This window comes from Methanobrevibacter sp., from assembly GCF_030539875.1.
Taxonomy (GTDB): domain Archaea; phylum Methanobacteriota; class Methanobacteria; order Methanobacteriales; family Methanobacteriaceae; genus Methanocatella.
Genome location: NZ_JAUNXI010000010.1, coordinates 1 through 57671, shown reverse-complemented (window position 1 = coordinate 57671; position 57671 = coordinate 1). Strand labels below are relative to the sequence as shown.

At 33.6% G+C, this 57671-nt stretch carries 60 protein-coding genes; 38 read left to right on the top strand and 22 right to left on the bottom strand.

What is annotated here, in order from left to right; translation table 11 throughout:
• The first annotated feature begins 187 nt into the window (after positions 1 to 187).
• From Q4Q16_RS05360 to Q4Q16_RS05350, 3 genes are all read left to right on the top strand, one after another.
• On the top strand, positions 188 to 343 hold the full coding sequence (locus Q4Q16_RS05360) for a hypothetical protein (protein ID WP_303346695.1): 156 nt from the start codon (positions 188 to 190) through the stop codon (positions 341 to 343).
• Positions 344 to 925: 582 nt separating this feature from the next.
• Positions 926 to 1948: an adenylosuccinate synthetase gene (locus Q4Q16_RS05355; RefSeq protein ID WP_303346694.1), complete on the top strand. Its 1023-nt coding sequence runs from the start codon at positions 926 to 928 to the stop codon at positions 1946 to 1948.
• Positions 1949 to 2064: 116 nt separating this feature from the next.
• The gene (locus Q4Q16_RS05350; RefSeq protein ID WP_303346693.1) at positions 2065 to 3033 is read left to right on the top strand and encodes an ABC transporter substrate-binding protein; all 969 of its coding nucleotides are present in this window, start codon (positions 2065 to 2067) and stop codon (positions 3031 to 3033) included.
• 94 nt (positions 3034 to 3127) lie between these two features.
• Here the strand turns inward: Q4Q16_RS05350 and Q4Q16_RS05345 are convergent, their stop codons facing one another.
• Positions 3128 to 4264: an ABC transporter permease gene (locus tag Q4Q16_RS05345; RefSeq protein ID WP_303346692.1), complete on the bottom strand. Its 1137-nt coding sequence runs from the start codon at positions 4262 to 4264 to the stop codon at positions 3128 to 3130.
• On the bottom strand, positions 4261 to 4986 hold the full coding sequence (locus tag Q4Q16_RS05340; RefSeq protein WP_303346691.1) for an ABC transporter ATP-binding protein: 726 nt from the start codon (positions 4984 to 4986) through the stop codon (positions 4261 to 4263). Before Q4Q16_RS05340 ends, Q4Q16_RS05345 begins: the two co-directional genes overlap by 4 nt.
• Before the next feature lie 94 nt (positions 4987 to 5080).
• Here Q4Q16_RS05340 and Q4Q16_RS05335 point away from each other — a divergent pair, with 94 nt between their 5' ends.
• Complete coding sequence (locus tag Q4Q16_RS05335; RefSeq protein WP_303346690.1) at positions 5081 to 5860, top strand: TrmB family transcriptional regulator; 780 nt, start codon at positions 5081 to 5083, stop codon at positions 5858 to 5860.
• Positions 5861 to 6018: 158 nt separating this feature from the next.
• On the opposite strand, the gene Q4Q16_RS05330 is transcribed toward Q4Q16_RS05335, so the two are convergent.
• The 3 genes from Q4Q16_RS05330 to acs all read right to left on the bottom strand — a co-directional run bounded on the left by Q4Q16_RS05330 (position 6019) and on the right by acs (position 9199).
• Complete coding sequence (locus Q4Q16_RS05330; protein ID WP_303346689.1) at positions 6019 to 6645, bottom strand: DUF447 domain-containing protein; 627 nt, start codon at positions 6643 to 6645, stop codon at positions 6019 to 6021.
• Positions 6642 to 7016 carry a hypothetical protein gene (locus Q4Q16_RS05325; protein WP_303346688.1) on the bottom strand — a complete coding sequence of 125 codons (375 nt, stop codon included), beginning with the start codon at positions 7014 to 7016 and terminating at the stop codon, positions 6642 to 6644. The genes Q4Q16_RS05330 and Q4Q16_RS05325 overlap by 4 nt, the downstream gene beginning before the upstream one ends.
• Positions 7017 to 7102: 86 nt before the next feature.
• On the bottom strand, positions 7103 to 9199 hold the full coding sequence (gene acs / locus Q4Q16_RS05320; protein WP_303346687.1) for an acetate--CoA ligase alpha subunit: 2097 nt from the start codon (positions 9197 to 9199) through the stop codon (positions 7103 to 7105).
• Positions 9200 to 9513: 314 nt separating this feature from the next.
• Between acs and Q4Q16_RS05315 the strand changes: the two genes are divergently transcribed.
• A complete protein-coding gene (locus Q4Q16_RS05315) occupies positions 9514 to 10440 on the top strand; it encodes a DUF2121 domain-containing protein (protein ID WP_303346686.1) in 927 nt (308 codons plus the stop codon).
• A gap of 11 nt (positions 10441 to 10451) precedes the next feature.
• On the top strand, positions 10452 to 11375 hold the full coding sequence (locus Q4Q16_RS05310; protein WP_303346685.1) for an MBL fold metallo-hydrolase: 924 nt from the start codon (positions 10452 to 10454) through the stop codon (positions 11373 to 11375).
• Here Q4Q16_RS05310 and aroC read toward each other — a convergent pair.
• Complete coding sequence (aroC, locus tag Q4Q16_RS05305; RefSeq protein ID WP_303346684.1) at positions 11372 to 12472, bottom strand: chorismate synthase; 1101 nt, start codon at positions 12470 to 12472, stop codon at positions 11372 to 11374. The two genes, Q4Q16_RS05310 and aroC, sit on opposite strands and share 4 nt — an antisense overlap.
• Before the next feature lie 140 nt (positions 12473 to 12612).
• On the opposite strand from aroC, the gene hemB reads away from it, so the two are divergent.
• The 5 genes from hemB to Q4Q16_RS05280 all read left to right on the top strand — a co-directional run bounded on the left by hemB (position 12613) and on the right by Q4Q16_RS05280 (position 17901).
• The gene (gene hemB, locus Q4Q16_RS05300) at positions 12613 to 13617 is read left to right on the top strand and encodes a porphobilinogen synthase (RefSeq protein WP_303346683.1); all 1005 of its coding nucleotides are present in this window, start codon (positions 12613 to 12615) and stop codon (positions 13615 to 13617) included.
• A complete protein-coding gene (locus Q4Q16_RS05295) occupies positions 13614 to 14492 on the top strand; it encodes a triphosphoribosyl-dephospho-CoA synthase (RefSeq protein ID WP_303346682.1) in 879 nt (292 codons plus the stop codon). The genes hemB and Q4Q16_RS05295 overlap by 4 nt, the downstream gene beginning before the upstream one ends.
• A 227-nt stretch (positions 14493 to 14719) precedes the next feature.
• A complete protein-coding gene (locus Q4Q16_RS05290) occupies positions 14720 to 15043 on the top strand; it encodes a hypothetical protein (protein ID WP_303346681.1) in 324 nt (107 codons plus the stop codon).
• 534 nt (positions 15044 to 15577) lie between these two features.
• A complete protein-coding gene (locus Q4Q16_RS05285; RefSeq protein WP_303346680.1) occupies positions 15578 to 17122 on the top strand; it encodes a phenylalanine--tRNA ligase subunit alpha in 1545 nt (514 codons plus the stop codon).
• A complete protein-coding gene (locus Q4Q16_RS05280; RefSeq protein WP_303346679.1) occupies positions 17122 to 17901 on the top strand; it encodes an exodeoxyribonuclease III in 780 nt (259 codons plus the stop codon). The genes Q4Q16_RS05285 and Q4Q16_RS05280 overlap by 1 nt, the downstream gene beginning before the upstream one ends.
• 14 nt (positions 17902 to 17915) lie before the next feature.
• Here the strand turns inward: Q4Q16_RS05280 and Q4Q16_RS05275 are convergent, their stop codons facing one another.
• A complete protein-coding gene (locus Q4Q16_RS05275) occupies positions 17916 to 18611 on the bottom strand; it encodes a TIGR02253 family HAD-type hydrolase (RefSeq protein ID WP_303346678.1) in 696 nt (231 codons plus the stop codon).
• Positions 18612 to 18647: 36 nt separating this feature from the next.
• Positions 18648 to 19331, bottom strand: a complete 684-nt coding sequence (locus Q4Q16_RS05270) for a DNA polymerase domain-containing protein (RefSeq protein ID WP_303346677.1) — start codon at positions 19329 to 19331, stop codon at positions 18648 to 18650.
• A gap of 191 nt (positions 19332 to 19522) precedes the next feature.
• On the opposite strand from Q4Q16_RS05270, the gene Q4Q16_RS05265 reads away from it, so the two are divergent.
• The 6 genes from Q4Q16_RS05265 (at position 19523) to Q4Q16_RS05240 (ending at position 22560) form a co-directional block, all read left to right on the top strand.
• A complete protein-coding gene (locus Q4Q16_RS05265; protein WP_303346676.1) occupies positions 19523 to 19867 on the top strand; it encodes a hypothetical protein in 345 nt (114 codons plus the stop codon).
• Between the two features lie 74 nt (positions 19868 to 19941).
• Positions 19942 to 20217: a hypothetical protein gene (locus tag Q4Q16_RS05260; RefSeq protein WP_303346675.1), complete on the top strand. Its 276-nt coding sequence runs from the start codon at positions 19942 to 19944 to the stop codon at positions 20215 to 20217.
• A 15-nt stretch (positions 20218 to 20232) separates the two neighbouring features.
• Positions 20233 to 20463 carry a hypothetical protein gene (locus tag Q4Q16_RS05255; RefSeq protein ID WP_303346674.1) on the top strand — a complete coding sequence of 77 codons (231 nt, stop codon included), beginning with the start codon at positions 20233 to 20235 and terminating at the stop codon, positions 20461 to 20463.
• 192 nt (positions 20464 to 20655) lie between these two features.
• Positions 20656 to 21030, top strand: coding sequence for a 30S ribosomal protein S8e (locus Q4Q16_RS05250; protein ID WP_303346673.1), 375 nt, complete (start codon positions 20656 to 20658; stop codon positions 21028 to 21030).
• A 96-nt stretch (positions 21031 to 21126) separates the two neighbouring features.
• Positions 21127 to 22149 carry a hydrogenase expression/formation protein HypE gene (hypE, locus tag Q4Q16_RS05245; RefSeq protein WP_303346672.1) on the top strand — a complete coding sequence of 341 codons (1023 nt, stop codon included), beginning with the start codon at positions 21127 to 21129 and terminating at the stop codon, positions 22147 to 22149.
• 9 nt (positions 22150 to 22158) lie between these two features.
• Positions 22159 to 22560, top strand: coding sequence for an RDD family protein (locus tag Q4Q16_RS05240; protein WP_303346671.1), 402 nt, complete (start codon positions 22159 to 22161; stop codon positions 22558 to 22560).
• Between the two features lie 110 nt (positions 22561 to 22670).
• Here the strand turns inward: Q4Q16_RS05240 and Q4Q16_RS05235 are convergent, their stop codons facing one another.
• Both Q4Q16_RS05235 and cas4 read right to left on the bottom strand, forming a co-directional pair.
• Positions 22671 to 23120 carry a thermonuclease family protein gene (locus tag Q4Q16_RS05235; RefSeq protein WP_303346670.1) on the bottom strand — a complete coding sequence of 150 codons (450 nt, stop codon included), beginning with the start codon at positions 23118 to 23120 and terminating at the stop codon, positions 22671 to 22673.
• A 6-nt stretch (positions 23121 to 23126) separates the two neighbouring features.
• Positions 23127 to 23813 carry a CRISPR-associated protein Cas4 gene (gene cas4 / locus Q4Q16_RS05230; RefSeq protein WP_303346669.1) on the bottom strand — a complete coding sequence of 229 codons (687 nt, stop codon included), beginning with the start codon at positions 23811 to 23813 and terminating at the stop codon, positions 23127 to 23129.
• 104 nt (positions 23814 to 23917) lie between these two features.
• On the opposite strand from cas4, the gene Q4Q16_RS05225 reads away from it, so the two are divergent.
• Both Q4Q16_RS05225 and Q4Q16_RS05220 read left to right on the top strand, forming a co-directional pair.
• Complete coding sequence (locus Q4Q16_RS05225) at positions 23918 to 24733, top strand: radical SAM protein (protein ID WP_303346668.1); 816 nt, start codon at positions 23918 to 23920, stop codon at positions 24731 to 24733.
• A 35-nt stretch (positions 24734 to 24768) separates the two neighbouring features.
• Complete coding sequence (locus Q4Q16_RS05220; RefSeq protein ID WP_303346667.1) at positions 24769 to 26052, top strand: DEAD/DEAH box helicase; 1284 nt, start codon at positions 24769 to 24771, stop codon at positions 26050 to 26052.
• Here Q4Q16_RS05220 and Q4Q16_RS05215 read toward each other — a convergent pair whose 3' ends face one another.
• The 10 genes from Q4Q16_RS05215 to Q4Q16_RS05170 form a co-directional block, all read right to left on the bottom strand.
• Positions 26053 to 26856 (bottom strand): winged helix-turn-helix transcriptional regulator, encoded by an 804-nt coding sequence (locus Q4Q16_RS05215; RefSeq protein ID WP_303346714.1) that lies wholly within the window; start codon positions 26854 to 26856, stop codon positions 26053 to 26055. It lies immediately after the preceding gene.
• A gap of 60 nt (positions 26857 to 26916) precedes the next feature.
• Positions 26917 to 28323, bottom strand: a complete 1407-nt coding sequence (gene recJ / locus Q4Q16_RS05210) for a single-stranded-DNA-specific exonuclease RecJ (protein ID WP_303346666.1) — start codon at positions 28321 to 28323, stop codon at positions 26917 to 26919.
• 5 nt (positions 28324 to 28328) lie between these two features.
• Entirely contained in the window at positions 28329 to 28598 is a 270-nt protein-coding gene (locus tag Q4Q16_RS05205; RefSeq protein WP_303346665.1) for a signal recognition particle subunit SRP19/SEC65 family protein, read from the bottom strand.
• An 8-nt stretch (positions 28599 to 28606) separates the two neighbouring features.
• Positions 28607 to 29701, bottom strand: coding sequence for a UDP-galactopyranose mutase (gene glf, locus Q4Q16_RS05200; protein ID WP_303346664.1), 1095 nt, complete (start codon positions 29699 to 29701; stop codon positions 28607 to 28609).
• Between the two features lie 4 nt (positions 29702 to 29705).
• Positions 29706 to 30809 (bottom strand): glycosyltransferase, encoded by a 1104-nt coding sequence (locus Q4Q16_RS05195; protein ID WP_303346663.1) that lies wholly within the window; start codon positions 30807 to 30809, stop codon positions 29706 to 29708.
• The gene (locus tag Q4Q16_RS05190) at positions 30802 to 31572 is read right to left on the bottom strand and encodes a uroporphyrinogen-III synthase (protein ID WP_303346662.1); all 771 of its coding nucleotides are present in this window, start codon (positions 31570 to 31572) and stop codon (positions 30802 to 30804) included. Before Q4Q16_RS05190 ends, Q4Q16_RS05195 begins: the two co-directional genes overlap by 8 nt.
• 298 nt (positions 31573 to 31870) lie before the next feature.
• Positions 31871 to 32890, bottom strand: coding sequence for an acyltransferase (locus tag Q4Q16_RS05185; protein WP_303346661.1), 1020 nt, complete (start codon positions 32888 to 32890; stop codon positions 31871 to 31873).
• A 9-nt stretch (positions 32891 to 32899) separates the two neighbouring features.
• On the bottom strand, positions 32900 to 33601 hold the full coding sequence (locus Q4Q16_RS05180) for a 2-C-methyl-D-erythritol 4-phosphate cytidylyltransferase (RefSeq protein WP_303346660.1): 702 nt from the start codon (positions 33599 to 33601) through the stop codon (positions 32900 to 32902).
• 1 nt (position 33602) lies between these two features.
• Positions 33603 to 34571: an NAD(P)H-dependent glycerol-3-phosphate dehydrogenase gene (locus tag Q4Q16_RS05175; protein WP_303346659.1), complete on the bottom strand. Its 969-nt coding sequence runs from the start codon at positions 34569 to 34571 to the stop codon at positions 33603 to 33605.
• A gap of 13 nt (positions 34572 to 34584) precedes the next feature.
• On the bottom strand, positions 34585 to 35418 hold the full coding sequence (locus tag Q4Q16_RS05170; protein ID WP_303346658.1) for a phosphorylcholine transferase LicD: 834 nt from the start codon (positions 35416 to 35418) through the stop codon (positions 34585 to 34587).
• Between the two features lie 129 nt (positions 35419 to 35547).
• Between Q4Q16_RS05170 and aepX the strand changes: the two genes are divergently transcribed.
• The 8 genes from aepX to Q4Q16_RS05130 all read left to right on the top strand — a co-directional run bounded on the left by aepX (position 35548) and on the right by Q4Q16_RS05130 (position 44196).
• Positions 35548 to 36855, top strand: a complete 1308-nt coding sequence (gene aepX / locus Q4Q16_RS05165) for a phosphoenolpyruvate mutase (protein ID WP_303346657.1) — start codon at positions 35548 to 35550, stop codon at positions 36853 to 36855.
• A gap of 9 nt (positions 36856 to 36864) precedes the next feature.
• On the top strand, positions 36865 to 37596 hold the full coding sequence (locus Q4Q16_RS05160) for a metallophosphoesterase (RefSeq protein ID WP_303346656.1): 732 nt from the start codon (positions 36865 to 36867) through the stop codon (positions 37594 to 37596).
• Positions 37597 to 37606: 10 nt separating this feature from the next.
• Positions 37607 to 38611: an NAD(P)-dependent oxidoreductase gene (locus tag Q4Q16_RS05155; RefSeq protein WP_303346655.1), complete on the top strand. Its 1005-nt coding sequence runs from the start codon at positions 37607 to 37609 to the stop codon at positions 38609 to 38611.
• Positions 38612 to 38619: 8 nt separating this feature from the next.
• The gene (locus Q4Q16_RS05150; RefSeq protein ID WP_303346654.1) at positions 38620 to 39390 is read left to right on the top strand and encodes a DUF6564 domain-containing protein; all 771 of its coding nucleotides are present in this window, start codon (positions 38620 to 38622) and stop codon (positions 39388 to 39390) included.
• Between the two features lies 1 nt (position 39391).
• Positions 39392 to 40573: a hypothetical protein gene (locus tag Q4Q16_RS05145; protein ID WP_303346653.1), complete on the top strand. Its 1182-nt coding sequence runs from the start codon at positions 39392 to 39394 to the stop codon at positions 40571 to 40573.
• Positions 40574 to 40584: 11 nt separating this feature from the next.
• Positions 40585 to 41703 carry a phosphonopyruvate decarboxylase gene (gene aepY / locus Q4Q16_RS05140; protein WP_303346652.1) on the top strand — a complete coding sequence of 373 codons (1119 nt, stop codon included), beginning with the start codon at positions 40585 to 40587 and terminating at the stop codon, positions 41701 to 41703.
• A 13-nt stretch (positions 41704 to 41716) separates the two neighbouring features.
• Entirely contained in the window at positions 41717 to 42553 is an 837-nt protein-coding gene (locus Q4Q16_RS05135) for a phosphorylcholine transferase LicD (RefSeq protein ID WP_303346651.1), read from the top strand.
• Positions 42554 to 42708: 155 nt separating this feature from the next.
• Entirely contained in the window at positions 42709 to 44196 is a 1488-nt protein-coding gene (locus Q4Q16_RS05130) for a sodium-dependent transporter (RefSeq protein WP_303346650.1), read from the top strand.
• 428 nt (positions 44197 to 44624) lie between these two features.
• Here Q4Q16_RS05130 and Q4Q16_RS05125 read toward each other — a convergent pair whose 3' ends face one another.
• The gene (locus Q4Q16_RS05125; protein WP_303346649.1) at positions 44625 to 44831 is read right to left on the bottom strand and encodes a hypothetical protein; all 207 of its coding nucleotides are present in this window, start codon (positions 44829 to 44831) and stop codon (positions 44625 to 44627) included.
• Positions 44832 to 44931: 100 nt separating this feature from the next.
• Between Q4Q16_RS05125 and Q4Q16_RS05120 the strand changes: the two genes are divergently transcribed.
• The 8 genes from Q4Q16_RS05120 (at position 44932) to Q4Q16_RS05085 (ending at position 52091) form a co-directional block, all read left to right on the top strand.
• Positions 44932 to 45291, top strand: a complete 360-nt coding sequence (locus tag Q4Q16_RS05120) for a flagellar protein, FliL (RefSeq protein ID WP_303346648.1) — start codon at positions 44932 to 44934, stop codon at positions 45289 to 45291.
• A 5-nt stretch (positions 45292 to 45296) separates the two neighbouring features.
• The gene (locus Q4Q16_RS05115; RefSeq protein ID WP_303346647.1) at positions 45297 to 45581 is read left to right on the top strand and encodes a hypothetical protein; all 285 of its coding nucleotides are present in this window, start codon (positions 45297 to 45299) and stop codon (positions 45579 to 45581) included.
• A gap of 84 nt (positions 45582 to 45665) precedes the next feature.
• Entirely contained in the window at positions 45666 to 46394 is a 729-nt protein-coding gene (gene purC / locus Q4Q16_RS05110; RefSeq protein WP_303346646.1) for a phosphoribosylaminoimidazolesuccinocarboxamide synthase, read from the top strand.
• Positions 46395 to 46661 (top strand): phosphoribosylformylglycinamidine synthase subunit PurS, encoded by a 267-nt coding sequence (gene purS, locus Q4Q16_RS05105; protein ID WP_303346645.1) that lies wholly within the window; start codon positions 46395 to 46397, stop codon positions 46659 to 46661.
• A gap of 8 nt (positions 46662 to 46669) precedes the next feature.
• Complete coding sequence (purQ, locus tag Q4Q16_RS05100) at positions 46670 to 47314, top strand: phosphoribosylformylglycinamidine synthase subunit PurQ (protein ID WP_303346644.1); 645 nt, start codon at positions 46670 to 46672, stop codon at positions 47312 to 47314.
• A 9-nt stretch (positions 47315 to 47323) separates the two neighbouring features.
• Positions 47324 to 48043, top strand: a complete 720-nt coding sequence (cobA, locus tag Q4Q16_RS05095) for a uroporphyrinogen-III C-methyltransferase (RefSeq protein WP_303346643.1) — start codon at positions 47324 to 47326, stop codon at positions 48041 to 48043.
• Positions 48044 to 49828: a glutamine--fructose-6-phosphate transaminase (isomerizing) gene (glmS, locus tag Q4Q16_RS05090; RefSeq protein WP_303346642.1), complete on the top strand. Its 1785-nt coding sequence runs from the start codon at positions 48044 to 48046 to the stop codon at positions 49826 to 49828.
• A 385-nt stretch (positions 49829 to 50213) separates the two neighbouring features.
• Entirely contained in the window at positions 50214 to 52091 is a 1878-nt protein-coding gene (locus Q4Q16_RS05085; RefSeq protein WP_303346641.1) for a hypothetical protein, read from the top strand.
• Here the strand turns inward: Q4Q16_RS05085 and Q4Q16_RS05080 are convergent.
• The gene (locus Q4Q16_RS05080; protein ID WP_303346640.1) at positions 52076 to 53299 is read right to left on the bottom strand and encodes an MnmC family methyltransferase; all 1224 of its coding nucleotides are present in this window, start codon (positions 53297 to 53299) and stop codon (positions 52076 to 52078) included. The two genes, Q4Q16_RS05085 and Q4Q16_RS05080, sit on opposite strands and share 16 nt — an antisense overlap.
• Before the next feature lie 176 nt (positions 53300 to 53475).
• Here Q4Q16_RS05080 and tgtA point away from each other — a divergent pair, with 176 nt between their 5' ends.
• From tgtA to Q4Q16_RS05065, 3 genes are read left to right on the top strand one after another with little or no spacing between them, the layout of a single operon-like run.
• A complete protein-coding gene (tgtA, locus tag Q4Q16_RS05075) occupies positions 53476 to 55455 on the top strand; it encodes a tRNA guanosine(15) transglycosylase TgtA (RefSeq protein ID WP_303346639.1) in 1980 nt (659 codons plus the stop codon).
• Between the two features lie 4 nt (positions 55456 to 55459).
• Positions 55460 to 56128, top strand: coding sequence for a class I SAM-dependent methyltransferase (locus tag Q4Q16_RS05070; protein ID WP_303346638.1), 669 nt, complete (start codon positions 55460 to 55462; stop codon positions 56126 to 56128).
• A 9-nt stretch (positions 56129 to 56137) separates the two neighbouring features.
• A complete protein-coding gene (locus Q4Q16_RS05065; RefSeq protein ID WP_303346637.1) occupies positions 56138 to 57565 on the top strand; it encodes a flippase in 1428 nt (475 codons plus the stop codon).
• Positions 57566 to 57671: the final 106 nt, after the last annotated feature.

Sequence of the window (57671 nt, the reverse complement as noted above, 5' to 3'; positions counted from 1 at the left end):
AGTTATTTTAATGGAAGTCTTCATAAAATTTGTAATTCTTTAAAAAAAGAACATAACATTGAAATCTCAAATCAGAGTATAGAAAACATTATTTTTAAAGTCAGAATATGAAATTAAGCATGAAAATTGGAGTTTTTCTGGATATTATTTATTTGATGTTATTTGGGTTAAAAAGAATGGAAATTTGATGTATCTTTTAGTTTTATTCGACTTAGAACTAAATACAAAAGTGGCCAAAGAATTGGTCGATTCAGAGGCAGTGGACAACGTATACAACATTTTAAATCAATCACTAAGTAATCAAAAGAAAAATTGTATAATGACTGATTTAAAACAAGAATAAAGAGTAGCAATTGATAGATTATAAATTAAACAACAATTCTGCACATTTCACACAAAACAATTAATGAACAGGGAAATTAGAGACCATATTGCTAAAAACAACACTTCTAAAGAAGAAATAAAAATAATTCAAGACTATAAAGAATATTTTTCGATATTATTGATACTGATTCAATGAATAATGCTAAAGAAAAAAGAAACAAAATATTTTATTTAGATTCAAACGTTCCATCAGTTATTCGTAAATTACCATCTAATTTGATAATTCCTAAATTTAAAAAACTTACGAATTACCTCATCGACTCAAAAATTGCAATCACATCCAATAAAATTGACAATTGCTTCCTAAAAAACTTCTCAAAACACATAAAAAAATTATTAAAAACAGATAAATGAATTTTAAAAAGATTTGATTTAAAATTAAAGTATTGGGACGAAGACAATGCGATTTACTAAAAATCACTTAAATTTTTGAAAGAACTCAAATTTTTCATTTCCAAAAGCTTTTTAATCATTAATGATATAATATTATTGTTATGAAAATTTAACTATTTTCTGATATTGATTTTTAAGGAGTTATTAAATGACTTGTAGTATTTTAGTTGGTGGTGCCTGGGGCGATGAAGGTAAAGGAAAATGTATTACTTACCTTTGCGGCAATGATAAACCAGATATTATAGCTCGTGCAGGAGTTGGACCCAATGCGGGCCATTCTGTAGTGTTTAATGGAGAGAAATATGGTTTAAGATTAACCCCTTCTGGTTTCGTACATACTGATGCTAAACTCATGATTGGAGCAGGAGTTTTAGTAAATCCTGATGTATTATTTGATGAATTTGATAAATTAAAGAAGTATAACGTAAAAGAAAGAATGTGCGTCGATCCTAGATGTGCAATTATTACAGAGAATCACAGAAGCAGAGATAAAAGCTCTGAACATTTAGCTAAAAAAATCGGAAGTACAGGTTCCGGCTGCGGACCTGCAAATTCTGACAGGGTGATGAGAACAATCGATTTGGCCCGTGATGTTCCTGAACTTGAGGAATACATTACTGATGTGTCAGTTGCCTGTAATGAAGCTATTGACAATGGTGAGGATGTATTTATCGAAGGGTCTCAAGGTTTTGCTTTATCCCTTTATTATGGAACCTATCCGTTTGTAACCAGTAAAGATACTACTGCATCTACTTTTGCTGCTGACGTAGGTGTCGGCCCGACTAAAGTGGATGAAGTCATTAATGTATTTAAAGCTTACATCTCTCGTGTTGGTGAAGGACCGTTTCCAACTGAAATGAGCCAAAAAGAAGCTGAAGAAAAAGGACTTGAAGAATACGGTGTTGTAACCGGAAGACGCAGAAGAATAGGATACTTTGACATGGAACTTGCAAAGGAATCATGCAGAATCAACGGCGCAACTCAAATAGCTTTAACATGTGTTGACAAATTATATCCGAATTGTGCAAGAACACAGGACTATGGTGATTTATCTGCTGAAACTAAGGCTTTCATTGATGAAATCCAATCTGAAACTGGAGTTCCTGTAACTATTATTTCAACAGGTCCTGATTTAAAGGATACTATTGATTTGAGAAAAGAGTTATTATAACTTCTTTTTTTTTCTTTCTTTTCTTTAATACTGAATGTCACTGTTAAAAAGTAATGTTTTTATATCTATTTTTTTATAACTTATTCATGTAGTTAATATTAATTAACGGTGATATGATGAATAAAAAAATTATATTTGTTTTAGTGTTGGTGCTGGCTTTGATTTTAGTAATAGGTTCGGCCAGTATGGGTCTTTTCAACTTTTTGGGAGGAGACGACACTGTAAAGATAGGTTACCTACCTTCAGATCACGATGCGGCGTTATTTGTTGCTGATGCTAAAGGTATGTATAATGACAATAATATTTCCATTGAACTAGTCCAATTTAATAATGGTGGTGATTTAATGACTGCTATGGCTAGTGGTGAAGTGGATGTTGGTTATCTTGGAATTACTCCTGTTTTATCTTCAATTGAAAAAGGAGTCCCTGTTAAAGTTATTTCTTCAGCTCAAACAGAAGGTTCAGGTATTATTGTAACTGATAATTCTGGAATTCAATCTGCAGCTGATTTAAAAGGAAAAACACTTGCAACTCCTGGGGAAGCTTCTATTCAACATTCCCTACTTGTTTACTATTTGAATCAAACCGGTTTGACTATTGATGATGTTAATGTGTCTGCAATGAAAGTTCCTTCAATGAATGATGCATTAAAAGCAGGTCAGATTGATGGTATCATTACTTATCAGCCTTATGTGTCCATTGCTGAAAATCAAAGCAATGCTCATGTATTGGCTGATTCTTCTGAAATCTTGCCGGACCATCCATGTTGTGTGGTTGTTGCTTCTGATGATTTCATCAAAAACCATGAAGATCAAGCAAAAACTATTGTAAAAATCCATGAAAATGCAACTGAATTCATCAATGAAAATGTTAAAGATGGCAATGCAGATAAAGTTGTAAAACTCTTGCCTGAAGATATTGTATCTGATGCGAGTTTAGAAGCTGATTCTCTAGCTAGTTTCCCATTTATTTCTGGTATTGATAATGATTTCAAAGCAGATGTAGATGAATTCCAAACACTTGAAGTAAGCATTGGCCTTTTAAATAAAACCATTCCTCAAGATAAAATATACTGGGAAGCATAGTTAATTAACTATGCTTTTAATTTTCTTTTTTTTTGACTTTAAAATTTTATAGGCCTAAATTTGTTTTCAACCAACAATTTATTTATAATAAAATTTATCCTTTTTTGGTCTTTAAAGAGTAAACAGACATTGTTAAAAAGATAAATGCAAATATTGTCAATGCAAGTAGATCCATCCAAATCATATCAATACCCCATCCCTTAATCATGACTGCACGGGAAGCCCTTGCAGCATAAGTAGGTGGTATTAAATAAGATAATGGTCTAAGCCACTGAGGAATTGCTTCTATTGGCCAAAATATTCCGGAAAGTAAGAATGCTGGAAGCACTACAAATGGAATAAATTGAATAGCTTGTTCAACTCTATCGGCAAGATTAGAAAGCAATATTCCTAAAGATTGACATACAATAGCTAAAAGGGATATTCCTAAAATGGCAATTAGGACATTTCCAACTATTGTAATATTAAACACTAATATTCCAATTATAATCAGTATTGCAGATTGAATTATGCCGATTATACTAAAAGCAATACCATAACCTAATATGATTTCAGTTTCAGTAAGAGGGGTTGCTAAAATCCTTTCTAATGTGCCTGAAACTCTTTCACCTACAAAGGATATGAGAGTAAGTAATATCGTTAAAATATAAACAACAAAGGACATTATTCCCGGAACAAAGAAATCAATGAATTCGGCATTTTTTCCATAAACTGGATTTTCATTAATGTTAACCGGAGATTTAAATCCTTCTTTATCAAATGTTATTTTTTGAGCATCTGTTAAAGAACTATATATTGCAGTTTTAATATTCACAATACTTTCATCAGCTTTAACCGTTATATCAGAATTTGATGAGTTAGAATTTTTAACACCTGAAAAAACATCTTTTGTAAAGTTAGGTGGAAAACTAATAACTGCATAAACCTCACCTCTTTCAACCTTATCTAATGCTTGATTTTCATTATCCATATATTGTATGTTTATTGTTTTATCATCAATATTGGAGAGTATGTCTTGAGATAAAGATTTAAAACCTTCTCCATGAACTGTAAATCCTTCATCATGATTTACAACAATTACATCTATATTTTCAACATCTCCACTGAAAGCAATCCCAAATACAGTCATTGCAAGTATTGGTGCAAGTATAATAAGACCCATTGTCCGTTTATCATTTTTTATATCTGTGAATATTCTCTTTGTAACTGCAAAAATTCTATTAAATTTCATCTATCACACATCCTAGAAAATTTTAAAAATGCATCTTCAAGAGAATCTGTTTCTGTTTCAATAATAAGATCTTTAGGGCTGTTTTCAGCGATTAAATGCCCATGACTTAGGAGACCAATTCTATCACATCGTTCTGCTTCATCCATATAGTGAGTTGTAAGTAGTATTGACACTCCTTTTTCTTTTAGTTTGTTAAAATAATTCCAAAAGGAAATTCTAAGTTCAGGATCAACACCAACAGTTGGTTCATCTAAAATTATCACCTTGGGGTCATGAATTAAAGTACAGGCAAGCGATACTCTATGTTTCATTCCGCCACTTAGATTCTCTATAATTTCATTTCTCCAATCATAAAGGTCGACAAACTTTAAGAGTTCCGTTTCTTTTTCTTTAATTTCATTATTTTTAATACCAAACAAATTAGCATAAAAATTTATATTTTGATGAACAGTCAGCCCGGAATAAAGTGCTGTTTCTTGAGGCATATAACCTATATCAGATGAAATTTTTTTATTTGGAACCTTATTATCAAGTATGTATGCTTCACCAGATGTTGGACTTAATAAACCACATAATATTTTAATAATTGTTGTTTTTCCAGCGCCGTTAGGACCTAAAAGACCATAAATTTCACCTTTTTTTATTCTAAGATTTAAATTATCAAGGGCTCTGAAATCTCCATAACTTTTTCCTAACGAAATGGTTTTTACAGCAAAAATCATAATTGTTCACTCCTGTATTTACGTTACAATAAATATATTTAAATACTTTTTGTAACTAAGATAGTATAAAATAAAACAATAATTGGAGGATAAAATGTCTGTAAATCAAAAAACGATAAATGCTCTAAAAATCCTTGGATTAACAGAATATGAAATTCAAGCATACATCGCAACTATGTCATTAATTTCTGCAACTGCAACAGAAATTAGTCTAGAATCAAAGGTACCAAGATCAAAAGTATATGCAGTACTTAAAAGTCTTTCTAAAAAAGGTTTTGTTGAAATAATAAATGGCAAGCCATTAAAGTTTAATGTAGTACCACCAAATGAAGTATTTGAAAAGTCAAGAAGTTATATTAAAGAACAGCTAGATGAAGCTGAAAATGAACTAAACTTCATATATCAGGACCAAATCCCAAGTGTTCCAGCACCGATATGGTTAATCAATGGAAGTGAAAAAAACTTAAAAAAAGAAATGGAAATAATATCAAGAGCTAAGGAATCAATATTTATTTTAGTTGGTTTAATGTTTAAAGATGAATCCAGACTATTGAAAGATAATCTAGAAAAAGCTATTAAAAAAGGAGTGCATGTAAGATCTATATTTAATGGATCATATGGTGAAGAGGATATTATAAAAGAAATAAGTAAATTGAATCTAGAAATGAAGATAACTCAGACTCCATTTATTAAATTAGTAATAAGGGATAAAAAAGAGATGCTAATAACATTTTGCAAGATTAAAGAAAACAAACCACTACCTAAAACAGCAATGGGAATATGGAACCAATACAATGAATTTGTAGAAATGGTTTATGGTATTTATAATTATATATGGTCTACTGAACTTTTAATGAACAAGATTGGACAATAAAATTTCACATAATATTGAAATCATTCTCAAAATATATAAAAGCGCTTATAGTCCTATAACGACCAAAATCTGCATATGAGTATAAGCAATTTGATTCTTATGAATAATTTTTATAGTTTCAAGTCTAAACTTTTTACAACCTATCTTTTTTTTAAAAACTAGTATTTTTCGTATTCAAATTTTAAATCAGCTATTGCCTTTTTAGTTTTTTCATCTGAAACTTTATTTATAACTCTCTGATTTTCAATTAATTCGTCCATGTATTTTTTTCTTTTTTCTTCATCCACTATTTTGTATCTTGAAAAGTTAACTAAGGATTCAATCAACGCAGACATTCCTCTGCTGAATGCTGCTGCTCTTTCATCATTAATAACTAATTCTCTGATTTTTCCATATATGAAATAGATATTGCTATCGCCTTTGATTGGGAAATTTTCAGGTGTTTTAATCTCAACATTTTCAACATCGACAATAATGTAAGCTAGAGTGTTTTTAATAATAGCTATTGAGTCATCATCAGTATAATATTCATTGCCTAAACAATCTAGTGTGGCATATGTGAAAACTAATGGGTCTTGTGTTATGTTAACTACGTATTCGTTAGTATCTAGGATATTTTTTAAAGTTTTTGATCCTTCAAAGATGTGGCAATGTACTTTGTCATTACCTAAATATTCAAATGCAAATGCGCCTGCATTTTTCACGCCGTCTTTATTAATGGTGGTTGTAATACATTCATATTGCAAATCTGATTTAATTCCTATTTTGGATAAATCAAATTTCATTTTAATGCGCCTCTTTTTTCAAAGTATTCATTACCTACTTTAATTAATTTCACAAAAAGGTCTGATAAAGTATTCAATGCAGCTTTAAGGTTTTCATCATCTATTTTTTCTATAATTTCATCAATACCTTTAGTATATTCTGGAAACATCACCATTCCATTTTCAAAAAATGGGTCATACTCATTAATGTTAATTTCTGCTTGCGATAAATCGTTTAAGATATCTTCATTTAATTGGTTTAAATCATTAAAACAATCGTTTATGTCTGAAATTATGTCAGTTACTATTTTTTCATCTTCAATTTTTTGAAAAATAGAATTCAACCGAATCAAAGAAATAGTATATAACTCTAAATCAATTTCACCATCCATAATATCACCTAACATGGTTATTATTATGAATTTAATATTTATTAAAGTTTAAAAAAATAAAAAGAGTTAATTTCTCATTTGAGAAATTATAATTTGATTTTAATATCGAGTGCACTGGAACCTTCTTCGTAAACGAAGATCGGGTTAATGTCTAACTCGGATATTTCTGGGAAATCTAAAGTTAATCTAGCTACTCTTTTAATAGCTTCTTTAACTTCTTCAACATCACAAGCTGCTTCTCCTCTGTATCCTGCAAGTAATTCGGATACTTTGGTGGTGCTGATTTGCTCATCGATTTCTTGTGAGCTCATACCTTTTGCAAGGTTGAATGAAACATCTTCAATGAGGTTAACATAGATTCCACCCATACCGAATGCAATCATCGGTCCGAATTGTTCGTCACGAATCATACCAACAATAACTTCTTCACCGGAATCCATCATTTTTTGCACTTCTACGCCATCAGGGACAATGTCTGGATGTGCTGCTTTTGCATTTGCGATAATTTCATCAAAGGTTGCTTTAGCTTCTTCAGCACTGTTGATTCCGACTTTTACTCCGCCAATATCTGATTTGTGTAAAATTTTATCAGATGCGATTTTAAGCACAACCGGGAATTCCATTTCTTCTGCAAGCTGGGCTGCTTCTTCAGCACTTGTTGATAATTTTATTGGTGCTGCAGAAATTCCGTATGCCTCAGCAACAGCATATGCTTCACTGCCGAGTAAAGTATCTCTGCCGTCTGCTTTCACTTTGTCAAAAATAGCTTTTACAGCATCTTTATCAACATCACTTATGTTATCAATAACATCGTCATATACTCTGTTTTCGAGTTTTGCATATCTTGTCATTGCTTGAAGCGCTTTTACTGCAGTTTCAGGGAATACGTATGTTGGTACGCCGTTTTCTCTTAAAATATCATTTGCTTTTTCAAAGGACGGACCGCCCATGTTTACAACAATAATAGGTTTGTCAAATTCTTTTCTCTCTTCTAAGATTGCATTTGCAATTCCGTCAGGGTCTGCAGATGCGGTAGGACAAACCATAACGATTAAACTGTCAACATTGTCCTGACTTAATACGATTTCTAATGATTCTTTGTATCTGTGTACCGGTGCATCTCCCAGTACGTCAATAGGGTTTTTTGCACTTCCTTCTTCAGTAACACATTTTTTCAGTTTTGCAGTGGTTTCCTCGTCAAACTGAGCAAGTTTCAATCCGGTTTTTTCCATTGCGTCTACGGTAACTACTCCTCCACCACCGGCATTAGTGACAATTGCCACATGGTCTCCTTTTGGAAGCGGTGCTTTGGAGAATGCTAAACCTAAGTCAAATAATTCTGCCATGGTTTCTACACGGATAATTCCTGATTGGCGAAAAGCGGTATCAAATGCCAAGTCACTTCCTGCAAGTGCTCCTGTGTGGGATGATGCTGCTTCTGCTCCTGCGGAACTTGAACCTGATTTAAGTACGATAATCGGTTTTTTATGTGCAGTTTCCCTCATGGTTCTTATAAAGTCTTCATCTTCAGAAATAGATTCTAAGTAACAGATGATTACTTTTGTCTCATCATCTTCTGCCAGGTATTGTAATAATTCAATTTCACTTACTCCTGCTTTGTTACCTAAACTTATAACTTTACTGAATCCAATTCCGGAAGTTACACTCCAGTCGATGATAGCTACCATCATAGCTCCACTTTGTGAAATAAATGCCATATTTCCTTCTGGTGGCATCATTTGTGAAAATGATCCGTTTAACGGTGTATGTGAATCAGTAATTCCTAAACTATTTGGTCCAATAATATTTATAGCATATTCTTTACCAAGTGCTGTTAACTCAGCTTCTAATTTAGCACCTTCTTCCCCCACTTCTTTAAAACCAGCAGTAATAACTACCATGTTTTGCACACCGATTTCACCACATTCTTTAACAACAGTATTTACAAATACTGATGGAATGGTAATTATTGCCAAGTCTACTGTTTCTGGGATGTCTTTTATATTTGCATATGCTTTTTTACCTAAAATTTCGCCGCCTTTAGGGTTTACAGGATAAATTGTGCCTTTAAAACCATCGTTGATAAGATTATCGACTATGATGTGCCCAACTTTTCCTGGCGTATTGGATGCTCCAATTACAGCGACAGATTTCGGTTTAAACATTTTATTGAGATCTATCATAAGTTTGTCTCCTTATTGATTTAATCAATAATTTATAATGATAAATAATTATAAATTATGGTAATTGTAATTTATGTTATACTATTATTTAAATATATTGTTTAACAATTAAATTAATCTGCTAATTGATAGTTTTAAGAAATTTTAACACTTCTTTTTTATTTATTGCAAACAAACAACATCTTTCATTTTATTTCAATCTAATATTAACCTTTATAATATAGGATTTGTATATAAATATATAGATTTGTTAAAAAATTGATATTTCAAATATTTTAAACATATTTAGTCAAATATCAAAATTAGGAGATAATATGAGCTTAATTATTGCTTACATAGGTAAAAAAGGATGTGTAATGGCAGCGGATAAAAGAAGAATAGGATATTTTGGTGATAAGGAGAATTTAAAGTTATTGGAAGAGGAATTATACAGCGGATCAATCGGTAATGATGATGAATTTTTATCAAAGGCATCAGAACTTGGAATTTCAATTAAGATTACTGACGATGCCAGCAAATTGAAGGTAGTCGGAAACTCCATCCGCGGGGAAGTAAGTACTAAAGGAACTTTCGAGACAAAAAGAAGAAGGATTTACGGAACAACCAACGGTTATCAGATTATCGAATTATTGGGTTCTGAAGTTAAGTCACGTAAAGCAGGTGAAAGCGGAGTTATTATTTTCGGTAATAATTATGCAAAGCAATTGGCTGAAACTTTAATTTCAAGAAAATGGAAAGCATCTTTTAGTTTAAGGTATATGGGAGATGTATTTGAAAGCATATTAAAAGAGGTTTCTTCTAAAACACCTACTGTCGGTGACAACTGTGACGTGCTAATGCAGCAACCAAAATTCACAGCATCCGACGCCCAGAAACATTTAAACATAACTATTGACAACGATATTAAAGTATTGACTAAGTTCAGACAGGAACTGACTGAACAGCTTGTCCAACAGAGCATTGAAATAGACCTTGCAAATAAAATACTTGATGAAGGTAAAATAGGTCGTGTGGTGTCTGTTGATGGAAATATGTTGCAGATTCAATTAAATGATAAGACACAGGCTTTAAAAGCAGACGGCAGTTGGAAACAGTTGGCTGGGCCTGGACAAAATGTATTAATGATTACTGAAAAGGATGATGTGGAAATCGGAGATGAAGTTGTTATTGAAGACGAAAACCTCTGCCTTAAAAAAGATAAATCCTCTCTTAAATGTGATATAATTTTATGTTCATTATAAAGGCGGTTTAAATGAAAATTACATTTTTAGGAAGTGGCGGGGGAAGGTTTTCCGCTATTTCCCAGAGAAGGATGACTGGGGGTTTTAGAATTGATAATCTCAATGGCAAGAATTATCACATAGATCCAGGTCCTGGAGCCCTTGTTAGAACTTACCAATTCGGATTTGATCCCCGTAATTTAAATGGTGTTTTTGTTTCCCATGCACACACAGACCATTATAATGATGCTGAAATTCTCATAGAAGCAATGACTAAAGGAATGACTAAACAGAAAGGTTGTATTTTTGGAAGTGCAAGTGTTTTAAAAGGCTTTGAGAAATGGGGGCCATGTATTTCCGATTACCATCAGTCAAAGTCAAAAGTATTTGTAATGAACCCTGATAAGGTTTGTGAAGTTGACGGGATTAAGATAAAAGGTACTGAAACCCACCACGGCGATCCTGTAGGTGTTGGATTTCAAATAGATTATAATGGATTTAAATTATCCTACACTGCAGATACCAGCTATTTTGATGATCTGGCTTATTATCATGAAGGTGCAGACATACTGATGGCCAGTGTGTTAAGGCCGGGAGATAAAACAATACCTGGACATATGTGTTCACATGACTTTATTGCCTTGATTGAGAAAGTAAAACCGAAAGTTGCTGTAATGACTCATTTGGGCCTTAAAATGATATCCAATAATCCTGTTGTTGAAGCTAAAAAGATTTCTAAAGAGACAGGAGTTAAAACAATAGCTGCATTTGACGGATTGTCATTTAATATAAACTATAACAACCCTAAAAAATTCAGGCTGATCTCACTTAAGGACGTTGAATCTTCAGTTCACAGCACTAGTCATTCATTATTCAACAGCGGCAGAAGGAACTCATATCAGGCTTCCTTTAAAAATAAAGAGTTTGATGAGCTTTCCATAATAAAGAGAAATTAAATTTTTCTCTCTAAGTTGGTGGGATGGATAAATCCTGAGCGAATCATATGGTCTGCAAGAACAATTGCAGTACTTGATTCGGCCACTGCAGTTACTCTAGGACAGATACAGGGGTCATGACGTCCTTTAATTTCTATTTTTTCATTTTCCATTTTTTCTAAGTTGACTGAATCCTGACATTTTGAAATTGATGGTGTAGGTTTGATTGCTATTCTTGAAACAATGGGCATTCCATTGCTCATTCCGCCGATAATTCCTCCTGAATTATTGGTTTTTGTTGTTATTTTATTGTCATTAATTTGGTATTCATCGTTAATCTCGGAGCCGGAATAATTGCTTACATCAAAACCAAGGCCGATTTCAACCCCTTTAACAGCTCCGATATTCATTAAAATTCTTGCAAGGTCTCCGTCAAGTCTCTCAAAAATAGGTTCTCCTAATCCTTGAGGAACTCCAACGGCTATTGTTTCTACAATTCCTCCAACAGAATCCCCTTCCTGCTTTTTAGCCAAAATCAGTTTTTCCATTTTTTGAGCGGCTTTTAAATCAGCGCATCTGATTGGGTTTTTTTCGATGTTGTCTTTTATGGTGATGTATTCCTGCGCTTCGGCTTTAATATTTCCGATTTGAGTAACGTGGGATATGATTTCGATTCCTTGCGTTTTTAAAAGTTTTTTAGCTATTGCGCCACCGATAACATGTCCGACAGTAACTCTTCCGCTTCCTCTGCCTCCGCCATTATAGTCATAGTTTCCATACTTCATCATCCAGCCATAATCTCCGTGAGATGGGCGGGGTGTATTTTTAAATTGCGAATAGTCTTTGGAATGTTGGTTTTTATTAAAAATAACGCCTGTAATTGGTGTGCCGTCGGTTTTACCTTCAAATATTCCTGAAAGAATCTGAACTTCATCATCTTCTTTTCTGGAAGTGGTTATGCTGCTTGTTCCAGGTTTTCTTTTATCAAGTTCTTTTTGAATGTCCTCTTTTGTTAATTCAAGATTGGCAGGACATCCATCAATAATCGCGCCTACAGCCGGACCGTGACTTGATCCAAAGCTTGTTATTTTAAATTTTTCACCAATTGAGTTTGACATGTTCAACCTCTTTTTAATAACTATTATAATAATATCTGTTTTTAAATTATATTAAAGTCTACCATGAATATGCTGGATTTAATATTTTTCCACAAATTTAATTAATAATTTTAATCTTAATTATAAACTAAGTGATTGTTATGGAATTCCCAACTACAAGAATGAGAAGACTTAGGAAAAATGCCAAAATTAGAGATATTGTTCGTGAAACTAAACTTCTAAAAGAAGACCTGATTTATCCGATATATTTTAAAGAAGAGCTTCAGGCAATGGAGAAAGAGGAAATTTCATCTCTTCCCGGTGAATTTAGATATTCCCTTGATAGTGGTGTTGAATTTGCAAAGAAACTTGAGGCAAAGGGATTAAAATCAATTATTGTATTTGGCATACCGAAAGAAGAAACCAAGGATGAAATCGCATCTCCTGACTATTCTGCTACAGGTATTGTTCAAAAAGCTATTAGAAGACTTAAAAAAGAAACAGATCTTGTTATAATTAGCGATGTATGTTTGTGCCAATACACTTCTCATGGCCATTGCGGTATGATAAAAGAAAATGATGATGCTGACGATGGAATTGAAATTTTAAACGATGAATCACTGCCTTATATTGCAAAAGTCGCATTATCTCATGCAGAGGCAGGTGCCGATATTGTTGCACCTTCGGATATGATGGATGGCAGGGTAAAAGCTATTCGTGAAATTTTAGATGAAAATGGGTATTGTAATGTAATGATCATGTCTTATTCAGCAAAATACGCTTCAGCATTTTATGAACCATTTAGAGTTGCAGCATGTTCATCACCTCATTTAGGTGATAGAAAATCTTATCAGATGGATCCTGGAAATGCAATAGAGGCGATTCGTGAATGCGAACTTGATGTGATTGAAGGATGTGACTTTTTAATGGTAAAACCTGCACTTCCATACCTTGATGTGGTCCGCATGGTTCGCGATGAGTTTATGCTGCCTTTAGTTGCATACAATGTAAGCGGGGAATATTCAATGATTATGGCGGCTATTGAAAAGGGATTCTTGACTGAAAGGGCAATTACAGAATCATTGCTGTCAATAAAAAGAGCAGGGGCAGACTTAATAATCACAAATTTCGCACCCTACCTGCTTTTTAATGATGTGATAGAATGAAAGCAGAAGAAATTGCAAAAATGGCTCAAATCGCTTCAGCCCTTGAAGTAAGCGGATATCCGAAACCTGGAAATGTTCACAGAACTCGTGACTATGAGGATATGGTTTTCGAAGACTTTATAATCAGCGGAATTGTAATTGGAGATGCTGTTCGTGAAGCATGCAGTGAAGTTGATATTGAAAACCCTCTGCTGGGCAAATACATCTTGCAGGCAGTAGCCGAAACCGATAAATGGATTAATAACAACACTAATCTTGGAATCGTCATGATGATTACTCCAATCGCAGCAGCAGCAGCCATTAGCAGTTCATTTGATGAAATCCGTGAAAATGTTAAATTATTGATGGCAAATACTTCTGTTGATGATGCATGTGATTTGTATGATGCAATTAATATTGCAGATGCCGGGGGAATGGGTAATCAGGATGAATATGATGTGGCCAGTGACGATGCCAAAAATGAGCTTAGAGAAAATAAACAGACCATGTATGATGTTTTAAAAATTTCAGCTCCATGGGATATGTTGGCGCGTGAGATGACATCGGACATGCCGGCTGTTTTTGAAATAGGTTATCCTGCTTATCATAAATTGGCACAGGAGAAGTCTAAAAATGACAGTTGCATTTTAACATTCCTGACAATATTGTCACAAGTTCCTGATACCTTAATTTCAAGAAAATACGGGGCAGATGAAGCTATAAAAATTTCTATGATGACTAGGGATTTACTTAATTTAAAAGACGAACCTGATTTTAAGGATAAACTTAAGGAATTTGATGAGTTTCTCTTTAAAAATAAATATAATCCCGGAACAACTGCAGACTTAACGGCAGCTTCAATTTTTGTAAGCTATTTAAAGGATAATTTTCATTAAAAAATTCTCTTCCTTACTTTTTTTTTATTATTTAAGCATCCAAAATGCGTATTTTATCTGATAATCTTTTTCATCACATTTAAAACAGTATTTCAAACAAATGAGTTGTATTTCTTAATTATATAGTTATATTCTCTTTTCAATAACTATTTAAGGATTAAATTCAAGATTATTACATAACTGTGTTGAATTTCAGTTGAAATTTTAAAATTAATGGGGAATTTAAAATGAAAATCGAATACAATAAAAATATTGAATATCCTCCTTTGATTGAAGATTTGGTAAGTGAGCTACTAAAAGATGATTTTGTCCATTTTAAAATATTATGTGCAAATGAAGTTCATCATTTCAACAAAGAAGAAGATACAATCATTAAATTTGAAAGCACATACGTAAAAGAAACTAGGGATAACGGAGATATGCTCTACATAGCTTATCCGGATATTTTTAGAGTTAAACTATATCGGGACGCATCACAATATCTTGAAGATAAAAAGAAATCCGATGCATTCAACGAGGTTGATTGGACAGGCAATAGAATCATATTCTAATCAACTTTTTTATTTTTTTTTTTTTAAGCATCTAAAAATCACTTTTAGGTTGTGTTCTGTTTTTTGTAGTTTGATTTTCGTGTTTTATGTTAAATTCCCAATTTCCCTGATTGGAATCTGTTGTAATCAGATTCTGGTTTTATTTCCCCATACCTCCTGCTTCTTTTCTTCTTTTCATAATTTCTTATTTTTTTCTGTTGTGATAATCGCAAGTTGTTAATTGGGTAAACCTTAGGGAGTTTTATAGTTTTGCTGGTTTAATCAACTAATCATTTCCCAGATATTAATGAATAGCTGCTTTTTAAGACAAATCCGAAAATTAAATATTAAATTGAAGATATCTGATAAAGAAATCAGAATTTCATGGGCAACATGATTTAAAAAATTTTCTTGCAAATGCAAAATCGGATTTCTGCAATGTAATTTTTTTAATAATTTTTTTCTTTATTGTATTTTTTTGATTTTAACATTATCTTTATAAATAATTTTGAACATATATTATTATATTATTAATTTATAATTTTTGGTGTTTAAATGAGTGAGGATATTAAAAAAACCATTAATGAATTGCATATTTACGAAAAGAAACTTTTAAAAGAATTGGAATCAAATCCTGATGCAAATCCTGAAGACATTGCTCGTAAAACCTCTATGGACATTAAATCAGTTATGAGTGCGGCAGGATCTCTTGCTTCAAAAGACATTATTGAAGTGGAAAAGGATGTTGAAGAGGAAATCTCCCTATCTGATGCAGGTTTGGATTTTGCAAATAATAAACTTCCGGAACGTAAAATTCTTGATGTTTTAGCCGATAAAAAAGAGATACACATGAAAGATTTGGCCAGCGCTTCTGGACTTGATAAAAAAGAATCCAACATAGCTATTGGATGGTTACGTCGTAAAAACTGGGCTCAAATCGATAAGGGTGTTGTTAAAGTCACTGATATGGGAGTTAGTTTTAAAGACAGATTAGGCGATGATGAAGAGTTATTAAGTAAATTGGCCGAAACCAAAAAAATTATCAAAGACAAATTGTCCGATGATTTGTTGGACGGATTTAAAAAGTTAAATGACAGGAAAAATATATTGAATATTAAAAAGAACACCTCACATTCTTTTAAACTTTTGGATAAAGGTGATGCAATTCTTAAACATGGTTTCACTATTCAAAAACAGGCTACTCAATTAACACACCAACAATTAAAGGATGGGGAATGGAAAAATTTACAGTATCGTCCTTACGATATCACTGCTGAAGCTCCAGTTGTTTTTGCAGGTAAAAAGCACCCTCTAAGAATTATCATTGATGAAATTAGGGAAATATTCTTGAATATGGGATTTTCAGAAGACAACGGGCATTATGTTGAATCAGCATTCTGGAACTTTGATTCACTTTTCCAGCCACAGGACCATGCAGCTCGTGAAATGCAGGACACATTCTATTTAAAAAATCCCTTAACCTGCGATTTACCTGATATGGATTTGGTAAAGCTCACTGCTGAAACTCATGAAACCGGTGCGGATACGGGTTCAATCGGCTGGCAATATGATTGGGATGAAGATATTGCGCGCCAGAGTGTTTTAAGAACCCATACAACAGGAATATCTACAAAACATTTATTCCAACATGAACCTCCAATAAAGATGTTTTCAGTTGGAAGGGTATTTAGGAGAGAAACTTTTGATTACAAACACTTGCCTGAGTTCCATCAGGTTGAAGGACTTGTCTGTGATGAGGGCATCAGTTTCCAAAATCTTTTAGGAACTTTAAAAGAGTTTTATAAAAAATTAGGTTTTGAAGTAAGGTTCAGGCCTGCTTACTTCCCATACACTTACTTGTCAACTGAAACCGAAATTTATCTCGAAGAAAAGGAAAGCTGGATCGAGCTTGGAGGGGCAGGAATGTTCAGGCCAGAAGTATTAAAACCTTTAGGCATCAGCCAACCTGCACTGGCTTTTGGTCTGGGCATTGAAAGACTTGCAATGATTAGATATGATGTGGAAGACATTCGTATGCTTTACAAAAGTGATATCAATTGGCTTCGCCAATTGCCTATTGACAGGGGAGTCGAATTATAATGTCAATTAAGCTTGTTTCTTGGAATGTTAACGGCATTAGGGCTGTTTGTAAAAAAGAAGAGTTTTGGAACTGGTTTGATAATGCCGATGCCGACATTATCAACTTTCAAGAAGTAAGGTCCACTAAAGATCAAATTCCTAAGAAATTAGCTGATGCTGACGGTTTTCATCAATTTTTCAATGAAGCTCAAAAGAAAGGGTATAGTGGTGTTGGAACATACTCTAAATTGGAACCTGCTAAAATCGTTAGGGGTTTGGGCATTGAAGAGCTTGACGGTGAAGGAAGAGTTTTAAGAATTGAATATCCTGACTTTATTTTATTTAATATTTATTTCCCGAATAGCGGCATGAAAGCTAAAAGACTGGACTTTAAAGTTGAATTCTGCAATGCTTTATTGGACCAGCTTGTTGATTTGAAAAACAGGGGGAAAAATTTGGTTATCACCGGTGATTATAATATTGCCCACAATCCGATTGATGTTTATAATCCTAAAAACTGTGAGGGAAAATCAGGGTATTTGCCTGAAGAACGTGAATGGCTTGATAAATTAGAAGAAGCGGGTTTTGTTGATACTTTTAGAATCTTTGACAAAGGCGAGAATAACTTTACCTGGTGGAGTTACAGGACTCGTGCACGTGAGAGGAATGCCGGCTGGAGATTGGATTATTTTTATGTAAATGAGGAAATGAAAAATAATGTAAAATCTGCCGGAATATTAAATGATGTATATGGTTCTGACCACTGTCCTGTGACCCTGGAGCTTGATTTTTTAAAATAAACAGTTATTGGTGATTACAGTACTGTTTTCACATCACCAATATCATCAATGATTGTAATATCTAATTTTTCTTTTTTAATGTAATCCCTGTCTTCTTCTGTAATAACTGAATTTACAAGAATAGCACTCATTCCAGCATTAACTGCACCTAAAGCATCTTCTTTAAGTTTATTTCCAATCATTACGGATTTTTCAGGATTGCCGTCCATCTTTCTAAGTGCAACATCATAAATCAGCTTGTTGGGCTTTTCCTTACCAACCTCTTCAGATGTGATTACTGCATCGAAAAATGAATAAACGTTGAGTCTGACTAGTTTTTCCCATTGCTTAATTGTTATTCCATTTGAGATTACTGCTAAACGATATCCCTGGCTTTTAAGGTAAATTAATGTGTCGATAGTTTCTGCATAAGGTCTTAAAAGTGCCATTTTAACATTGTGGTATGTAACTATCCCCAGAGCTATAAGCATAGGATCTTCATGGCCCAATACTACTTGGGTTAATACATTAAAGTGTCTGTTGTAATTTGATCCTTTCTCACGTATGATTGTTTTTAAAACACCATAGGCCTCATCCTTATCAAGAGGTAAACCGTTGTCCACCATCAATCCGATAGCTGCTTTTCTTGCAGTTTCAGCAAAGTTTGAAGTATCCAATAATGTTCCATCTATATCAAAAAAGACTACGCGGTCATCATTATTTTTAATCATATGGTTCTTTATATAATTTTAAAAATATTTAAATTTTTAGAAGAAAGCATCTAAACTTTGTTGGATTTCACCGCGGGCCATATCTTCCAGGTCCCTTTTTGTATATCCGAAGGAGTACATTATCCTTTCAATAGCCGGAATTAACTGGTTGTTGATGTAGTAATCCTTGTCATACTCAAATCCTTCACTATACTCATAAGGAACGGCTCTTTGGCTAATTGAACCTTTTCCTTTAACAATTATATACTGGATAATTGTTCCCCGCGCAACTTTAATGCCGTGCTCTTCGATTTTTCTTGCAGCCACTACGTGAGGTCCGATTTGTTTGTATTTATCAAGGGGTTTGGTGATTTGTGTATGTATAATCATTTCCTTTTTGTCAATTTCACCGTTTTTAATCTTTTTTAAAACTTTTTTAACGTGGGCAATGGCTTTATCAGAATCTCCTTCTTTTAAAATGGCCATCAAAACAGATTCCTGTGTTTTCTTAACGATAGGCGCCCAGTCTCTTCTAACAAGTTCCAATCCCTTGGCTATAATTTCCCCATCTTCAATTACGGCATATCTTTTTTTACTTACGAAAAATCCTCTTCTGTAAAATCCCTCATACTCTAATTCCATGCTTTCTGGAAGGGTTGAGTTAAGATATTTCAAGAATATCTGGGCCTGGGCCTTGATTTCCTCTTCAAGTTCTAACTGTTCTTTTGTCTCACTTACCAAAACTGACACCTAATTTAGATTTTGATTTAGCTATTAATAATATTTTTCTAAAACAACTTTTTGAAATTATTTCAATTTTCATGCCTTATTATGATAATATTTGCTCAATACTGTCTTTAAATTACTTTTCAAATGCTCTTAGGTGTTTTTTATATGTTGAATTAAATATAATATGTTTGAGGTTTGATATAATGAAAAAAAGGTTAATTTCAAGCTATGATGAGGTAAGTGATACTTTTGTTGGGAAAGTTGACGGACAAAAGGGTTTTTGCGCCGATTTTGACATTTCAGGTGGAATCTTTTTGGGAATTGATAAAAACAATTTTCCAAATTCAATTTATGTAAAAAATGCCTCTGAAGTGTTAAATATACCGAAACAGATTTTGGAAAATTCGAATGTTAAAATAAAGATAAACTGTGATAGAATATGTTTGCATTTCAACATGTCTATCGAGGATTTGAGCATCTGTTCGGTTAAATGTAAAAACAAATTCCAGATTCCCTACATGAATTTTGAAATGGATAGTAACTATTAAGTTACTGTCCTAATTAACTTTATAATATAATAATGTTAAATATTAAGATAACTCTTATACAGGAGGAAGATATCTTGGAAAACCCAAAAATTAATGTTGGCTCAGGAGATGAAATTGTAATTGTGGTTCCTGAGGATTTCGACAGCGATGAGTTAGTAATAGATTTAGATGAATTAGGTATTGATGTTGAAAGTTTAGATGATGATGTTAATATCGTTATTCAGGTAGAAGGCGCTGATGAAGTAGAAGAAGAATTTGTTGATGATGAAATCGTTGAGGAGCCAATGGAATGGTTTTTCGATGATGACCCATATGGTATCGTATATTATGAATTTGTTGATGAAAACTGATAATAGGTGGAATTAATGAATAAGGATATTCCATATTATTTTTACGATGAAGAAGGTCAGATAATCTCCAACAAAGAGGCTTACATTGATGACGATGACTTAAAGGAGTTGCTAATATCTTTTTTAGGTGATGATGTTTCACCTGAAGAAATTGATAAAATATTAAAAGCCACTAATGATAAAAGCATGTCTGAAGAAGATTTTGACAAACTAATTGATGAATTCATTTTAAAAAATAAAAAATAAAATTGTCCTTTTTACCTTTTAAAATAAAACATTTATATATGATGATAGAGTAATATTTAATTATCATTATTCATTAAGACTCTTTTTTGCTCTCAAAATTAAGTTATCAAATTATCTTGCAGATGATTTAATTGAAAAGAGGATTATTGACAGCGATTATTAATTTATAAATTATATTTATTAGGTGAAATAATGGCAATTTCTCAAGGAAAATCAACTAGAAGTCCTTCCGGTGCAAGAAATGTTGCAAACCGTGGAAAAAGAAAATCCGAATTAGGAAGAGACCCAGCAGAAACTAGATTAGACGAAAAAAAATTAAGAAAAATTAGAACCCGTGGCGGAAACGAAAAACTCAGATTAGCTACTGGTAACAAAATCAATTTAACCGGCGCTGATGGTAAAACCAAAGTTGTGGACATTCTCAACGTAGTTGAAAACACTGCAAACCCTAACTACGTAAGAAGAAACATCATTACCAAAGGTGCTATTGTAGAAACTCCTGAAGGTAATGCTAAAGTAACATCCAGACCTGGTCAGGATGGCGTTATCAACGGAATTTTAATTTAAAGATTTTTCTTTAAATTCTCTTTTTTTTTAACTAAATTAATATACATGTTTTTACAAATATCTTTTTATTAGATTATTTAATAATCAGGAGATAAAATGTCAGAAGATAAAATTAGTATGAATCATGGTGCTGGTGGAGAGGTAATGGCTAATTTAATCGCCAGTACAATTTTGGATAATATTACTAAAAAAAGCGTAAATGACGGTATTAGTTTAGATGCATTAGATGATGGCGCATCAATTCCTATTGGTGATGATTATGAAATTGTTTTAACAACTGACGGCCATACTATTGATCCACTATTTTTCCCTGGAGGAGATATTGGCAGAATCTCTGCTGCCGGAACTATTAACGATGTCTCAGTAATGGGTGCCCGTCCATTAGCACTTGCTAATGCAATAATCATGCAGGAAGGATTTCCAATTGAAAGTTTGGAAAAAATCATCAAATCACTAAATGAAACTTGTCAGGAAGTTGATGTTGCTGTAATTACAGGCGATACTAAGGTGATGCCTCAGGATAAACTTGACGGCATTGTTATGGTTACAACAGGAATTGGCCTTGCTAAAAAAGGCGAAGTAGTTCGTGATTCAACTTTGGAAGTTGGAGATAAAATCATCATCACCGGCAGTTTAGGTGATCACGGAATGAGTTTAATGTCTTTTAGAGAAGGTTTCGGATTTGAAACCGATTTGAAATCTGATGTTGCTCCGATGTGGAATATTATTAAGAAAGCTTTGGAAATTGGTGGAGTTACTGCTATGAAAGACCCTACTCGTGGCGGTTTTGCAAATGCCATTAATGAAATGGCGTCAAAAGCTGGTGTGGGAGTTGTTCTTGAACAGGAAGCTATTCCAATTAAGGAAGAAGTTCATGCAGTATCTGAAATGCTGGGTATTGATCCATTTGAAGTGGCTAACGAAGGAAAAGTCGTTATGGGAGTTAAAGCCGATAAAGCCGAAGAAATACTTGAAGCTATCAAAGGCGAAAAATACGGTGAAAACGCAGCTATTATTGGTGAAGTAGTCGAAGGGGATTATGTTGTGGTTAATACTCCTATTGGTGGTGAAAGGATTCTTGAAGCGCCTATTGCAGATCCAGTTCCTAGAGTATGTTAAGGTGATAAGATGGCAAGTGTATTTACAAGAAGAGTCGGCGCATACATAATCGATTTCTTTGTTGTTTCAGCATTTATGTGGATTGTGTCTTATTTATTGTCTTTAGTTGTTAATCCTGCTGATTCTTATGAAATATATCATTTCTTCCCATATGTTGTCCCTGTTTTAATAATGGTTTACTTTGTTTTATGCGAAAAGCTTGAAGGAGCAAGTGTCGGCAAATCATTAATGTATTTAAAGGTAGTGTCTAACAATGGAAATTATATTTCATGGCCTCAGGCGATTGTACGTAATTTGACTAAAATTTATTGGATTCCGATTGTTTTTGATTGGGCTGTTGGAAAAATGCTGAAAACCGACAGGTTTCTAAACACCATTTCAAAAACAACAGTTATTGATGAGCTTAAATAGGCTCACTTCTTACTTTTTTTTAACTTAAATTAGTTTAAGTTTTCTTTTGTTAAACTGGATTTGTAAGGAATAGTGTTTGTTTGTTGATTTAACATGGAAATATTAAATAATCAAACTTCTCCTTTTTTAAATTCACTTGGTGTGAAATAAGATACATTGGCGAAACCGTTGTCAAGCAGTTCTTTATTAACGTCAATGGTGTCTGTATAAACAATAGCCACTATACGACCATATCTGTCTTCAGGCTGTTTATCGTCAATATCCAAATATACGGTTTTTCCAAGACAGTTGTCCTTAACAAACTGTTTGGCTTCAGGTTTTGGGCTTCCTATCTGATTTAACTGAACTTTGCCGACGCCATAAACTTGTATGGTATTTCCATCAATCACATCTACGCATTTTCCTGTCTTCTCATAGTGGACAGTCTTATTGTTGATTATCAGTGTTCCGGTTTGATTTTTGGAAGTTGCATTGTCTTCTAGAAATGAATTCGTTAGGCTTAAAGTTGTTGTAATTAAAAATGCTGTCAGCAGGATAATTGAAATGGTTTTTTTATTCATTTTAATCTACTGGGCATGTTCGCAGTCATGTTTGAATCTGCAGGAGTGGCATTTTTTAGGATTTTTTGTCGGCATAAATGGTTTGGTTCCATCAAACAACCTGTGCATCCTTTTGATGGTGTATTCAATTTCCTTTTCAACATCAGGAGTGAATATTTCAATCCAAAAGAGATTTTCAGTGCCTCTTTCACGAAGTGCAGCTTTGATTTTTCTCTCATCCCCCACCATATCTTTATAAGCAAGACAGTAGGCTCTTACCTGATTCATTGTTGACTGGTAGGGTGTTCTTCCGGGTTTGTCATCGATTATCACTATTTCGTCAGGTTTCATTCTTATTTCATCGATATATCCTCTAATCCCGTAAGAAGGTGAAACAACAAAGCATTCTCTTGACATTATTGCCTTTTCTTTTGAAGTTTCAACGGCTTCGGGAAGTGTTGTTGGTGTTGCGTCCTGTTTGAAAATGTCCTCAAGCTGCTGGTGAACAGCACTTCCGTGTGTCATTTCAGGTGTTGAAGGTGTTCTTATCCCTTTGACATGCTCGAGATATAGCTGATACTCGCAGTATCCTTGCTGATTCAACCAGCTAATTGGGAAATTGTTTTTATCTTCAATTATCTGAAGACCTTTTACTGAAGGGTGGTCTTTAAATTCATGTTCTTTTGAATATTCGATGATATTTTTTTGCTCCATAATCTGTTATATATTTTTCAAAGTATAATTATTTATCTTTCAAAATCAAAACTAACTTTATGCATTATATCACCTCGAAAAGTATACTGTCGCCAAAAAACGGAATGAACATCTACAGGGGCTGCACTCACGGTTGTATCTATTGTGATTCCAGAAGTGAGATTTATAAAATGGAACATGAATTTGAAGATATTGCCGTTAAAAGAAATTCGTTAAGTCTTCTTAAAAAACAACTCATTAAAAGACCGAAAGCCATGATTGGAACCGGTGCAATGTCTGATCCCTATATGCCTCTTGAAAAAAATCTAGAATTCACACGCAAATCATTGGAATTGATTAACAGATATGGATTTGGATTTACCTGCATTACAAAATCTGATCTTGTGCTTAGAGACTTGGATCTGCTTAAAAAAATCAATGAAAAATCAAAAGTTGTTGTCCAAATGACAATAACCACTGCAGATGATGACCTGTGCAAAATTTTAGAACCTGGTGTATGTGAAACATCAAAAAGAGTAGATGCATTAAAGAAATTAAACAAAGAAGGCATCCCCACTGTTGTTTGGCTATGTCCTATTCTGCCTTATATTAACGACACGTCTGATAATATTAACTCTATTTTGGATTTCTGTATTGATGCCAATGTTAAGGGCATATTATGTATTGAGATGGGCCTTACTTTAAGAAAAGGCAATCGCGAGTATTTCTACAAAAAATTAGACCAACACTTTCCGGGTCTTAAGGAAAAATATATTGAAGAATTCGGAAATAGATACTCCCTTCCAAGTCCAAATTCTAAACAGTTAATGTCTATTTTTAATAAAAAAACACAGAAACACGGACTCATGAACAATCCTCAGGAAATATTTCAGTATTTATCCCATTTTCCTCAGAAATCTCTTCAATCTAAATTAATCTAAATTGTTATATAGTTATTTCATCAAATATTTATGTAATGTATTTTGATGACTTGGATATTTCAGATAATATTAAAAAGGCCATAAAAGAAATGGGATTTGCAAAAACAACACCTATTCAGGAAATGTCCATTCCCAAATCCTTAAAGGGCAGTGACATTATTGGCCAGGCACAAACAGGTTCTGGCAAGACTCTTGCTTTTGCAGTTCCAATTATTGAAAAAATTTTCATTGAAGACAGGTCTCCCCAGGCCATTGTCCTGTGTCCAACAAGAGAACTGTGTATGCAGGTGGCTGATGAACTTGCCAAAGTAGGTTCAAAAATTAAAAAACTTAAAATTTTAGCAGTTTATGGTGGCCAGCCAATAGGAAAACAAACCAGAGTTTTAAAAAAAGGCGTTCATATTGTTGTTGGAACTCCCGGTCGTGTAATTGACCATATTGAAAGAGGCAACCTGGATTTGATAGGTATTGAAAGTGTTGTTTTAGATGAAGCAGATGAAATGTTGAATATGGGATTTATTGATGATATTGAGTTTATTTTAAAAAACACTCCTGTAAACAGACAAACGCTACTTTTCTCAGCTACAATTCCCGATGAAATAAAAAAAATTGCTAAAAAATATCAGAAAAATCCAAAAACTATCAAAATAGCTTCAAATAAGAAAAACACTCCAAAAATAACACAATACTTTTTCAAATGCAATATCAAGTATAAATTTGAAGACATGACAAGACTGCTTGATGTATATGACGTCAAACTGGCATTAATATTCTGCAATACGAAAAAGGGAGTAAATTATGTTGAAAAGCATTTAAGAAAAAGAGGATATTCTGTTGACAGCCTTCATGGAGACATGACTCAAAAAGTAAGAAACCGTGTAATGAATAAATTTAGAAATGGAAACATTTCCATTTTGGTTGCAACTGATGTTGCAGCACGGGGATTGGATATTGACAATCTGGATGTTATTATCAATTACGATGTTCCCCAGAATCCTGAAAATTATATTCACCGGATTGGGCGAACTGCAAGGGCGGGAAAAATCGGATATGCTTTTACTTTAGTTTCAAGAGATGAGATTCAGAGATTCAATGCTATTAAAAAGGTCAATAAAACCAAAATTGCCGAAAAAAAGATTCCTTCATTTAAGGAAGTTGAATATATTAAAAATAACATGATTCTGGACAATGTTAAAAATCTCATTGAACTTGAAGAAGTGGATGACTTTTATCTTGAATCAGTAAAAAAGAACGTAAATAAAAAAATAAATTCAGAACTTCTGGCTGCAGGTCTGTTAAAGATGGTAAGGGAAAAGTAATTATTTTTTCCCATCGATAATATTGTATTTGATTTTTTCAGCTTCAAGTTCGCGTGTAAATGATTTGCTCATGTCCCCAACGCAAATTGCAAGAACGTTTAGTCCTTTTCGGGCAGCATTTGCAGTTGCATGTGGCGCACCGTATTCAATGTCAAGGGGAAGTCCTAACTTGTTTATAATCGCGCGGGAAACAGTACCTGCCGATGCGACCTTATTGATTTTTTCACCGCTGTTTGTTCCTTTTTCATAGACCTTTTTAATCAAGTCCAAATCGGAAGCTTTAGATCCGCCGTCTTTGATGGTCGGAACAATAATGAGGGTAACTTCCCCGTTTACAACATCAATAATTCCGGTAAGGTTGGTTAGGGAAACGTCCATATTGGCTTCTGCATCTTCTAAAACAACGCCGGTAGCATTTTCTTCTTTTTTATGAGCGTATAAAACCCCATCTTCCATGTAAAGGCCGACAAGATCTCCTTTTTTAAGGTCTTCATTTGCAATAGCTGGCCAGATGGTTTTGTAATGATTCATAGTTTCCAAAACAGAATCGGAATATTTTCTCAAGCTAATTGCGTCTTTTTTAACTTTTTCAATACCTTTTTGTGTTATTTTATAAGGTGATCTTCCATCTTTAGAACTAATGTAGTCCAGTTCGATTAAGGTTTTAATATTTTCAGAAACCGCCTGTATGGTAATTCCTAATTTATCAGCCAAATCTTTTTGTTTGAGGTGAGGATCTTGTTTTGATATTTCACTTAAAATTTGAAAATGTGTAAGAGCACCTCTTTTTTTAAATGCCTTCATCATAATTCATTCCTCAATTATAATTGATTAATTTATATATTTAATTTTATATTATATATATTAAAGTGTAAGTCTGCCATTTAGATTTTCATTAAACTCTTTGAGAAATTCGTCTTTTTTATCAATCGGAATATAAGCGCCACAAGCCATTGCGTGGCCTCCTCCACTTCCTCCGACTTGTCCTGCAACTTTGCGGATAATGTTTCCAAAGTGTATTCCGTCATAGGAAAGTAATCTTGAACATCTAAGAGACACTTTAAGGCCTGTATCGTCAGTTTGAGCAAATCCTATAATCGGTTTTTTCCAGTTGCAGTAACCTAAAATCATTCCGGTTATTGTTCCGACAATTTCTGGTTTAATTCCGGTTCCATCAAAGTATTGCAGGTTTTCCAATTCAATGATATTCGCATCATCGCTTTCTACAACACCGGATATTGCCTGAGCAAGATTGCGCCTGTGATTTAAGCTTACATCTTCAAGCTCATCAAGAGCAACAAATCTGTCTCCTTTTAAAACTTCCATGGCTATTTTTTCTTCATGATTTCTGCCGCATGCATTCATGGCTGTTGAAAATTCAGAAGCATCTCTGAGAAAACTGGAGGGATCTTCTTTTAAGAATGTGTATGAATCTCCAATGATTAACTGGGGAAGATACTGAATATATTTTCCCGGAACAACCTTTGCCAGCATTGAAAGAAGGCGTTGGAAAAGCTTGCCTTTTTCTTCCATTGTCAATTCGTTTAAAGTTTTTCGGTTGTGTTTTTCATCAATGCCCAGTTCTTCTAGAATAGCCATTGTCTCATTGGTGTTGTTTGTAATCGGCAGTTTTACATCACTAAAGTAAGAAAGGGCAACGAAGAGAGGTCTTGAGTTTCTGCCGTAAATGTTTAAATCATCCTTTGTTAGCTTGAGATATCCTCCGTCAATTGCATCTTGTTGTATTATTTCATTTAAACCTTCAAAATGGCCAGTTTTAGTGTTTTGCATATCTCCAATTGCAGATAAAACACCAATCCAGCTTAAATCAGTATATCCGAATTCCTTTCCAAGAAAATAACATAATCCTCCGCCACAAACGTCATATGACCCGTCAATGCCGTGATGCATAGGATTGATTTCTAAAAAAGTATAATTTTTGCCGGCTCTGTAATCAATATCCCTTAATGGAGGATGATGGTCCAGGATGAGGATTTTCTGACCTTCACGGGCTTTTGAGTCAACTCTTTGGCCTGAACCTAAATCTGAAAATATTGTAAGTTCGTGGTTAAGGTCCATGTCATCCAAGACGTCTAAATTTACAAACTCGATTTCATGTTCTTTATTTTGCCTGTCGAGTATGGTTGATAATATTGCACCTGAACAAATGCCGTCACAGTCAATATGTGAATAGACCTTAATGTCATTTGAGCTTTCGATAAGCTTTTTTGCTTCGAGGTATTGTTCGTGCATCGGTTGGGGTATTTGCATATTAATCAGTTTCTGAGTTCTTTGATTTTTAAACTAACTTCTCGTATAAGGTCTAATTTTGTTCCTTCCCATTCAACAAGGACTCTTCCGGATTTTTCATACCATTTTCCAGGATATGCCTTGTCTTTTTCCAAATTGTATGTAAATCCAAGTCTTTTCAGTGCTCTTTCAATTTCGTTAATTGAAGGGTTCTTAACAGACTCTTCAATAGATATTTTACGACCTTCGCTAAGGGACAAGTCTTTATTTAAATACTGTGGCCATATTGCAATCATGTCAACACCTATCTGATTTGTTTTTCAAAAATTTCTAATGCATCTTTAACTACTAAATCCATATTGTAATATTTGTATTTGGCTAATCTTCCGGCAAATATTACATTTTCTTCTTTTTCCATTTCCGCTTCGTATAATTTGAATTTATCCAAATATTCCTCTGTTGGATATGGATAACATTTCTCACCATTGAATCCTGGATATTCCCTCATGATGGCTGTCTTTCCATCGGCCTTCTGCTGGGTTAACTTTTTAAATTCGGTTATCCTTGTAAAGTATGGATGATTAGGATAGTTTACAACACCTACCTCCTGATAGGAATCCTGATTTAAGATTTCATATACGAAGTTCAGACATCTGTATAACAGTTCCCCGTACTTATAATCATAAAAGTAATCAATCGGGCCGGTGTAGATTAGTTTTTCGTAATTGATTTTATCTATATAATCTTTATAATCTGTTTTGAGGATAATTTCAATGTTATCGGATTTTGCCATGTTTTCACACATTTTTGTAAATCCTTCTTTCGGCATTCCCTGATATGTGTCTCCAAAGTATCGGTCGTCATGATTGAATCTAAAAGGAATTCTTGAAATGACGCTTGGACTTAAATCAGCTGCTGAGGTTCCCCATTGCTTTTCAGTATAGTTTTTAAACAGCTTATTGTAAATATCCCTTCCGGCATTTTTAAGAACAACATCTTCGGAGGATTTTATCTCATCAATATCTTCTTTATGCTCATCAATCCATTCCTTCATTGAATTTTCATCCAGGTCAAGGTCATACAATTTATTTAAGGTATCAATACAGATTGGCATAGGCACAAGCTTTCCATCAACATAGCTCAATACCCTGTGCACGTAATCAATCCATTGTGTAAACTGTGAAAGGTAATCGTGAACTTTTTTATCGTTTGTATGGTAAATGTGAGGACCGTATTTCTGAATCAGGAGGTCGTCCTGGTAAAAATCATAAACATTGCCTCCAATATGGTCGCGCTTTTCAATAATTAAAACTTTTTCATCCAACTGATTTGCAATTCTCTCAGCTATTGTTAAACCAGAAAGTCCGGCGCCTACAATTACATATTTATAATCGGTCATTATTTTACTCCTTTTGAATTTGAATTTTAGATTCAAGGGCTTTTGTCATTGAACTTAACAGCATTTTAGTTTTAAAATCACTTTTATGGATATTTTTAAGCTCATTTACTTTACTTAGCAGTAATTTGTTTTCTTCTCGGGTAAATGGAGAATGTTTCCATGAATTTGTCCAGTGAAACAAATGAGGATTCAGGGAAACTGTTTGAATCTCTTTTGGAAATCCTTCAGTGCATTTCCTACAGTAAATGTATGATTCCATCAGCTCACTTAATAGTTTCACATTGACGTTATTGGTAATTGATTTGTCATCAGGCAGATCCCTGATATAGTAATCATAACAAATGAAATTGTTTAAAAAGACAATGCCCTTTGCTTTTAGCAATGCTTCCAGGGAAAATGCCAGGTCATCACCTGAAACGAATGGCTGGAATCTTAAATCATTATCCATTATTAATTCTCTTTTATAAATTTTACTCCACACGGCTGGAGCCATTTTCAATAAATCAGGTTCCTGTTCAATGTTATCAACGCGGATTGTATCGAGAGGTGAGTCTCTCGGGTAAGTTACTTCCAGAGTTTTGCCGTAAAGGAATTTCTCTACAAAATTATCCCAGATAAAGTCAGGAATATCTAAAAAATTTGCAGTTTCAAGTGTTTCATCAGGATATGAATTTTCCAGACTGTCTAAATATGGTGAAAATGATTTTTGAACTTTGCCTCCATATTCAAATATTCTTCTAAAGCGTCCGAAGGCAACGTCTGCATTATTTCTTTTAACAACATTATATAATGTTTCACAGGCATCAGGTGTGTATCTGTCGTCAGGGTCTAAAAACATTATATAATCTCCACTGCAGGCTTCAATACCTGTATTTCGTGGAGTATATGCTGCACCACTGTTCTTTTCATGGTGTATTGCAGTACAACACTCATATTTTTCGGCATATTCATCTATGATTTCACCTGACCCGTCAGTCGAACAATCGTTAACCATAATGATTTCCAAGTTTTCATTTCCAATTGTCTGATTGATAAGTGAATCAATTCCTCCTCTTAGATGATCGCCAACATTAAATATTGGTAGAATAATGCTTATTTTATCATTCATTTTGTTCTCTCCATGTTTTAAATAATAATTCCATCATATCCGGAACTGTGTACGTGTCGGGGTAAATGTAGGTAATGCCATATTTTTCCAGAACTCTTGCAGTAATTGGGCCGATGCAGACTGTCAATAGGTTTTCGGATAATAAATTAGCTATTTTTTGCTTGTCTTCGGCTATTTCAAAAAAGTTTTCAACAGTCAGCGGACTTGTAAATGTGATTGCATCAATTTCTCTGTTTTCAATTTTGGAAATTAAATTTTTTATTGCATTCTTATCCATTGGAAATAATGATTTGTATGCTTCGGCTAAAATAACTTCATTTCCAAGTTCTTCCAATCTTTCGGGCAATACAGGTCTTGCAGAAGCGGTTCTGGGGATTCCAATTATCTGGTCTCTAATCTTTAGTTTTTCAAATTCCTCAATAAGGCCTTCTGCTGTGAAATCTTTGGGAATCAAATCAACCTTTAAACCATTTTCTTCAGCGAGTTTCCCAGTCTTGTTTCCAATAACTGCCAATTTACAATTGAGGCTATTGATAAAGCCGGGATAAAATTTATTTAATGAAACAATGGTTGTAGGTGATGTGAAAACAATCCAATCAAGTTCATCTTTTCTTTTAACTAACTCCTTTAAAGATTCGCTGTTTACAGGCTTCAAATCAAGTGTTGGTGCAAGAATTGCTGTTCCACCTAATTTTTCTACAATATCACAAGCCTGTTTCGCCCTGTCCTTAGGTCTTGTTATTGCAACAACGGGTTTTGACATTTATATTACCTTCATTAATTTATAATGTTCTATATTTTGTTTTTATTGGTTTATAATATTATGTTAAATGCTGTTTTTATTGGAATTGAATTGAGTTTATATATCAGATAAAATTGCTTTTTAACATTGATAGGAATCATATTGTTTGATTTGCACTATATTAATATTATTTAAAAATCTTTTCAGTGATTATGCTGGTTAATTTTTAAAAAAGTAATTATATTCGGCGGATAAGTTCAAACAAGAGAAACGCAAATTACTTTCATTGTTAAAACTTCAAACCGCTTCTTTTTAGGATTTATAATCCGCTGAAAATTTTCACATAAGGGATTTTACTTAACACATAGGGCAGCAGCCAGGATAAAAATATAATTGAAGCAAACATCACTGGAAACATTAAATGGGAATGGGGATTGTAGTAGGATAGGAATTTAACCACAAGCACATGTGAAAAATACATCCCATAACTGCACACACTTAATGAAATAATCGCTTTTCCGACGAAATTGTCTTTAATTGAGTTAAACTTGTTTAACTTGTCAAGGTATCTGACAAATATGAATAAACCTGAACCCATAAATATTATTGGAATGTTTTGATAAATTAGGCTGATTAAATTGCTGCTGTAATAATTCAAATAAACAAACACTCCTAAAGAAATTAAAAGAGTAACAAATCCTGCAATGCACATTTTAGCATCAGTTACTTTAAATTCTTTATTGGCCAAATAATATCCTAAAATTGGGTATCCAACATAACCTGCAAAATAGCTTAAATCAAAATTGGCCCATAAAGGATAGGAATTGAATGTCTTTAAAACCATTATCATAAACCAAATGGCCAAAAAGTATTTTAAACCATTCTCCCCATACTCCTTAACAAATGAATTGAGGATAGGCAAAAACAAATAAATCCCGATTAAAACCCAAAAATACCAGGTAATTGAAGGTTCTCCGATAAACACATTCCAGATAAATGTCTGATTATAACCGTAATATGTAAGCTGAGCTAAAATTAAGATAATCCAAAAAATAAAAGGATAAATAATACGTGCAAATCTCTTCTTTAAAAATTGTCCCAAATCAGGATACTCGCGGTTTAAGAGAAGCGCTCCGCTAATCATTAAAAAGATAGGAACACCTATTCTTCCAATATCATGAAAAGTCATTTGAGCAATAATTTGGGTTGTGCCGGTTAGCGGACCAAAGAAATGGTCGACATGACAAATAATAACTGCAATTATTGCAAAAGCCCTTAGGAAATCGTAATAAAATATTCTCTCTTTTTTGGGTTTGGTGTCATGATTTAAGTTTTTCATTTTATCAAGCTATTTTATTTCATTTAAATATGCTTCTGCAATTTTCAAATCTATGTTTCGAGTAATTTTAAAATTACCTGATTCTCCTTTAAATAATTTTACATCTCCGTCTCTCAGGAAGAACAGCATCATTGCTTCATCCAATGTATCTATTTCCTCCTGATTTAAATTGGAGTATATTTCCATAAATCTATTAATTTTAAAGCTTTGAGGAGTCTGGGCATGCACTAAATTCCTGCGGAGGGGAATGTCTGTTAGTTTTCCTTCTTCTTTGGTTTCAAATATAACGTCAACAGCAGGCATTACCGGACTTGCAGCATCATGGTTGATTACACTGTCAATACTTTTTTTAACTAAACTTTCACTTACGAAGATTCTGGCAGCATCATGCGTAATCAAAATATGATCTTCATCTGAGTAATTTTCTTTTATGTACTTTATTGAATTCAGGATAGTGTCATTTCGTGTTTCACCGCCAGCTATAACGGCAATTTTTTCATCATCCGGAAAATAATCGTTGATTAATTCTTTGGTTCGGTCAATAAACTTTTCAGGAGATGAAACAATAATTCTATCAATTTCATTTACTTTTAGAAATGTTTCGGTAGAATGTATGAGTATAGGTTTATCACCAACAATTTCAAACTGTTTTGGTTTATTCAAACCCATTCTGGTTCCGATTCCACCAGCAAGCATTGCTGCAAAAATCATATTATAAACCGTCCCAGAAATTATTAAATGCCAGTTTCGGATTGTTTTTTTCCACAATAACATCATATACAAAATCAACAGTCAGGCTATTGAGGTTATATTTTTCACAAATTCCTTTTAGAATAACTGTTGTGTTTCTGCCTTCAAATAGAATTCCTGACGATTTTTCATCAACAACAATCCCCTGACCATATAAAACACCTAAAGTATGGTTTCTACTAACTGATAATGTGGATGCTGTGATTATATCTCCAAATCCGCAATAATCATCAACAATGTCTCTTTTTCCACCTAAAACTTCGATAATCTCTTTTGTTTCATTATAACTTTTAGTAAATAATGCAAACCTCGCATTATCATTAATGTCCAAACCTTCACATATTCCCTGACTGATTGCAACCACATTCTTAAGAATGCCGCAGTATTCTGTTCCAATAACGTCAGTATTTGTGTTTACCTTAAACTTTTTAGTTTCTAATGAATTTTTCACTTTTGTTAAATATTCTTTATTGTCACATGCAATAGTTGTTGCAGTAGATAAATTCTGAGCCATTTCAGAGGCAATATTGGGACCTGACAATGCAACTGCCGGTCTTTTTGTTGTCTCTTCAATTATTTCTGTCATGCGTTTGTTTGTATTGGCTTCCATTCCTTTTGCAGTTGTAACCAGAATGCAGTCTTTGGAAATATAATCATTTAACTCTTCTGTCACATTTCGAACGGTTGATGATGGGATGCATAAAAAAATAATGTCTGCATCTTTCAGTTTACTAAAATCATTTATTCCAATTATATTATCTTTTAATTTTAAATTCGGATAATATTGGGAGTTGTAATGTTTGGAATTAATCTCATTACAAATCTCCTCTCTTCTTGCATATAAAAATAATTTGTCTACATTTTCAGCTATTGACTGTGAAATTGCAGTTCCCATTGCACCGCTGCCAATAACTCCAACATTTAATTTCATAGTTTTCACCGATTTAATATTCGCCAAAATCGATTTCATCGGGAGCCGGACGAAATCTTGATTCAACTGGAGGCAATTCCATATAGTTTCCATAACTTCTTTTCAAAATTTTATCGTAATTATTAGGTACATTAACCATAATATCTTCAAATTGTGCTTTTTTTGGAGGTATCCAATCCTTTTTATTGTATACGGGCATTTGACATATTGCCGGAAAATCGCATACTTCATCACAGTCTTCATATTGATATTTGGAGAAGGATTTCACGCATTTTTTCTTAATATTGTAAGGTGAAATCGGAATTATTCTTAATAAGTAATGTACTGCTTGCTGAAATATTTTTTTAAGTTTTGATTCATTGTCAAATTTAAGAAAAGCATACATTGTCAGTTGATTAAGTGAAAAACTGGTCCATTTATGGATGAACCTTTTGAATCCGTTTTTGGGAATATTGTCTAAAATAAAAACATCAATAAAAATATTTTGCGTATAATCAACTTGACTGGCCCACCATTCATTAATTACAGTATTTTTCAGCATTAATCTGCCCCATGTGTAGTGGTAGGTTTCCTCATTTAAAACATTGATGAATCTATATTTCTCATCGATATCTTCTTCAAAAATCTTATTTAATTTTTCAAAGTCTTTTCTAAACATTATAACATCAATATCATCGTCCCATGGAATGAATCCTTTATGCCGTATAGTTCCAAGTAAACTTCCTCCATAAATAAAATAAGTTAAATCGTTTTCTTCACAAACTTTAATGAAGTATTTTAAAATTTTCATCTGAACTTTCTTTAGATGTTCTAATGTTTCATCATCATATCGCTTTGACTTAAACATAGTATTTTCCGCAAATTATTTTTTTTATTAAATGATAACTTATATATTGTTAGAAATTTTTAAATATTTTCTTTTTTAAATGAATTAATAGTTATTATTATATAATTAATAATTAATTAAGGTAATATTATGAGGTCTGATAATCCGATTGTATATACATGTTTTTGCACTGATGTTATTCATGATGGTCATTTAAATTTAATTAATGAAGCTAAAAAATATGGTGATGTGGTTGTGGGTGTTCTTTGTGATTCTGAAATGGTGAAATATAATAGGTTCCCATTAAAGACAACTGAAGAACGTATGGAATTAGTTAAAGGACTTCCAGATGTAAAAAAAGTCATTGTTCAGGATAAAATAATGTATGATGATGTTGTTCGTGAACTTCGTCCAGATTACATTATCCATGGAGATAATTGGGTTGAAGACTCAATGAAAGTAATAAGGAAAAATATTATCTCTGTTCTTGAAGAATATGGCGGGGAATTAATTGAAGTTCCTTATACTTTCAATGAAAAAATACAAAAAATTGATAGGCAGATGAGAGAAAAATTAGCCATGCCTGAGCTTAGAAGAGCAAGATTAAGGAAATTATTAAAAATCGTACCTGTTGTTAAAACAATCGAAGTCCACAGCGGATTAACCGGATTAATTGCAGAAAAAACAGTCATAGCTGATGATGAACAAATTGATCAATTTGATGCAATGTGGATTTCAAGCTTATGCGACAGTACTGAAAAGGGAAAACCTGATATTGAATTAGTTGATATGACTTCAAGATTCAGAACAATCAATGATATTATGGAAGTTACAACAAAGCCGATTATCTTTGATGGGGATACTGGTGGAATCGCAGAACACTTTGTTTATACAGTTAGGTCTCTTGAAAGAATGGGTGTTTCAGCAGTTATTATTGAAGATAAAATTGGATTGAAGAAAAACTCCCTTTTCGGAACAGAAGTGGAACAAACTCAAGATGAAATTGAACATTTCTGTGAAAAAATATCTGCAGGTAAGAATGCGCAAATATCTGATGATTTCATGATTATTGCAAGGATTGAAAGCCTTATTCTTGAACAGGGTATGGAAGATGCACTTAAAAGAGCATTTGCGTTTCGTGATGCTGGTGCAGATGGAATTATGATTCACAGCAGAAGAAAAGAACCGGATGAAATTTTGGAGTTCTGTGATAAATTCAGAGCGAAAGACAGTGAAACTCCAATCGTTGTCGTTCCATCTTCGTTTAATACAATCACTGAAGAAGAATTAACTGCACATGGAGTTAATATAGTAATCTATGCAAATCAGTTATTGCGGGCTGCTTTCCCGGCAATGCAAAATGCTGCGAAAAGCATTTTAAAACATCACAGAGCACATGAAATTGATGAGGAATTATTATCTATTAAGAAGATTATTACATTGATTGATGAGTTATAAGGCGATTAAATGTCAAAATATGCAATTTTATCAGACATCCATGGGAATTTATTTGCCCTAAAAGAAGTTTTTAAAGATTTAATTAAACAGGATATTGATTCCGTAATTCTTTTAGGGGATTTAATTGATTATGGAATGCAATCAAATGAAGTTGTTGATTTTATCCGCGATAATTTTTCAACAAAAATTATTTGCAATATTTTGGGAAATCATGAAAAAGCTATTTTGACAAAAGATTTTAACCATTTTTCAAGTACAAGAGGTGTCGAATCGGCACAATTCACCGATTCAATATTAACTAGTGAATCTAGAGATTATTTAAATAACAATTTGGTTCAGGAAGGCAAATTTGAATTTGAAATAGGTGAAAAACATGTTTTAGCCGTCCACGGGTCTTTAGATGATCATTATTGGAAAGCAATTTTTCCAGATAATCTAAATGGAAATTACATTGATTATGATATTGTTCTATCGGGACATTCTCATTATCCTCATGTTTTTCAAAAATTTTATGAATTTGACAATCCTGATATGAGAAACAGAAAATCAGTATTATTTATTAATCCAGGTTCTGTTGGCCAACCTAGAAATCATAATCCCAATGCTCAATATGCAGTTTTAAACACTAATTTGATGTCCGTTGAATTAAAATCAGTTGAATATCCTAAACATGATGCAATGGATTTATATGATGGGAGTGTTGATGATTTTTATAGAAAAAGATTAGAACATGGAATTTAAGGTGACTATTATGAAAATATTATATGTAATTAGTGGCGTTACCGGAATGACTGGTAATGAGTTGGTTCGTCAATTATTAAATCAAAAGGACGATGAAGTAAAAGTCATTGGTTTTGATAACTTTTATGCATCTTCAATCGATACTGTAAGCGACTGTATTGATGATGGCCGTTTTGATTTTTATGAATATGACTTAAATAATGATGAAGACATGAATAAAATCGAATCAATGGTTGTTGAAATTAAAAAGGACTTTGATGAAGTAATCTATATTAATTGTGCTGCTGTTGTTCATACAGAACATTTCTATAAGGTTTATGAAACTTATGAAACTAATGTCGTTAGTATGAATAATTTTCTACAGCAGGCCATTCGTGTAGGTGCTGAAAAATACATTAACTGCTCTACTTCAGAAATATATTCAATGAATTCTTGGAATGAAGATGGGGGAGTTAAAGAATCTGATTTTATCACTATGTCTGATGCAGAACATAGTCAAAGGACTAGTTATGCAACCGGCAAACTCTTAACTGAGTTTTTCATCAAAGATGCAGTTGACAACGGTAAAATCAAAGGATGTTCTATTCGTTTTGCTAATGTTTACAGCAAAGATGAAAAATATCCAAAGCATATTATTCCACATATTATAGATAGCTTTAAAAATAATGGGGAAGTTGTATTACTTGAAAATTCTAAAAAGAATTGCAGAACCTTTTTGAATAATTATGACAGTTGCAGTGCAGTACTTAATTTGGCAAAAACTGATTCTGCCCTTGATGGGACTATTTACAATGTTGCTACTGATGAAGAAATTTCCATTATTGATTTAACAATTTTAATTGCAAAAAAAATGGGCATTGCAGAACCAGTTATTAAATTTGAAGGTTATCGTGAATCTGATCCTGAAAGAAGATTGTTGTCAACTGAAAAAATTAAAGCAAGAACTAATTGGAAACCAATAATTGATTTAGATAAAGGATTAACTGAATGTGTTGAAAACTACACAAAAAATTAGGTGTGTAAATGAAAATTTCCATTATTACTGTTGCAGGAATTTCCACTAGATTTAATAAAGATATTCCCGAGGATGAAAAGATATTGAAATGTTTATATTATGAAGAGAATCCTCACGATACGCTGATTTTTCATATGCTTGAAAAATTAGAGAGCTATGATAAAATAATCATTGTTGGAGGATACAGGTATTCTGATTTAACCGGATATATTGATGAGGAAATTCCAGAGGTTTTGCAAGAAAAAATTATTCTTGTTGAAAATGATCATTTCAGTGATTTAAGTTCCGGTTACAGTTTATACCTGGGAATTAAAGAAGCTTTAAATAATTTTGATGAAATTGATGAAGTGCTTTTTGTTGAAGGCGATCTGGATATTGATAATGAGTCATTTGCAAAAATAGTCAAATCCGATAAAAATGTTCTAACATTTAACAGAGAACCAATTTCCTCAAACAAATCTGTTGTTCTTTATCAAAATAAAAATAATGAATACCATTACTTATTTAACAGTAATCACGGGCTGTTAAGTTTAAGCGAACCATTTAAAGCTATTTTTAATTCTGGTCAAACTTGGAAGTTTAAGGATATGGGATTGCTTAGAGAGGCAAATGATAATTTTTACAATAACCTTATTGAAGATACAAATTTGGGAATTATTCAAAAATATTTAGATTTAATGGAAAATAATGAAGATATTGAGATTATTGGATTAAAGCATTGGGTTAATTGCAATACCCGTGAGGATTATCAGAATATAAAAGATTATTGGAGGAAATAACATGAAAACTTTAGATGAAAGATTAAAAATTGTGGAAAAACATGTAAATGATGATGAAATTACAATAATGATTATCGGATTAGGTAGTGTTGGAACTTACTTATTGGACTTTTTAGTAAGTAAAAATGACCCTGCAATAAAATTAGTTGTTGTTGGAAGAAACTATGAGAAAATGCAATCTGATGTTAATATTGTTCGTGTTGCGGGACTTATTCGTGAACTTAATAAATCTCAAATTGAAATTGAATCAGGTGTTGATTTAAATGATGTTCAATCAATAGAAAAAGCAATAAGTAAATATGACCCTGATTTCATTGTTAACTCAAGCAGAGCATATCCCGGCCTTAAATATGGAAGTATATCATGGAGCAATGTAAGGGCTTACGGTATCTGGACCCCATTATCTATTAAATTTACAAAAAATATTATGGATGCATGTGAAAACGCAGATGCAAATGCGGTTGTTATTAATACTTCTTATTCTGATGCTGTAATTCCATGGCTTAAAAGTGCTGAAAAAGCATATCCTGACTTTGGAAGTGGAAATTTAAATCATCTGATTCCTAGAATGAAATTTGCAGTAGCAGATATTTTGGGAGTTGATGATTTCTGGAATGTTGACTTTAATTTTGCAGCATCTCATTTTCATGATGTATGCCTTAGTAAGGAAGGACAAACTGAAGGTGTGAATCTGCCTCTTAAAATATATTATAAAGGTGAAGAGCAAGATATTCCTCATGAAGATATTTTCAAAGAATGTTCAATCAGCATGCCTGTTGACCAAAAAAGAAACATGATGAATGCTTCAAGTAACTACCGTATCATTTCTGCTGTAATCGATGCAATCCGTACAGGTAAAAATCAGAAAGTATTTTCACCAGGAGCATTTGGCCATATTGGAGGATATCCGGTAATTATTGGTTATAAAGATGATGAAATTTCTGCATGGATTGATGAATCAGTATTTACTTTTGATGAAATGGACAAAGCAAACAGGGAATCATTAGCTTTGGATGGTGTAGAGGATATTCGTGATTCAACATTAATCTACACCGATGATTTGATTAAAAAAGTAGAAAAAGCTTTTGGCGAAGATTTGCCAAAAGAAGTAAAGTATGATGAAATTGAAAAAACTGCAAATTTCCTCATTGATAAAATAATAACTCCACAATTAAATAAATAGGATTAATCATAATGAAAGTTGAAGATTTTGTTAATGTTTTGAATTGTGAATTCTATACTGGTGTTCCAGACTCACAACTGAAAGCATTATGCAATTATTTAATGAATGAATATGGTATTGATGAAAAACACCATTTAATAGCCGCTAATGAAGGTAATTGTACTGCTCTTGCAGCTGGTTATCATTTAGCTACTGGCAAGGTTCCAGTTGTCTATATGCAAAATAGCGGTGAAGGCAATATTATCAATCCTGTTGCATCTCTTTTAAACGATCAAGTTTATGCCATTCCTGCTATTTTTGTTATTGGCTGGCGAGGACAACCTGGAATTCATGACGAACCTCAGCATATCTATCAGGGAAAAATCACCTGTGACCTGCTTGATTTAATGGATATTGAAAACTTTGCTGTTAGTTGCGAAACTACTGTTGGAGAGCTTAATGAAGTCATGGATGAATTTAATAAAGTTCTTAAAACAGGTAAAAGTGTTGCGTTTGTTATTCGTAAAAACGCTTTAACATATGATGAAAAAGTCGTTTATGAAAATGATAATGAACTGGATCGTGAAGAAATCATAGAACACATTGTCAGCGTGTCTGGTGAAGATCCGATTATATCAACAACAGGCAAAGCCAGTCGTGAGCTATTTGAAATAAGGGAATCTAATAAACAAGCTCATAAATATGACTTTTTAACTGTAGGTTCTATGGGGCATTCTTCTTCAATAGCATTGGGCGTTGCAGTAAATAAACCTGATAAAAGGGTTTGGTGCGTTGATGGAGACGGCGCTTTATTAATGCATATGGGTTCAATGCCTGTTGTTGGAAATGTTAATCCGGATAATTTAATCCATATTGTAGTTAATAATGGAGCTCATGAAACCGTTGGCGGAATGCCGACTGTAGCGTCAAATATGAATCTTGTTACAATTGCAAAAGCATGCGGTTATTCCTATGCAGTGTCTGTTGATAATCTTAAAGATCTGGATAATGAACTCATGAAAGTAAAGGATATGGGTAAATTATGTTTTATTGAAGTTTTATCTTCAATTGGCGCTCGTGCAGATTTAGGAAGACCAACTACAACCGCAATCGAAAACAAAGAAAACTTTATGAATTTTTTAGACCAATAGAAAAAGGGATATTTTGAAATACACTGAATATGATAATCAAACATTAAATCACTTGCAAAATCTTGAATTAATGATTTTAAAAGATTTCATTAAAATTTGTGAGGAAAACAATCTTACATATTATATGTATGCCGGCTCTCTTTTAGGTGCTGTCAGGCATAACGGGTTTATTCCATGGGATGATGATTTGGATGTAATTATGTTTAGAGATGATTTTGAGAAATTTAAAGAAATTTTCATCGCATCTAACAATGAAACTTATGAATTATTATCTAATGAAACAGAAAAGGATTATTTTCATTTACTTTCCAAATTAATGATTAAAGGCACTAAATTCGAAGAAGGTTGGGTTAGTCAAGTTGATTTTCATATTGGGATAAATATGGACATATTTGTTTTAGATGATTTGGCAGAAGGTAAGTTCAAAAGAAGTTATCAGCTTAAAAAATCATTTTTATATAACAAATTATTAATAATGTCTAAAATTAAACTGGATAATCTGCCTTTCATTACAAAAGTAATAACTCACACAGGTTATCACATTTTAAATTTACTTAAAATAAAACCAGCTACATTAAATAAAAGATGTTTGTCATTTTTAAGGAAATATAAAAATTCAAATTCAGAATATGTATTTGATATCTCTGCTACTGCAGAAGAGTATCCTCTAATATTTCGCAGAGATGATTTTAAATCAATAACAAAGATTAAATTTGAAGATATTGAAGTTAACGTTCCTGTTAATTATGATCATATTTTAAAAAGTTTGTATGGAGATTATATGCAATTACCTCCAAAGGAAGATAGATATAATCATATTACTGAAACAATAGATTTTGGAAAATATTGATTATCATCACTATTTTATATTTATAAAAATAATGTTTTGCTCATTTTATAGCTGCTGTTATGGAATAAGAATAAAAATTCCTCAAACTAAAAGTAACTTATTTAATATATTACTTACAAAAATTATATTTTATAAATTATAGGAAAATGGAAATTATGGCAGATAAAAATGAATGGGGCAGCAACCTTTCATTCATCTTGGCGATGATTGGTTCTGCAGTTGGTCTTGGAAACATTTGGAGATATCCGTATGTGCTTTATTCTAACGGTGGGGGAGCATTTTACATCCCTTATATTGTTGCAATTCTTTTAATGGGAATTCCATTTTTGATTTTAGAATATGGTGTCGGATATAATTATAAATCTTCTTTTGCAAAAGCTATCAGAAAGATTAATTCCAAATGGGAGTATTTGGGCTGGTTTTTGCCAGTTGCTGTATTTATGATTATGATTTATTACTCAGCTATTCTTGGTTGGGACGGAATATATATGATTTTAAGTTTCTTTAAAGGGTGGGGAGCAGACCCGAACAATTTCTTTGCAACTACTCTTTTGCAATCTAGCGAAGCTTACACCGGTTTATTCAGTTTCATTCCTGTAATTGCTATTGCAATGCTTATTGGTTGGGTTGTTATTTGGTTTATTTCTCACAAAGACCTGGAATCAGGTTTAGGTAAAGTATCAAAAGTGTTAGTTCCTCTCTTGTTCCTTATTATGGTTATTATTGTGGCATTTTCACTTACATTACCTGGTGCTTCTATTGGTCTATCTGAGCTGTTTGATCCTGACTGGTCACTTCTGACTCATTTTGAAATTTGGATGGCTGCTTTCGGTCAGATTGTATTTTCCCTAAGTTTAGGTATGTCTATTGCATTTACTTATGCAAGTTATACAAAAGACGATTCAGATTTGGTTACAAACACTATTTCCATTGTTCTTGCAAATTCCCTATTTGAGAACTTTGCAGCATTGGGTGTATTTTCAATTTTAGGTTACATGTCCTTACAATCAGGAACTGCTGTAGCAGACCTTGTAACTCAAGGAACAGGTCTTGTATTTGTTGCATATCCTGCAGTGTTTAATGTATTGGGCAATTGGGCTTTAGTGCTTGGACCACTGTTCTTCTTGACTGTTTACCTTGCAGGCCTTACAAGTATCTTATCTACAATTGAACCTCTGTCTTTTTCAATTCAAAATAAGTTTGGCCTAACAAGATCCAAAACAATGACAATTTTATGTATTGTCGGTGCTGCTGTCTCTATGCTTTATGCAACAGCTTATGGAGGAACATTGCTTGGATTTGTGGATACATTTATTAATCAGATAGCGCTGTTGATTGGTGTTGTAGCTGAATGTATTGTATTTGCTTGGATATTCAAAGCTGAAAAATTGATTGATTTCTTAAATAGTCAAAGTAAATCTATTAAACTCGGTAAATGGTGGATTGTTGTTGTTAAATATATTTTACCAATCTTCGTAACTGTCATTTGGGTTGGCGGAATGATTGATGTAATAAACAATGGAAGCATGGACCAGTTAATATTTACAATCATTTCAGCGGCTGTTTTATTGATAGCTAGTTTAATATTCACTATTCTTCCGGCTAAAAATTCAGATTGGGACAATGCTGAAAATAGAGTATAGTTATAGTTAAACTATAACTCCTTTCTTTTTTTTTATTGATTTAATTTTGTAGAATTGATTTTAGATGTTGGTTTAATCCAAATAATTTAATATCTCATTTAATCCAGTTTCTTTTAAAATTTCAGATGCACCAGAAAAGATTTAAGTCATCTATTTGATTTACTCTTACGGATTTTTTTTAAAAATTTATGTTATATGGATTTGGCGGCTTATTTCTGGTTGTTGTGGAAAACTTTATTACATGACCTGCATGATTTGGAGCTGATTGTGTATTGGTTTTAAGTGATTGCGATTATGCATTAATTGAATTTAAAGTACATCAATCAATTGATGATGCTTCAGCAAACCTCCTTAATGGGTTGGTATATTGTGGGGTGAATTTGATTATACACAAGATTTTCATTAAATATTGTCTATTGGCTGTTTAGTCAGGTGAAGTATTTATCAATCAGATCATTGTTTTCACTGGTTTTTTCTAAAGAAAAAGTGAGGGTGCCGTTTGATTCCTCTATTACTGTTTTGGACTTTTGAGAGGTTTTTTCAATATCGTCTACTTCACTGTAATAAACGCCGATTATCAAACCCATTACTGCAAGTAGAAATATTAAAAGAATTGCGGCATTTTTCATATTCATATTAAATAATATCTGATTTATGGTATATATAAATAGAATGGAAAAGTATTTTAATGGCTATATTTATATATCTATTGAAAGTTTAGTGAGGTGAGAAAATATGAAAGACTATGTTATAATTTTGGTTGGAATTGTTATCGCGCTGCTAATTGTCGGAGGAGCAGTCGGATTTACTTCTATGAAGGATGATTCAAATAATTCTAATTCCACTATCAGTCCGATTCAAGAATCCAACAACACAACACAGACTGTCAAAAACGCCACATTGGAAAATAAAACCGATGCCGGTGACAGTGATATTGTAAGTGAAACAATTGAATATAATGCGCAAAATGGCGGAGGTTATTTCCGTGAAGTCACTTATAAGGATGGAGGTTTTCGCCAGTTTGATTTAGAAACCGGTGAATTAATTGGTTCTTCATATGATTCAGACCAACATAAGCTTCCGAGTTTGGAATGATTTAAATGATTTTTGATGATTTATTAAAGCATTTCAACATTCAGGAAGAGTTTCCCCAATATCTTTTAAACCAAAGGTTAAATGAAGTATTTCTTGATGGGGAACTGTTCAAAATCGATAAAAACTATAAAATAGTAGTTAAAACACGTCAAAATGTTACGCATCAGCTGATTATAAAACCAAATGATGAATATCCTTTAACTGTATTGTCTAAACTTTCAAACGGTTCTTTAAATGGAATGAAATTTGGCATTAGCGATGGTGATGTGACTTACATTAATAAATTGTAAAAACTACTATTTTTTTTTAACTATTTTTATATAATATTAATGCCATAAGTTACATTATAATAATTTAATAATTTTGTGGATATCATGAACAAAAAAGAGTTAATTAATAGTGGTAAAGTAAAAAGTGTATTCACCACAGATAACGACGATGAGGTAATCATCGAGTTTAGAGATGACATGACTGCTGGTGATGGTGTAAGAAAAGAGGTAATGAGTAATAAAGGTTCTTATAATGCAGTAATTTCTTCCAAGATATTTAAAGTATTGGAAGAAAACGGTGTTCAAACTCAGTTTCTTGATTTGCCCAAACCAAATATGATGCTTGCAAAAAAACTTGAAATGATTCCTATTGAGGTTATCATAAGAAATATTGCAACAGGCAGCTTAGTGCGCAATTATCCTATTGAGGACGGCACTAAATTGAATCCTCCGATTGTTCAAATGGATTATAAAAATGATGAATACCATGATCCAATGCTTAATGATTCAATCATCAAGGCACTGGGAATAGCTACTCAGGAGGAAATCGATATCCTAACCCAAAAGGCACTGGAAATCAATGAAGTTTTATCTGGATTGTTTGCCGATGTTGGAATTATTTTAGTTGATTTTAAAGTCGAATTCGGTAAGGATAAAGATGGAAACATTGTTTTAGGTGATGAAATCTCTCCTGACGGATGCAGATTGTGGGATAGTGAAACATTGGAGATGCTGGATAAAGAATTATTTAGAAAAGGAAAAGACAGTGAAGTCATGGATGCTTATATAGAAGTTTATAATAGAATTGTTCCTGATGATGAAAAGGTGATTTAAATGTTATTCGATATTGAAATTAAAATCTCACTTAAAAGTGGCATGTTAAACCCTGAAGCCACTACAATTGAAAGGTCTCTTGATTTGCTAGGTTATGAAGTTAAAAACGTGAAAACTGTTGAAACCATTAAGTTCCAAATGGAAGGTGAAGACAGGGAAGTTATTAGAGAAAACGTAGTGGACATGTGTGAAAGATTACTTTGTAATCCTGTTATTCATGATTATAAAATCAATGTTATTCCACAGAACATGGCTTGCGGTAAATAGGTGGGAAAATGAAAATTGGAGTAATCAGATTTCCGGGAACTAATTGTGACAGGGATGTTGCACAAGCCTGCAGGTTAGCAGGCCTTGAACCGGAATATGTTTGGTGGAGTGAAGAAAAGCTAACTGACTTTGACGGCATTGTTATTCCAGGAGGATTTTCTTATGGAGATTACCTAAGAGCAGGCGCAATGGCTTCCATCACTCCTGTCATTGATGGAATCAAAGAACTGGTAAAAGAGGAAAAGCCTGTACTTGGAATTTGTAATGGCGCTCAAATCTTAGGGGAAATAGGTCTTATTCCAGGAATTTTCATTACAAATGAAAATCCCAAATTCAATTGTGAATGGGTTGATTTAAAAGTTGCAACTAACAGAACCCCGTTTACAAAAGCGTTTAAAAACAATCAAACAATTTCTCTTCCTATTGCGCATGCGGAAGGAAGGTTTTACACAGAAGACATTGATTTGTTAAAGGATCAGGACCAAATCGTTTTGCAGTTTGAAGGCAAAAACCCTAATGGGTCTATGGAAGCTGTTACAAGCGTATGTGATGAATCCGGCCTTGTTGTTGCAATGATGCCTCACCCTGAAAGGGCCTGTGAGACAATATTCGGGTCTGATGACGGTTTGAATTTCTTTAAAGGATTTTTATAAGTGATATGGATGGTAGTCTATTTAATTGGTGCGGGACCTGGAGATGCTGATTTAATAACTCTTAAAGCCGTTAAGGCTTTAAATAAGGCTGATGTTGTTTTATATGATTATTTGGCTAATGATGAAATATTGGCTCATGCTCCGGATGCTGCAGAAAGAATATATGTTGGTAAAAAGGCAGGTGAGCACTATAAAACTCAGGATGAAATCAATGAGTTAATTATAAAACAGGCTCGGAATCATGAAAATGTTGTGAGATTAAAAGGGGGAGATCCTTTTGTCTTTGGTCGCGGAGGAGAAGAAATACTGGCTTTAATGGAACATGATATCAAATTTGAAGTTATTCCGGGTGTAACTTCAGCTATTGGCGCACCGACCTCTTTAGGACTGCCTGTAACTCACAGAGGCGTGGCAACATCAGTTACTCTTGTAACCGGTCATGAAGATCCGACAAAAGCTGAAAATCAGGTTCATTGGGATTATACTGCTGATACATTAATTATTCTAATGGGAATTGGAAAAATAAAAGAAAACACAACTGAAATAATGAAATATCGCTCAGCCGACACTCCAGTTTGTGCAATTGAAAGCGGAACACTGCCAAATCAAAATCTTGTATTCGGTACATTAGGCGATATTTCAGATAAAAAAATCAACACTCCTGCTATTTTGATAATTGGTGATGTTGTAAATATGTATAGGGACATTTATGAGTATCGAGGTGATTAGATGTGTGGAATTGTTGGTTGCATACTGAAAAATGACGATGACGTGGCTCCGATTCTTTTTGACTGTATTTCCAAACTTGAATACAGGGGGTATGATTCAATAGGATTGGCCACTTTTAGCGGAAATAAGCTCCACATCAAAAAGGACAAGGGGAAAATCAAGGAGGTTGATGATAAGTTAAATCTTAGGGACATGCCTGGAAATATGGGTATTGCTCATGTGAGATGGGCAACACACGGAAATCCTTCTAAATTAAATTCACATCCTCATGTCGATGAAGAAAATACTGTTGCAGTTGTACACAACGGAATTATAGAAAATGACGTGGAAATCAAGGAGAAGTTAATGGCTGAAGGTCATAAATTCAAATCAGAAACCGACACAGAAGTTATTCCCCATATGATTCGAAAATTCATGGATGAAGGTTTTGATTTAGAGCATGCCGTTAGAAAAACCATTGATGAACTTGACGGATCTTATGCAATTGCCGCAATTTCAACAAAGGAACCTGATAAAATTGTTGCAACACGCAAAGACTCTCCGCTAATTGTTGGAATCGGCAAGGAAGGTTATTATCTTGCATCTGATTCCCCTGCTATTTTAAAATATGCCCGTGATATAATCTATCCTGAAAAGGGTGAAATTGTTATCTTGGATAAGAACGGCGTTGTTGTCCATGACGAGTTTGACAATCCGGTCAACAAGGAAATTGACACCATTAACTGGACGCCTGAAATGGCTGAAAAAGAGGGATATGACCATTTCATGATTAAAGAAATCAACGAACAGGCTGCCGCTGTTAGAAACACTTTAACTCAAAAGGACAATATTCAGGAAATAATCGATGATATTGGAGATATTCAAAGAATCTGCTTTGTAGCTTGCGGAACATCTTATCACGCATCTTTAACTGGAAAATATTTAATAGAATCTCTTGCAGGAGTTCCCACTGATGTTATTCTGGCTTCCGAGTTTAAATACTCTGCAAACACTTTAAATGACAAAACATTGGCCATATTTATTTCACAATCCGGCGAGACTGCCGATTCGCTTAAGGCATTGGATGTTGCAAATAAAACATCAAAAACACTTGGAATTGTTAATGTGGCAGGATCATCAATTACCAGAAGGGCAAAATACGTAATTCAAACTCAGGCAGGTCCTGAAATCGGTGTTGCTGCAACAAAAACATATGTGGCTCAGCTTTCTGCAATCTATTTATTTGCAGCACTGCTTGCTGAGGATACGCAGCTGCTTGAAGAACTGGATAAAGTGCCGGGATTTATTGATGAGGCTCTTGAAAACATCGACTTTATTAAAGAAATTTCAAAAAGATATAACTACGCCCGCGACTTCTTCTATCTTGGAAGAGGATACTCATATCCTACCGCTCTTGAAGGAGCTTTAAAACTTAAGGAAATCACCTATATTCATGGTGAGGGATATGCTGCAGGTGAACTCAAACACGGTCCTTTGGCTTTAATTGATGAAGGAATTCCTGTAGTTGTAATAATTCCTCCTGGAGATAGCTACAAAAAGACAAAAAGCAATCTGGCAGAAGTCAAATCCCGTAAGGCTAATGTGCTGGCTATCGGCGCTTGCGACGATGAAACTATAATGGATAAGGCAGATGATTTCATTGCAATCAATAGTGAGGTAAGCGAGATTATCGCACCTTTGGTGTATATTGTCCCGCTGCAGCTAATTGCATATTACATCACTCTTGAAAAGGGCCATAACCCTGACCAGCCTAAAAATTTGGCAAAATGCGTAACTGTTGAATAAGGTTTTTACCTTATTTTCCATTTTTTAATATGTGCTCTTCAATTCTTATCTTGAAGCATATTATATCCTGCTTTTTAATTTTTCGCATATTATTCTTTTGGAATTGTATTTACCGGATAAAAACATCTCCTAATGATGTTTGTTAAATGTTGAACTCATCAACATTTTTTTAATCATTTCTTATTTTGAATATTGATATTTCTGTTTATTTTCATCTTTTGTTGCTGTTTTCAAATATTTTAATGTTTTTATTATTTTTTTAAGTCTCAAATTTCTTTATTTTTTTAATTTAGACTTGTCTATGCTTTTTTCATAAATCAAAAGATTTTTATACATAAAATCATATATCTATTTATCTATAAGAAAAATATTAAATGGTTTTATTATGTTTAATAAAAAAATTAGTTTTATTATATTGACATTAGTTTTTATTTTATCAGTTTCTGCAGTTTCTGCAGTTGATACTAATATGACTGATGAGGTGGATGATGAACCTCCATCGGAGGATTATGATATTCCATCTGCAGATGATAATGTCACTACTCTAAATTCTGAAGAGAATTATACATTAAACGGTAATGATGTAAACAAGTATTATAAAGGCCCGTCCAACTATGAGGTTACTTTATATGATTGGGATAAACCTGTTGAGAATGCATCTCTGATTTTAAACATCAACAAGGTCAATTACACTTATAATACTGACAATTCAGGTAAGGTTTCAATGCCTATAAATTTATATCCTGGCAATTATATAGTCACTGTTTATTACGGCAATTTGACTGCACAGAACAATATTAATGTGTTGCCGGTTGTAAAGGGAAGTGATCTTACTACAACTTATAAGCATGTTGCGAAATATTCAGCCACATTTTTAAAACCCGATGGAAAGCCGCTGGCCAATACTTACATTAAATTTAAAGTAGCCGGGAAGACCTACTCCAAAAAGACTAATTCCAAGGGTGTTGCTAGCTTGAATTTGGATTTGAAAGTTGGCACTTATACAATTTATGCAATACATCCCAACGGATATAAAATTTCAAATAAGCTTACTGTTAAACCTTCAATTGTGTCAAGCAATCTTAAAAAGCATTATTTAAGTTCAAAAGTATTCCAGGCGAAATTTTACGGAAAAAACGGTAAGGTTTTAGCGGGTAAAACAATCAAGTTTTACACCAAGGGAACTTATTTCTACAAAAAAACCAATTCCAAGGGTATTGCATCCATTAAGGTAATTTCTAAACCTGGAACTTACAAAATCGTTTCAATCAACACAAATACTGGTGAGAAAAGAACCAACACTCTGACAGTTTCACCGACACTATATGCAAATTCAATGTCCGTTTTTACCGGAACCACTTCAAAGTTCAAGGTAACACTTTACAAAGGTGAAAGCTTAGCTAAAAATACTTACATGAAGGTTTATGTTGACGGAGCTAAAAAAACCGTTAAAACAGACTCAAAAGGTGTTGCTACAGTCAACTTCAAACTGGCAAAGGGAACTTATAACTTTAAATGTGTTGATCCATTTACAAACTATGTGCTGAATAAAAAGGTAACTGTTAAATTGGCTTCAATTAAAGCAAATGATGTTAGTGCAAGAGAAGGTAAGGAAGGGGTTTTCCAAGCAACTCTCTTACAGCAAAGCGGCAGCGTAGCTAAAAATACTGACATGCAGATAACTATTGACGGAACAACACATACTGTCAAAACAGACTCAAAGGGTATTGCCAAAGTCAAGTTCACTCTTAATAAAGGGGTATATAATGTGGTCTGCAAGGATTTGGCAACCGGATATACACTAAATAAAAAAATCACTGTTGTAGAACCGAGCCAGGGAAAATCCTATAATCAGTTTGGTGTTTCAGAAGACGGTAAAACTATTTTGGCTATTGGTAAACAGTCTTCTTCAGCAGACCCTGATGGATATAGGTTCCATAAGGCTGAATTTTTAAGAATCTGTCCTATCTGCGGAGGTAATGAGCTTTACTGGAGTATTTTCTGGGCGAAAGATGAATCTACAGATTATGGAACTTTTCCTGCAACCGACAGCCGTCCAGCTCATGGTGAGGGAGGCAGCTGTGAAGGTATCATTATATGTATGCACTGTACCGGAGGTAAACAGTATTGTGATGCTGACTGGTCTGTTTTCGGACACAACCATGACGGTACAGGCAGAGATTTAACTATGGTATCAGGTTATGTCGAGTCATCAAAAGAAGAGGCATACCTGCTTAAAAGCGGAAATTATGTTGAATCATAGTTTCCTTTTTTAACTTTTTTCAGTCTGTTTTTCATATCTAAAATTCTGATTGTCGAATTGTTCTTTTCGTCCTGTTTTTCTGAGTACTTTTTTTCACATTCAATAATGTATAGCGCCTCATCTGAGGTTGTAGATGGAATATTCATTTTGGCAAGGTTTCTCTCAACACGCCTTTTCAGTTTCTCGTCATCCATTTCATCTCCTAAAAAGATAGGTGTTTTAACGGCAGATGAAATTTTAGTATTGTGGCGGGCAAGGTGCCTTTCCTCTGTTCTTTCATTTAAGATAAATTCGCTCGGGTTATTTAGTCCGGGATCTCTAAATGGGATTCCAACATCTGATAGTGCGATTCTTATTTCATCATTTTTAGGCAGTGAATAATCAAGCATTTCAGGTTTTGGACTGGCTAGTGTTCCTCCCTGTTTTCTTCCGAATATTGGGCCCAATCCTATATTGAAGCCGGCTTCAATAAATGCTGCTCTGACCGGTGCTGATGAAGTGTAGGTTGCAACAATTCCATCATCCTTTATTATTCTTTTAAATTCCCTAAAAAATTCAAGGGAAAACAATTCAGGAGCCATGTTTTGACTGAACGGATCTAGAAATATTGCATCATAAGTGCTGTCGGCAAGATTCTGAACGGTCTGCCTCGCATCTTCAATAAAGACATTGATGTCAATGTTTTTTGGAATTTCACATTCTTCAAGGCTTGATGAGGCATAATCCTGTTTTATTAATTCATCCTCAATGGCCTTTTTAGTTATGTCGTGTTCAGGTATTGGGGAGGGGACTAAAAGTCCGCAGGCAAGGGTTGCCTTTGAAATTTCGACCATGTCAATTTGCAAATCCAAATCAGAACTGTTTTTAATAAAATCTGCTATTGCCGCTGATGTGTTGTATCCCAATCCTGCACAAATGTCCAGAATGGCAATGTCTTTGGAGTAATTGAATTTCATCGGCCTGATAAACTTCTCAAATGATTCGCTTATGGCGCCTGTAGATGTATGTAACGTTTCAACTTTATGGTTTATTTCTTTAGAATTAATAGAATAGGATCCATCATCTGTTAAAACAAAATAATCTCTGTAAGTATTAAAAAAATCAACTCTGCTTTCATTATTTTGACTACTTCGCTCCATGTCAAAATATTCGTTTACCAAATCGAAAATATCGTCATTAATTATTCTAGCGCTGTTTTCATAACTCATTTTATCTAAACTAATTTTGGGTTTTATTTATTATAAAGATATTTTAAAAACAGATAAATATTTTTTCCAAACAGGACTTAGATATATTCAAACTAATTTTCAATTATTCTTTGAGCAAAATTTATATAATTTCTAAATTAAATCTTATTTTATCAAAAAAGAATAGGGTTTAATAAATGTTTGAGATTAAAGCAAAAGATAATATGGGGCGTGTTGGCGTTTTAAAAACCAAACACGGCAATGTAAAAACTCCCGCCTTGATGCCGGTTATCCATCCCCGCAAACAGGCGATAGATGTTGGAAAGTATGGTGCCGAGATTGTTATTACAAATGCCTATCTTATTTATAAAGACGAAGAATTAAAACAAAAGGCAATTGATGAAGGGTTGCATAAGCTAATTAACTTTGACGGCCCGGTCATGACTGATTCAGGTTCTTTTCAGTTGTCTGTTTATGGTGATGTTGAAATAACCAACAGTGAGGTAATCGAGTTTCAGGAACTGATTAAAACAGATATAGGAACAAGCCTCGATATCCCGACAGCTCCATTTGTCGACAGGCAAAAAGCTGAAGATGATTTGCAAATCACATTAAACCGTGCAAAGGAAGCCGTTGAATTTAAAAAAGAAAATGGAATTGAAATGTTGCTGAATTCTGTTGTTCAGGGTTCAACATTTCCCGACTTAAGAGAGAAATGCGCCCGCGAACTTTCAAAACTTGATGCTGATTTATATCCGATAGGTGCGGTTGTTCCTCTGATGGAATCCTATCACTATAAGGACCTGGTTGATGTTGTGATGAACTCAGTCAGGGAACTGTCAGACAGCGTTCCTCGCCACCTGATGGGAGCGGGACATCCTATGATTTTTGCATTGTGCGTTGCAATGGGCTGTGACTTATTTGATTCGGCAGCGTATATACTGTATGCAGAGGATGACAGGCTTTTAACAACAAGAGGAACCTATAAACTTGAAAATTTACAGGAAATGCCCTGTTCATGTGAAGTATGTACCAGATACACTCCCGACGACTTAAGGGCAATGCCTAAAAAACAGAGAAGGGATCTGATTGCTCAACATAACCTGCATGTTTCATTTGCAGAATTAAGATTGATTAGACAGGCCATTTATGAAGGCAGCTTAATGGAACTTGTAGAAGAACGCTGCAGAGCTCATCCTGCTCTTTTAGATGCGGTAAGGCAGCTCGGAAGCTATTCCCAGGACTTGGAAAGATACGATCCGAGAAGTAAAAAATCCGCATTTTTCTACACAGGTCCTGAATCATTAACAAGGCCTGAAGTGTTAAGGCATTTGCAAAAATTACGTGAAATGCCCAAAAAGAGAGACCTGATTGTTCTACCTCCAACAAAAAAGCCTTACTCTAAGTTTATTTCAGGTAAACTTGGAGAATTTTACAGCTACGGCGAGGAGCATGAAATTGATCTGGAAAACTCTGACTTTATGGTACTGGACGTTCCATTTGGGTTAATCCCTCTTGAAATCGATGAAGTTTATCCTCTAAGTCAAAGTGCAGCTCCAAAAATACGTGATGTCGATGCAATCGAATTTTTAGAAGACTTTGTAATGGAATTCAGCGAATATTATGATCAGGTTTTAATCCATTCAAGAATAACTAATGACCTTGATTTGGGACTGTATAATAAATGCATTGATTCACCAGATATAAGATACACTAAAGACGACACTAGAAAAATAAAGGCAATTGCCGATTATCAATTTGGAGTAGGTGCCGGTGAAGCGTTATTTTCCGGAAACATCAATATTGAAAAAAGTAAGAAAACAGGAAAAATAAGACATATATATGACGGTAAAGTATTGCTTGTCAATATGAGGGCATCTGACGCATTTCTTGTCTTATCAAAAGAGGGTGCAAAAAGACTCCACAACAGAATGGATTATCCAAAAAACAGGGTTGTTGTAAACAAGGACTCTGAACCATTTGCACTTGATGGAAAAAGTGTATTCTGTAAGTTTGTAGTTGACTGTGACGACAGCATAAGGTCAAATGATGAGGTTTTAATAGTAAACGAAGAAGACGAATTGCTTGCTTACGGAAAAGCGTTGCTCGGGGCATGTGAAATAAAAGAACTCCAAACAGGACAGGCTATTAAAACACGTAAAGGAATGGGAAAGTGAAATAATGGTTGATGATAATAAAGTTAATACAGGCAACAATATTGAAGACAAGAAACTTATTGTAAATGCAAGAAAACCAGTTGGCGAGTTGGGCCATCAGATACTGGATAGGATGAATGAGTCTCATGAACTTATGGCCCAGTGGGGCGTAAGCCATTTTGAAATTAAACCTGACAGCAAAATACTGGATATAGGCTGCGGCGGCGGAAAAAACATTGAACGATTTGCAAAACAAATCTCAGATGATGGGAAAGTTGTTGGAATCGACTATTCTGATGTAAGCGTTGAAAAATCAACCAGATTTAACCGTGAATTCATTGACAAAGGCATTGTCGATGTTTTGGAAGGTTCTGTTTCCAAGATGCCCTTTGATAGTGAAACTTTTGATATTGTCACAGGTTTTGAAACAATTTACTTCTGGCCGGACTTTATCAGCGACTTGAAAGAGGTTAACCGGGTTCTTAAAAAGGATGGCCTTGTGTTTTTCTGCAATGAAGTTGTTTATAGGGAAGGGGAAATGGAGAAATATGATGACCTGGTTGAACTATTGGATATGAAAATCTATTCACAGGACGTTTTGGAATATTCCCTTGAAAAAACAGGTTTTAAAGATTTTAAAGCTTACATTAATGATGAAAACGGATGGATTTGCGTAACTGCAAGAAAAATTTAAGGTAATAGCATGGCCAATAAAGTAAAAACGATATTTGCAAATATGAGCTGGTTAATGGCATCTCAAGTTTTAACCAGCATACTTGCTTTTGTTTGGACAATTTTAACTGCAAGATATCTTGGACCATCTGATTATGGTATTTTCGGTACAGCAGTTTCATTTTCCACAATTTTCGGTGTATTTGCAAGTTTCGGCATTTTTACTTATCTTGTAAGGGCCATTTCGACAGATTTTGAAAACGAGGACAAATATTTAAACAACACCCTGTCCCTTAAGATATTTCTGGCCATTTTTTATCTGGCCATTATATTTCTTGCTTCATTTCTCCTTGGATGGGACCGTTATGTGATTGGAATCTGTCTGCTGTTTGCATTTGAATTTTTAATCAAAACATTCCATGATGTGTTCTTTTCCTCCTTTCAGGCTCATGAAAAGATCAAATATCAGGCTATTACAAACATAATTCTTAGTGTACTGACATTTGTTTTTATTTGTCTTGTAGTGCTGACTGATTTCGGACTTATCGGAATCGCTTTTGCATATATTTTAGCCAATGCAATTGCATTGCTCTATGCTGTTTATTCAATACGAAAGCACATTATCAAACCTAAACTGGTTTTTGATTTTGGTTTTTATAAGGTTTTAATAAAGGCAGGAATTCCTTTTGCTCTGACCGGCCTATTTTATACAATCTACTATTCAATTGACATTGTAATGATTACACAGTTTGCTTCAACCTATGCTACAGGCCTTTATAACTCAGCTTACAAATTAATAAGTGTTCTTGCACTGTTTTATTCAATTTATTCGGCGGTAATTTTCCCGGTAATGAGTAAACTCTTTGCAGGTGAAAAAGACCTGCTGCATTTCAGCTTTATAAAATCAATTAAGTATCTGTCATTGGTTACAATACCTATTGCGGTTTTCACTTCATTTTATGGAAATCAGATTATTGCAATTTACGGATCAGAGTTTGTCGGAGCAGGAGATGTTTTGAAAATATTGATATGGACAGTATGTTTCCTGTTTATTAACGGTGCATGTTCATTAATATTGAATGCTTCCCACAAGGAATATTCGGTTACAAAAATATATTCTGTTGCAGCCATATTCAATGTTGTTTTAAACTTAATTCTAATTCCAAAATATTCAGTTTATGGCGCTTCATTCGCCACAGTCTTAAGTGAAGTTCTGATTTTAATTTTGGAATTATACATGATTAAAAAAATCGGCCAGCTTCCTGACAGGCATTTAATTTATGATATTTTAAAGATAATATTTGCGTCACTTGTCCTTGGAACTGTTTTATACATGTTCAATTTCAATTTATGGATTGCAATGGCCGTGTCATTTGTTGTATACTTTGCTGTGATTATCTTAGTCAAAACAATCGATGATGAAGATAAGCTTGTTATTAAGCAAATTGTAAATAAGTAATGCAAAGGTTTATATATTATTAAAACATAAGTTTATTTGTTGTTACTTTTCATGCGGTGTTAGTCCAGCCTGGTTAAGACTCTAGCCTGCCACGTTAGAGACCCGG

Excerpts from the sequence above, each read along its gene's own strand:
- Q4Q16_RS05360 (WP_303346695.1), top strand. The coding sequence starts at position 188 with ATGTATCTTTTAGTTTTATTCGACTTAGAACTAAATACAAAAGTGGCC.
- Q4Q16_RS05355 (WP_303346694.1), top strand. The coding sequence starts at position 926 with ATGACTTGTAGTATTTTAGTTGGTGGTGCCTGGGGCGATGAAGGTAAA.
- Q4Q16_RS05350 (WP_303346693.1), top strand. The coding sequence starts at position 2,065 with ATGAATAAAAAAATTATATTTGTTTTAGTGTTGGTGCTGGCTTTGATT.
- Q4Q16_RS05345 (WP_303346692.1), bottom strand. The coding sequence starts at position 4,264 with ATGAAATTTAATAGAATTTTTGCAGTTACAAAGAGAATATTCACAGAT.
- Q4Q16_RS05340 (WP_303346691.1), bottom strand. The coding sequence starts at position 4,986 with ATGATTTTTGCTGTAAAAACCATTTCGTTAGGAAAAAGTTATGGAGAT.
- Q4Q16_RS05335 (WP_303346690.1), top strand. The coding sequence starts at position 5,081 with ATGTCTGTAAATCAAAAAACGATAAATGCTCTAAAAATCCTTGGATTA.
- Q4Q16_RS05330 (WP_303346689.1), bottom strand. The coding sequence starts at position 6,645 with ATGAAATTTGATTTATCCAAAATAGGAATTAAATCAGATTTGCAATAT.
- Q4Q16_RS05325 (WP_303346688.1), bottom strand. The coding sequence starts at position 7,016 with ATGGATGGTGAAATTGATTTAGAGTTATATACTATTTCTTTGATTCGG.
- acs (WP_303346687.1), bottom strand. The coding sequence starts at position 9,199 with ATGATAGATCTCAATAAAATGTTTAAACCGAAATCTGTCGCTGTAATT.
- Q4Q16_RS05315 (WP_303346686.1), top strand. The coding sequence starts at position 9,514 with ATGAGCTTAATTATTGCTTACATAGGTAAAAAAGGATGTGTAATGGCA.
- Q4Q16_RS05310 (WP_303346685.1), top strand. The coding sequence starts at position 10,452 with ATGAAAATTACATTTTTAGGAAGTGGCGGGGGAAGGTTTTCCGCTATT.
- aroC (WP_303346684.1), bottom strand. The coding sequence starts at position 12,472 with ATGTCAAACTCAATTGGTGAAAAATTTAAAATAACAAGCTTTGGATCA.
- hemB (WP_303346683.1), top strand. The coding sequence starts at position 12,613 with ATGGAATTCCCAACTACAAGAATGAGAAGACTTAGGAAAAATGCCAAA.
- Q4Q16_RS05295 (WP_303346682.1), top strand. The coding sequence starts at position 13,614 with ATGAAAGCAGAAGAAATTGCAAAAATGGCTCAAATCGCTTCAGCCCTT.
- Q4Q16_RS05290 (WP_303346681.1), top strand. The coding sequence starts at position 14,720 with ATGAAAATCGAATACAATAAAAATATTGAATATCCTCCTTTGATTGAA.
- Q4Q16_RS05285 (WP_303346680.1), top strand. The coding sequence starts at position 15,578 with ATGAGTGAGGATATTAAAAAAACCATTAATGAATTGCATATTTACGAA.
- Q4Q16_RS05280 (WP_303346679.1), top strand. The coding sequence starts at position 17,122 with ATGTCAATTAAGCTTGTTTCTTGGAATGTTAACGGCATTAGGGCTGTT.
- Q4Q16_RS05275 (WP_303346678.1), bottom strand. The coding sequence starts at position 18,611 with ATGATTAAAAATAATGATGACCGCGTAGTCTTTTTTGATATAGATGGA.
- Q4Q16_RS05265 (WP_303346676.1), top strand. The coding sequence starts at position 19,523 with ATGAAAAAAAGGTTAATTTCAAGCTATGATGAGGTAAGTGATACTTTT.
- Q4Q16_RS05255 (WP_303346674.1), top strand. The coding sequence starts at position 20,233 with ATGAATAAGGATATTCCATATTATTTTTACGATGAAGAAGGTCAGATA.
- Q4Q16_RS05250 (WP_303346673.1), top strand. The coding sequence starts at position 20,656 with ATGGCAATTTCTCAAGGAAAATCAACTAGAAGTCCTTCCGGTGCAAGA.
- hypE (WP_303346672.1), top strand. The coding sequence starts at position 21,127 with ATGTCAGAAGATAAAATTAGTATGAATCATGGTGCTGGTGGAGAGGTA.
- Q4Q16_RS05240 (WP_303346671.1), top strand. The coding sequence starts at position 22,159 with ATGGCAAGTGTATTTACAAGAAGAGTCGGCGCATACATAATCGATTTC.
- Q4Q16_RS05235 (WP_303346670.1), bottom strand. The coding sequence starts at position 23,120 with ATGAATAAAAAAACCATTTCAATTATCCTGCTGACAGCATTTTTAATT.
- cas4 (WP_303346669.1), bottom strand. The coding sequence starts at position 23,813 with ATGGAGCAAAAAAATATCATCGAATATTCAAAAGAACATGAATTTAAA.
- Q4Q16_RS05225 (WP_303346668.1), top strand. The coding sequence starts at position 23,918 with ATGAACATCTACAGGGGCTGCACTCACGGTTGTATCTATTGTGATTCC.
- Q4Q16_RS05220 (WP_303346667.1), top strand. The coding sequence starts at position 24,769 with ATGTATTTTGATGACTTGGATATTTCAGATAATATTAAAAAGGCCATA.
- Q4Q16_RS05215 (WP_303346714.1), bottom strand. The coding sequence starts at position 26,856 with ATGAAGGCATTTAAAAAAAGAGGTGCTCTTACACATTTTCAAATTTTA.
- recJ (WP_303346666.1), bottom strand. The coding sequence starts at position 28,323 with ATGCAAATACCCCAACCGATGCACGAACAATACCTCGAAGCAAAAAAG.
- Q4Q16_RS05205 (WP_303346665.1), bottom strand. The coding sequence starts at position 28,598 with ATGATTGCAATATGGCCACAGTATTTAAATAAAGACTTGTCCCTTAGC.
- glf (WP_303346664.1), bottom strand. The coding sequence starts at position 29,701 with ATGACCGATTATAAATATGTAATTGTAGGCGCCGGACTTTCTGGTTTA.
- Q4Q16_RS05195 (WP_303346663.1), bottom strand. The coding sequence starts at position 30,809 with ATGAATGATAAAATAAGCATTATTCTACCAATATTTAATGTTGGCGAT.
- Q4Q16_RS05190 (WP_303346662.1), bottom strand. The coding sequence starts at position 31,572 with ATGTCAAAACCCGTTGTTGCAATAACAAGACCTAAGGACAGGGCGAAA.
- Q4Q16_RS05185 (WP_303346661.1), bottom strand. The coding sequence starts at position 32,890 with ATGAAAAACTTAAATCATGACACCAAACCCAAAAAAGAGAGAATATTT.
- Q4Q16_RS05180 (WP_303346660.1), bottom strand. The coding sequence starts at position 33,601 with ATGATTTTTGCAGCAATGCTTGCTGGTGGAATCGGAACCAGAATGGGT.
- Q4Q16_RS05175 (WP_303346659.1), bottom strand. The coding sequence starts at position 34,571 with ATGAAATTAAATGTTGGAGTTATTGGCAGCGGTGCAATGGGAACTGCA.
- Q4Q16_RS05170 (WP_303346658.1), bottom strand. The coding sequence starts at position 35,418 with ATGTTTAAGTCAAAGCGATATGATGATGAAACATTAGAACATCTAAAG.
- aepX (WP_303346657.1), top strand. The coding sequence starts at position 35,548 with ATGAGGTCTGATAATCCGATTGTATATACATGTTTTTGCACTGATGTT.
- Q4Q16_RS05160 (WP_303346656.1), top strand. The coding sequence starts at position 36,865 with ATGTCAAAATATGCAATTTTATCAGACATCCATGGGAATTTATTTGCC.
- Q4Q16_RS05155 (WP_303346655.1), top strand. The coding sequence starts at position 37,607 with ATGAAAATATTATATGTAATTAGTGGCGTTACCGGAATGACTGGTAAT.
- Q4Q16_RS05150 (WP_303346654.1), top strand. The coding sequence starts at position 38,620 with ATGAAAATTTCCATTATTACTGTTGCAGGAATTTCCACTAGATTTAAT.
- Q4Q16_RS05145 (WP_303346653.1), top strand. The coding sequence starts at position 39,392 with ATGAAAACTTTAGATGAAAGATTAAAAATTGTGGAAAAACATGTAAAT.
- aepY (WP_303346652.1), top strand. The coding sequence starts at position 40,585 with ATGAAAGTTGAAGATTTTGTTAATGTTTTGAATTGTGAATTCTATACT.
- Q4Q16_RS05130 (WP_303346650.1), top strand. The coding sequence starts at position 42,709 with ATGGCAGATAAAAATGAATGGGGCAGCAACCTTTCATTCATCTTGGCG.
- Q4Q16_RS05125 (WP_303346649.1), bottom strand. The coding sequence starts at position 44,831 with ATGAATATGAAAAATGCCGCAATTCTTTTAATATTTCTACTTGCAGTA.
- Q4Q16_RS05120 (WP_303346648.1), top strand. The coding sequence starts at position 44,932 with ATGAAAGACTATGTTATAATTTTGGTTGGAATTGTTATCGCGCTGCTA.
- Q4Q16_RS05115 (WP_303346647.1), top strand. The coding sequence starts at position 45,297 with ATGATTTTTGATGATTTATTAAAGCATTTCAACATTCAGGAAGAGTTT.
- purC (WP_303346646.1), top strand. The coding sequence starts at position 45,666 with ATGAACAAAAAAGAGTTAATTAATAGTGGTAAAGTAAAAAGTGTATTC.
- purS (WP_303346645.1), top strand. The coding sequence starts at position 46,395 with ATGTTATTCGATATTGAAATTAAAATCTCACTTAAAAGTGGCATGTTA.
- purQ (WP_303346644.1), top strand. The coding sequence starts at position 46,670 with ATGAAAATTGGAGTAATCAGATTTCCGGGAACTAATTGTGACAGGGAT.
- cobA (WP_303346643.1), top strand. The coding sequence starts at position 47,324 with ATGGTAGTCTATTTAATTGGTGCGGGACCTGGAGATGCTGATTTAATA.
- glmS (WP_303346642.1), top strand. The coding sequence starts at position 48,044 with ATGTGTGGAATTGTTGGTTGCATACTGAAAAATGACGATGACGTGGCT.
- Q4Q16_RS05085 (WP_303346641.1), top strand. The coding sequence starts at position 50,214 with ATGTTTAATAAAAAAATTAGTTTTATTATATTGACATTAGTTTTTATT.
- Q4Q16_RS05080 (WP_303346640.1), bottom strand. The coding sequence starts at position 53,299 with ATGAGTTATGAAAACAGCGCTAGAATAATTAATGACGATATTTTCGAT.
- tgtA (WP_303346639.1), top strand. The coding sequence starts at position 53,476 with ATGTTTGAGATTAAAGCAAAAGATAATATGGGGCGTGTTGGCGTTTTA.
- Q4Q16_RS05070 (WP_303346638.1), top strand. The coding sequence starts at position 55,460 with ATGGTTGATGATAATAAAGTTAATACAGGCAACAATATTGAAGACAAG.
- Q4Q16_RS05065 (WP_303346637.1), top strand. The coding sequence starts at position 56,138 with ATGGCCAATAAAGTAAAAACGATATTTGCAAATATGAGCTGGTTAATG.